The organism is Pseudooctadecabacter sp. (assembly GCF_965657175.1).
GTDB lineage: Bacteria > Pseudomonadota > Alphaproteobacteria > Rhodobacterales > Rhodobacteraceae > Octadecabacter.
Genome location: NZ_CBFHNH010000007.1, coordinates 57389 through 113984, shown reverse-complemented (window position 1 = coordinate 113984; position 56596 = coordinate 57389). Strand labels below are relative to the sequence as shown.

Sequence of the window (56596 nt, the reverse complement as noted above, 5' to 3'; positions counted from 1 at the left end):
CGGATGTAGCGCCATGCGATCATCCATTCGAACCGTGCGAAGGGGGCGGTTTTACCGGCCATTTGTGCTGCCTCTTTTACTGTGGGCTGAGTTAACGGGGCCGGTGCGTCAAGGTCAATGGCCCAAGATTTATGCAGGCTGGGCAACCCACCACAGATTGCCGCAGGGGTCCGTGAAACCGGCCATAATTTCGCCGTGAGGCCGCGTGTTGATCGCCATGGTGATCTGCGCGCCCAACGCCGTAGCCGCTTCAACGGCTGCAGCCACATCGGCCACCTTCAGATGCATTTGTGAGGTCTGGGGGCGATAATCGTCAGAGCTGCTGTTGACCATGATCATCGAAGGCCCGATCAGCGCACGCGCATGCTGGATACGCCCGTCGTCGTAGCGGTCCTGTTTGATGACCCTCGCGCCGAAAACCTCACCGATGAAGCGCAAAAACAGGTCTGCGTCTTCAACGGTAAAGTACGGCGTCACGGGGCCGCGACCGGCAGCGTTCGCGCCGGTCGCCCTGGTCTCAGCCATTGCCCAAACCGTGCGCCTTATAAATGTCGACGATCTTGGCCACCGCCGCCTCTGGCGTCAGTTCCTCACTCTCGCCCGTGCGGCGCGATGTCAGTTCAACGACGCCATTTTTCAACCCACGTGGCCCCACGGTGATCCGCCATGGCAGGCCAATCAGGTCCATCGTCGCAAATTTGGCGCCGGCCCGTTCGTCGCGGTCATCATAAAGCGGTTCAAGCCCTGCCGCGGTCAGCGCGTCATACAGCGACTGACAGGCTGCATCCGCCATATCATCACCCTGCTTGAGGTTGACGATGCCCGCGTGGAACGGCGTGACACCTTCGGGCCATATGATGCCCTTGTCGTCATGGCTGGCCTCAATAATCGCGCCCAACAGACGGGACACGCCGATCCCGTGGGACCCCATGTGCACAGGCGTGGGTTTGCCGTCGGGGCCCTGCACTGTCGCCCCCATCGCGTCGGAGTATTTCGTGCCGAAGTAGAAAATCTGCCCCACTTCGATCCCGCGCGCCACGCGGCGGCGGTCTTCTGGGACGTCATTAAACAGCGCCTCATCGTGAGTCTCATCCGTGCGGGCGTACAGTTCGGTGAATTCCTGCATGACGCCTGCGCATTGTTCAACGTTGTCGTAGTCAATCTCACGGTCGCCAAAGGTCAGATCGGTGACAGCGCTGTCGTAGAAGACCTCAGATTCACCGGTGTCGGCCAGCACCAGAAATTCGTGTGTGTCGTCCCCGCCAATGGGGCCTGAATCAGCGCGCATGGGGATCGCTTGCAGGCCCATGCGTTCATAGGTGCGCAGGTAGCTGACCAGATGGCGGTTGTAGGCATGCAGCGCGTCTTCCTTGGTCAGATCAAAGTTATAGCCGTCCTTCATATAGAATTCACGGCCCCGCATGACCCCGAACCGAGGACGCCGTTCATCGCGGAACTTCCACTGAATTTGATAAAGCGTCAGCGGCAGCGATTTGTAGCTGGCCACATGGGACCGGAAGATATCGGTGACCAGTTCTTCGGCTGTGGGTGTGAACAGCATCTGATGGTCATGGCGGTCGGTGATGCGCAGCAACTCGTCCCCGTAGGCGTCATAACGCCCGCTTTCACGCCACAGGTCCGCCGATTGAATCGTGGGCATCTGGATGGCGATGTGGCCTGCCTTGGCCTGTTCCTCATGCACGATCTGTTCGATCCGGCGCAGCACTTTGAAGCCCAGCGGCAGCCACGAATAGATACCGGCGCTGGCCTGTTTGATCATCCCCGCCTGCAACATATAGCGGTGGCTGACGATCTGGGCGTCACGGGGGCTTTCTTTGAGGACGGGCAGGAAATAACGGCTGAGGCGCATGTCAGGTCTCTTTCAGATCAGGTTGGCAGTGGTGTAGCAGACCGCAACAAATGGGCAAGCAGACAGCGCATCTGCACGCATAAACATGCCGTTTGGATCAAAGAATTCACTTGATAACATGGAGGTTATCGAAGTGACCCAAGGTGACCTGCGTCGCGTAATCCCCATCACAACATGAAACAAACTTGGGATATCCAAAATGAAAACGCTTTCCACATTCGCTGCCGCTGCCACCCTCGCCGTTGCCGGGTCCGCAGCCTCCGCGGCCTCCATCACCGAAATCGCCGCTGGTGATGAACGGTTCACCACGCTGGTTGCTGCCGTCACCGCCGCAGGTCTGGCCGACACGTTGGCAGGCCCCGGCAATTTCACCGTCTATGCGCCCGTGAATGATGCCTTCGCAGCCCTGCCTGAGGGCACCGTGGACACGCTTCTAATGGAAGAGAACCGCGACCAGTTGACGGATGTGCTGCTTTATCACGTAGACGACCGTGTGCTGATGGCAGGCGATTTCCCTGCTGGGTCCAACTACTTCAAACCGATCAACGAAGCTGAGCGTCTGTGCATCACGGCCTCTGCGGGTGGCGTATCCATTGCGGATGGCACGGGTCAGATGGCCAATGTCATCGTCGCCAACATCGAAGCCGACAACGGTGTGATCCACGTGATCGACAAGGTGCTGCTGCCCGGCACACGTCCGGCCTGCCACTAAATCCTGCGACACTTGGCCGGTGGTCGCATCCGCCCGACCACTGGCCAAACCGGCCCTGCGCACCCCCAAACGCGCAGGGCCTTTTCATGCGGGCTTGCTTGCAAAGACGCGGCACCTGCGCCAATTAGGTCTTATCCCGAACCACAGGAAGACCGCGCGCCATGGCCATTTCCCCCCAAAAGCAGCTTCAGTATTGGGGCATCGCGGCCCTTGTCCTGATTTTCTTGCTCTATGCGCTTGGCAACGTCCTGCTGCCCTACATCTTGGGCGGCGCGCTGGCCTATTGCCTTGATCCCATCGCCGACCGGCTTGAGGCCTGGGGCCTGAGCCGGATCATGTCCACCGTGGTCATTACGCTGTCGGGCATTTTCCTGTTTATCTTGATCTTTCTTTTGGTCGTGCCGACCCTGATCGGACAGCTGGGGGAATTGATCGCCCAGATCGGTCGTATCGTCGAAGACCTGCCCGGCACTTGGGAAGGGATCAAACTGTGGCTGAGCGAACGTATCCCCGGCCTCAATGTGCAGGGCGATTTCATGCAGGAACAAATCCAGACGCTGGGCGCTGCCATCCAGTCCCGTTCGGGCGAGGTTGTGAATGCCCTGCTGTCGTCCGCCCAAGGCATCATCAACGCCATTGTGCTGGTGGTGATCGTGCCCGTCGTGACCTTCTATCTGCTGATGGATTGGGACCGTATGGTCGCCCAGATCGACGATCTGCTGCCCCGTGACCACCAATCCACGATCCGCGATCTGGCCCGCCAGATTGATCGGACACTGGCGTCGTTTATTCGCGGACAAGGCACGGTCTGTTTGATCCTTGGGACATATTACGGCCTCGCCCTGATGCTCGCGGGCCTGAACTTTGGCCTTGTGGTCGGGCTGATCGCGGGCCTGATTTCCTTCATTCCCTATGTGGGCGCCTTGGTTGGCGGTGCGCTGGCCATCGGGCTGGCGCTGTTTCAATGGTGGGGCGGCACTGAGGTGGTGGATGGCGAAACCATCCAGACCGGCATCAACTGGCTGCGCATCGGCATCGTGGCCGCCATCTTCGCCTTTGGCCAATTCGTCGAAGGCAATTTCCTGACGCCCAATCTTGTCGGCTCCTCCGTGGGGCTGCACCCTGTGTGGCTGATCCTCGCGCTGTCGGTCTTTGGGTCGATCTTTGGCTTCGTCGGCATGCTGATCGCCGTGCCCGTGGCGGCTGTCATCGGTGTTCTGGCGCGCTTTGCGATACAGGAATACAAGAACGGGCGCCTTTATAAAGGCACCGTTAAGGACGACTGAGATGGCCCAACAGCTGGCCTTCGACCTGCCTGCGAATGTGCGGTTGGGACCTGAGGATTTCTTTGTCTCTCAGGCGAATGAACAGGCCTTTGCCCTGATCCGCGCGCCGCAGGCTTGGCCTGATGGGAAACTGGCACTGGTCGGCCCCGCAGGCTGCGGCAAGACACATCTGGCGCGGCTATTTGTGGCGCAAACCGGTGCGGTGGTGGTCGATGCCGCACTGATCGACCCGAACGCCCCCCTGCCCGACGCGCCTTGCGTGATTGAAGACGGTGAGGCGCTTCCACCGGCTGCGCAAGAATGGCTGTTTCACACTCACAACCATTTGCGCGCGGCAGGCCTGCCGCTGCTGTTGACCGGCCGGACAGCCCCGGCCCGTTGGGACATCGCCCTCCCTGATTTGCGCAGCCGCCTGTCGGCGGCCACCACGGCGACCATCGGGTCCCCCGACGATCCGCTGTTGATGGCTGTGTTGCTGAAACACTTTCAGGACCGCCAACTGGCCCCCGCGCCAGAGGCGCTGAATTACCTGCAACGTCGCCTGCCCCGATCATTCGAGGCTGTGCGCCAGATCGTCGAAACCCTCGACCGTGAGGCGCTGGCCCAAGGCAAGGCTCTCACACGGCCCTTCGTGCGCGATGTGCTGGACTCTTTGCCCCCCCTTGGGTGATAGTGACACCTCCCCGTCACAATTTCATGCAACAAGGTGCTGATGACACAGGCAGATTTCCTCAAGGCTGATTTCCCCGACCCCGTGGACGCAGACGGCGACCTGACAGGGCCCGCGCGCTATTTCAACCGTGAACTCAGCTGGCTGGGGTTTAACTGGCGTGTGCTGGAAGAGGCGGAAAACCCCCGCGTGCCGCTGCTGGAACGGCTGCGGTTCTTGTCCATTTCGGCCACTAATCTTGACGAATTCTACACCGTCCGCGTGGCGGGCTTGCGCGAATTGGCCCGTGAGGGGAACACGACACCGTCGATTGACGGCCTCACCCCGCAAGAGCAACTCAAACTGATCGGCCAAGACGCGCGGAACCTGCTGGGGCGCCAGCAAAAGGTCATCAGCGATCTGCGAGAGGAGATGGAGAGCGAAAACATCCAGATTCTCACCCGCGATGACCTGACCGAGGAAGACCGCGAATTCCTGCGCGATGTGTTCTTCAAACAGGTGTTTCCCGTCCTGTCGCCTTTGGCAATCGACCCCGCGCACCCCTTCCCGTTTCTGCCCAACGAGGGCTTTGCGCTGGCGCTGGAACTGGAACGCAAACAGGACAAACGCCCCCTGCGTGCCCTGCTGCCCGTTCCCCAACAGATCGACCGCTACATCGCTGTGCCCACGATAGGTGGCCACCGGTTCCTGCCCCTCGAAGACCTGTTGATGGATCAGCTGGACGGGCTATTTCCCGGCTACAGCATCAAAGGGTCCTGCGCTTTTCGCGTGTTGCGCGACAGTGACCTTGAGGTCGAGGACGAGGCCGAAGACCTTGTGCGCGAATTCGAAGTCGCCCTGAAACGCCGCAGGCGGGGGGAGGTCGTGTCCATGCGCGTGTCCGCCGGTGCGCCCGCCGGACTGCGCAAACTGATTATGGAAGAACTCCACGTCACGGAAGACGAAGTGGTCGACATCAACGGCGTCATCGGCATGGCCGATCTGAAGGAATTGGTGCTGGACGACCGGCCCGATCTTCTGTGGCCCGCCTTCGCCCCGCGGGTGCCCGAACGGGTGTCCGACCACGACGGCGACATGTTCGCAGCCATCCGCAAAAAGGACATGCTGCTGCACCACCCCTATGAGACGTTTGATATGGTCGTGCGCTTCCTGCGACAGGCCGCCAACGACCCCAAGGTCGTGGCGATCAAACAGACCCTGTACCGGACGTCCAAACGGTCCCCCATTGTCGAGGCCCTGTGCGAGGCCGCCGAGGATGGCAAATCCGTCACAGCACTTGTCGAACTCAAAGCGCGCTTTGATGAGGCCGCGAATATCCGTCAATCGCGCCGTCTGGAACGGGCGGGTGCCCATGTGGTCTACGGGTTTCTTGACCTCAAGACGCACGCGAAGATCAGCACCGTGGTGCGCCGCGAAGGCAAGGAATTGGTCACCTACACCCACTACGGCACCGGCAATTACCACCCCATCACGGCCAAGATTTACACCGATCTGTCGTTCTTTACCTGCGACGCGGCCCTTGGGCGCGATGCGACCAAGGTGTTCAACTACCTCAGCGGCTACGTGCAGCCCGAAAACCTTGAGAACCTGTCGATCTCCCCCCTCACCCTGAAATCCGAACTCATCAAAATGATCGAGGCCGAGGCCACGCATGCCCAAAACGGCAAGCCTGCCGAAATCTGGGCGAAGATGAACAGCCTCGTGGAAGAAGACGTGATCGACGCGCTTTATGCGGCCAGCCAAGCGGGGGTAAAAATCAGCCTGATCGTGCGGGGTATCTGCGGGCTGCGGCCGGGCATCAAGGGTCTGTCTGAAAACATCCGCGTGAAATCCATCGTGGGACGTTTCCTCGAACATTCGCGCATCGTGTGTTTTGGCAACGGCAAGGGCCTGCCCAGCAAAAAGGCGCGGGTGTTCTTTTCCTCCGCCGACTGGATGGGCCGGAACCTCAACCGCCGTGTGGAAACCATGGTTGAGGCCACGAACAACACCGTCAAAGCGCAGATCGTCAGCCAAATCATGGCCGCGAACCTCGCTGATGTGGCGCAAAGCTGGACCATGGGGCCCGATGGCGCCTTCACCCGCGCGAAAGTCGAAGACGGCACTTTTGCTTTCAACTGTCACCGGTTCTTCATGGAAAACCCGTCGCTGTCAGGGCGTGGTTCGGCAGGCGCGTCGGATGTGCCGCAACTGACCCACACTGAGGACTGAACCGACACCAGCCGCCGCGCGTTGACAGCGCATAGGCGGCTGGGCATGGTCGCACAGAGACGCCGGGGGGACCAAACATGGACGGCACCAGCACCGAAGACACACCCGACTGGGGCCCCTTTGGCCGCCCGTTGTTTGACGACCCCAAGGCCCGCGCGCTTAGCCGCGTCGGTGTCATCGACGTGGGATCAAACTCCGTCCGTTTGGTGATTTTCGACGGGGCCGCACGGTCCCCTGCCTATTTTTACAACGAAAAGATCATGGCGGGGCTGGGTGCAGGCATGGCCGAAACGGGCCGTTTGAACCCCGAAGGCCGCATGCGCGCCCTGTCCGCGATCCGCCGTTTTGTGGCCATTGCCGAAGGTCTGGGCATCGGCCCGCTGACCGCCGTGGCCACCGCCGCCGTGCGTGAAGCCGAGGACGGGCCCGATTTTCGCGCCGATGTGTTGCGCGAAACGGGCCTGAAAATCTGGGTGATTGACGGCCAAGAGGAGGCGCGTCTGTCCGCCCAAGGTGTGTTGTTGGGCTGGCCCGGCAGCTACGGGTTGGTCTGCGACATTGGCGGATCCTCACTGGAACTGGCCGATCTGGCCGAAGGCCGCGTGGGCCGCCGCGTGACCTCTGCCTTGGGTCCTCTCAAACTGCGGGAGATCAAATCAAAGAAAGACCGCCACGCCTATATCAAGGAAACGGTCAAAGACCTGTTTGCCCAGATGAACGAAGTCACCGGCCAGCGCCTGTTTCTGGTGGGAGGATCATGGCGCGCCATTGCGCGGATCGATATGGAACGGCGCGGCTATCCGATGACCGTGCTGCACGAATACCGCATGACGCCCGCGCGCATTATCAAGACGATGAAATACATCGAAGCATCCGACCTTCAGGATCTGCGCGCCCGGTGTGGCATTTCCGACAGTCGCATGTCGCTGGTCCCCTACGCAGTGCGTGTCTTGCGTGAGGTCATTGGCCGGTTCAAACCCAAAGACATCACCATTTCAAGCTACGGGATCCGCGAGGGGATGCTCTACGAACAAATGCCGCAAGAACTGCGCGAACGGGACCCTCTGATCGAAGCCTGCCGGTTTGCCGAGGCCAAGGACGCCCGCCTCCCGGGCTTTGGCCGCACGCTCTACCATTTCGTTATGCCCTTGTTTGGACGCGCAAATTTTCAACGCAAACGTCTGATCCGCGCGGCGTGCCTCCTCCATGACGTCAGCTGGCGCGCCCATCCCGACTACCGCCACGAAGTCGTTTTTGACAACGCCACACGTGCGAACCTTGGCGGATTGAAACACTCCGAACGGGTGTTCCTCGGAATTGCATTGCTACACCGCTATTCCAACAAACGCGAAGGATCGCGGTTTGAAGAACTCTTTAGCCTCATTGATGAGGCCGACCAAAAACGCGCCGAAATATTGGGGCGTGCTATGCGGTTGGGTGCGATGTTGTGGATGAAGGCCGACGAACAGGCCGCCACGCTGAAATATTCCGCCAAAGCGGGCACGCTTGAATTGGTCCTGCAAGAGGCCGCAGCCCCCCTGTTTGGTGAAGTCGCCCAATCGCGGTTCGACGCGCTGGCCAGCGCCATCGGCGCGACAGGGTCCGTGCGCGTCAAAGGCAAACGCCGCCCCAAGATCGAAGACTAAAGATCGATCGGCGCGTTGTCCGGCGGCGTGAATTCGGGCGCATCAGGGCTGCGGCGGATGATGATGTCCCCGTTGGGCAGGATTTCCGGCACTTCATAATAGCGCACGCTGTCCAACTGGCGCATCAGGTCCATCAAGGCCGGTCCCATTTCGGTGGCCAACAGCTCCAACGCCGGTTCCAATTCCTGCGCCATCCCGGCGAAGTCATCAATCGCGGGCTCCACCTCGGACATGAGCCCCCGAAACAACAGCTTCGCGCCCTCCTCCATCAGGGAAAACCCCTCATCAATATCGCCCTCCTCCTGCGCTGTGACAGGCAATGGCAGGGCAAGGCAAAGGCTTAGAACGATATGTTTCATGGGTCTAATATAGGGGCCCAAGGCCAAAATCCCAAATCACGCATCAATTGTCATGACGACAGGAAAATGATCAGAGGCTGTTAGCAGCGCATCCATCAGGGGTTTGTCGGCAAAACACGCGGGATGATCAAAGGGATGCAGGATCGTCCAATCCGCCCCCATGTCGGCCACGTCTTGCGACACCATGATATAATCCAACAGCGCCGACAAATATCGACCGTGGGGCGGCAGTTTGAACCTTGCGGTCGTGGGGGCGACCCCCAGCCTGCGCGACAGGGCCATCTGCGCATGGGGATCAAACAGCTGCGCGCCGGCACCCTCCCCCAAAACAATCTCAACCCCTGACCGACCAAAAAGCTTTTCAAATTCGTCCAAGCCCGGCCCATCGTTGAAATCACCCATCACGATCATCCGGTCCCCGACGTCCAGATGCGCCTCAATGCGGCGGCGCAGCCAGATGCATTGGGCCAGTTGTTTGCGACGGTTGGCGATGGAAATGCGCAGGGCATCGGCGTCGCTTTTGGCGCCATGTGGCGCTTTGGATTTGGCGTGAACCCCGATGAGCCGGAATGCCGCCCCGTCTTTGTGTGTGACGGCCAATTCAAGCGGCGGCTTGGACCAACGGATCACTTCCGCCTCCGCATCGGTGTCCAGATCCATCTCAAGCGTGGTATCAAATTGCGGCGCACCAAGGGTCTGCGGATCGTGGGTCGCGGTTAGAACGTCCGGATCATAGAGAAACAAAATCTCCTGCTGGGTCTGGTTCACAAAGCCGATCACCGCCTTGCGCGCGCGCAGGCCAAACCGCGCGGCGAACCCTTCCAATGCAGCGGCCCCGTCACGGCGGGCGTGTGCGTCAGGGCCTTCGATCACCATGATCCCATCAGCATCCATCGCGCCAAACACATGGCCAAGCGCGGCTGTCTGCTGGGCGCGGGTCACATCGCGGCGGCCTGACCACCGGTCATCGTCGTACAACCGCCCGTCGTCATCAAAGAGGTTGGAAAACCATTCGACATTGTAGGTCGCCAGCTTCATGCGGCGCGCTCACTGATGTCTTCCCACGCGCGGTTGATCGCGATCATGCGCTTTTGTGCCAGCTTCACCGCTTCTTCCGGCACGCCACGGGCAATCATCTGGTCAGGGTGGGTTTCACGCACCAACTGCCGCCACGCTTTGCGAATTTCGTCACGGGACGCATCGGGAGAGACCCCCAAAACGTCATAAGGATCACGCGTCGCGTCGGGGACAAATTGCGCGCGCAGCCGTTTGAAACGCGCCTCCCCCAGCCCCAGAATGTCGGCCACCCGTTCCAGAAAGGCATCCTCATTGGGGTGATAGACCCCGTCAGCCAAGGCGATGTGAAACAGCCCCTCCATCAGATCGCACAGCGGGGCCGTATCATCATCGCCGTACATCGCCTTGATTTTGCGGGCGTAATCTTCAAACCCCGCCACGTCCTGACGGGCAAGGTTGAACAACCGTCCGGTGTTTTTCTCCTCACCTTCGGGGATCACGAACACTTCACGGAAAGCCGCGACTTCGTCCTTGGTGACCTGCCCGTCGGCTTTGGCCATCTTGGCGCCCAAGGCGATGACTGCAATGGCAAAGGCCACCGACCTCTCGGGCGGCGTGCGCAGCTTGGCAAAGACATCCGACAGGCTGTCGCCAGCGGCAAGGGACGACAAAGCGTCGGTGATGCGGGTCCAGATCGACATAGGCTAACCTTAGCCAATCCCGCGCCAGATGTCAGAGCCGTTTTTGCAGCAAAACAAGATCAAGCCATCGCCCGTCCCTGCGCCCGACTTCTGGCATCCGCGCGACGGGGTCGAATCCCAGCCGTTCGTGAAAGGCAATCGCGTGCGGGTTGTCGCCGCTGACGCCCGCCACAAGCACATGGATTTCCGCCGCGCGGGCATGATCCATCGCAGCGTTCATCAACGCCTGACCCGCGCCTTGGCCCTGCGCCGCAGGGCCCACAAGGACGGTATGTTCCGCCGTATGCACATATACCGGCCCGCCACGGAACGCCCCATAGGTCACAAAACCCACGACATGACCGTCCTGTTCGGCCACAAAAAAACAGCCGCGCGTGGCAATCATGTCTGCGATCTCGTCCACAGTTTTCGGGACGGGGTTAAACGTCATCGGGGTGTTCAGGACAGCCGGCGTCCAAAGCCCCTCAATCACCGATGCGTCGGCAAGAGCGGCGGGCCGGATCATCACAGCGTCACCACCCCCAAGGGCGTTTGCATCATCGCGGACAGGGACACGGTTGCGGCGGGTTCAAACACCACGCGCGGGTCAGACAATGCTGGCGCCAGTTCAGACGCGAGGCCCTCTGCCTGCGGATGGCGGATCGTCAGACGTTGCAAGGCACAGCCCGACGCGGGTAGGCTTTGGCCCGGCGGCGTGTCTGTGTGCCAACGCAAAACGGTGGGGAACCCTCCGCCCATGGGCAGACTGCCATCCTCCGGCGCGCCCATATCCCAGCGCAAATCGCCCCGTGCCATAGGCACCGCGCGCATCCCGTGGCGCAGCCATGCATCGAAATCCGCAGGCTCGCAAATCCAGTTTGCCAGCCGTGGGGGCCCGCTGAACCTGTCCAGCCCAAACCAACGCGGGCCGTGAGATGTGGCATCCGGATCAACGGCAATCACTTCAAGATACAACCCGTCTTTGAGACCCAAGAGCCGATTGTGGGTGCCAAACCGCGCATGTTTGCCACCCGGCAAGAAGGTCACGCCCAGCTTGCCCTCAGCCCAGGCCACGCCCTCCTCAAGGGTTTCAGCCGCAATGGCGAGATGATCCAACCGCATGGATTACGTCCGCGTCTCGCGGATCAAACGCAGGATATCACGCGCAGCTTCGGGGATGTTGGTGCCCGGACCAAAGATGGCCTTCACACCGGATTTTTTCAGGAAATTATAGTCTTGCTGAGGGATAACCCCGCCGCAAATCACCAGAATGTCCTCCGCATCGGCAGCCTTCAACGCCTCGATCAGCTTGGGCGCCAAGGTCTTGTGCCCCGCCGCTTGGGACGAAATGCCGATGACGTGGACATCGTTGTCCACCGCATCCTGTGCTGCCTCCTCGGGCGTTTGGAACAGCGGGCCCACGTCCACGTCAAAGCCGATATCGGCAAAGGCCGTGGCGATGACTTTGGCGCCGCGGTCATGACCGTCCTGCCCCATTTTGACGACCAACATACGCGGACGGCGGCCTTCTTCTTCGGCGAACGCCTCCACATCTTTTTGGATCGCGGCGAAGCCTTCGTCGCCCTCATAGGCGGCACCATAAACGCCTGCCAATGTCTTCACTTCGGCGCGGTGACGTCCGAAAACCTTTTCCATGGCCATGCTGATTTCTCCCACGGTTGCACGGGTACGGGCGGCCTCGACGGCGGCCTCTAACAGGTTGCCGCCCTCATTTGCGCGGCGTTCCACCTCGGCCAGGGCGGCGTCGCAGGCGGCTTGGTCGCGGCCGGTGCGGATGGTGTCAAGGCGCGCCACTTGGGCGTCGCGGACAGCCACGTTGTCCACATCCAGAATGTCGATGGGGTCTTCTTTGTCCAAGCGGTACTTGTTGACGCCCACGATCACCTCATCGCCGCGGTCGATCATCGCCTGCCGTTTGGCCGCCGATTCCTCGATCCGCAGTTTGGGCATGCCGGAGGCCACGGCCTTTGTCATGCCGCCCATCTCCTCAACCTCTTCGATGATTTTCCACGCCGCATCCGCCAGATCAGCGGTGAGTTTTTCGACATAGTATGATCCTGCCAGCGGATCGACCACATTGGTCACGCCGGTTTCTTCCTGCAAAATCAACTGCGTATTGCGTGCGATGCGGGCGGCGAACTCTGTGGGTAGGGCAATCGCCTCGTCCAGTGCGTTGGTGTGCAACGACTGCGTGCCGCCCAAGACGGCGGCCAGCGCTTCGTAGGCTGTGCGCACGACGTTGTTGTAGGGGTCCTGTTCCTGCAAGGACACGCCGGAGGTCTGGCAGTGGGTGCGCAACATGCTGGATTTTTCGGACTTAGGATCAAATTCCGACATGATCCGCGACCATAGCAGACGGGCCGCGCGCAGTTTGGCGGCCTCCATGAAGAAATTCATCCCGATGGCGAAGAAAAACGACAAACGCGGCGCGAATTTGTCGACGTCCATGCCCCGCGCAATGGCCGTGCGGACATATTCGCGCCCGTCGGCCAAGGTAAAGGCCAGCTCCTGCACAAGGTTCGCGCCCGCCTCTTGCATGTGGTAGCCCGAGATGGAGATCGAGTTGAATTTTGGCATCTCATTGGCCGTATATTCAATGATGTCAGCCACCAGCCGCATCGACGGCTCAGGTGGGTAGACATAGGTGTTGCGCACCATGAATTCCTTGAGGATGTCGTTCTGGATGGTGCCGGACAACACGCTGCGGTCATGGCCCTGTTCCTCACCTGCGACGATGAAACTGGCAAGGATCGGGATGACCGCGCCGTTCATGGTCATCGACACGCTGACCTTATCTAGCGGGATGCCATCAAAAAGGATTTTCATATCCTCAACGCTGTCGATGGCCACACCGGCCTTGCCCACGTCGCCCACCACGCGTGGGTGGTCACTGTCGTAGCCGCGGTGCGTGGCCAGATCAAAGGCGACAGACACGCCCTGTTGGCCTGCGGCCAGTGCCTTGCGGTAAAAGGCGTTTGAGGCTTCCGCAGTGGAGAACCCCGCATACTGCCGGATCGTCCAAGGCCGTCCAGCGTACATGGTGGATTTGACACCACGGGTGAACGGCGCCTCACCGGGCAATGTCCCCAGATGATCCAGATCCGCGACGTCTTCGGCGCTATAAACAGGCTGTACATCAATGCCTTCGATGGTCTTCCATGTCAGATCATCCAAGGAGCGGCCGCGCAATTCAGCCTGTGCGCGGTCTTTCCAGTCGTTCTTCGATCCCATCGGTTTGTCCTTTCAAAAGCGTGACCACCTCAGGTGCCGCGCGTGTTTCATCCGTTGCCCTGTCAGGCATCGTCGCAGGCGTTATTCGCCCGTCGACATAGCGGGCAAGACCTTCGCCCCCCGCTTTGAGCCACGAAAGATCGCGGCGATACTCTGCCCGCAAAACCGCGCGCTGATGTTCATCAAACGGCATCCAACGCCGGTGATCTGCTCCTGCCCCGCCATCCAGACGGCGTTCACCGCGCAGGGTCAAAAGCGTATTCAATTCGCCTATATTCGGACTTTGACCGAGGATTTTGAACGCGTTCGGCAAGGACGTCGATGACCCGTCGCAAAAGGCATCCAGAACGGACGCCGGATGATCGGCAAACCGTTCAAACGGGTACACAAACAGATCTGCCTGGGGAAACACGGACGCAATGTCACGGATCACCTGGCGCCAACGGCGCGGCTGTGTGGTCAATAAATCCAGATCATCGACAGTGGGTTTTGCGCCACCACGTTGCAAACAGTAGGCCAGAACGGACGCCCAGAAATCTTCATAGCTGCGGATGCCGATCCCGATGCGCAGGCTGTGCCCATCAAAGACAGGTTTAAACCGCAACAGCCGTTCGTACACCATGGGATAGACAGATTTGACTTTGATATTGTGGCGGCTTGACCCGATCAGATTTTCATCACTGATCAGCAGCTGGGACTGGCCCGCGCGCGCCAGTCTGGCAAATTCAAGCCGGATCCGCCCGACAGATCGCACCGCCCGCATTTCGTCTTGCAAGGTGATGTCTTCAGGATGACGGATCAATCCCCGCATCAATCCGTCGCGGGTGCGTTTAGGGGTCCAACAGGCCACACCCGCCTGCGCAAGTGCCGCCCGATTTGACCACAGGTACCCCTGAAACGTCGTAGAGGCGCATCTGTGCGCGCCGAGGTGCAAATTGATCATCATGAGCCGAGGCCTCCACCGTTGCGGGGGGATGTCACAACGGGCGTGTTGCGATTCCCTGCGCGGTAAATGCCCAGACAAGCTGACCATAAAGTTAAACGTAAAATTGTTCCTGTCTGCGGCCCAATTGCTCTTAGCCTTAGCCCCATTCGTCCCTATATCATATTCAAAGGGGAGCAGAATGATCCGAACACTTATCGCGGCCGCATCCATTGTCTTGGCAGGAACTGCCAGCGCACAACAGGCCGACACACCGGCGGGTTTGGCTGACATCTGGAATGCAGACCGATCAATGCCTGTGGATGCACAAGGCGTCACATTAACCGATCTGGAATGGCTGGCACGTCCGGTCATTGTCTTTGCCGACAGTCCCAACGACCCGCGCTTTCGCCAACAGCTTGAGCTTCTGGCTGAACGGCCCGACGATCTGGCCGAACGCGATGTCATCATCCTCACCGACACGGACCCTGATGCGCGCAGCGATTTGCGCACGCAGCTGCGGCCCCGTGGATTTATGTTGGTGATCATGGGCAAAGACGGGCAGGTCGAATTGCGCAAACCCGCGCCATGGGACGTGCGTGAAATTACCCGCACCATCGACAAAATGCCGCTGCGGCGGCAAGAAATCGAAGACAATCGCAACGCGGGTTGACCCATCATTCCGCCGCCTCATGGTTGGGTGTGGCGATGGACCCGTGGAGTGCCGACAGGTGGTCGCGGTAGCGTTGGGTCAGCAGGGCGCGTTCTTTCGCATCGAACAAAGGCCTGCGGCCTTGCGATGCTTCCAGACGGTTCACCCGCGCGTCCGGTAATGTGATTTTGTCCTCAGGCACCTCAAGCAGGCCTGCGCAGATGAAGGCCGCGTGGTCTTCAAGATCCTCTTGTTGCCAGACGTAAATTTCCACATCGGGCCAGACGGAGTAGACCTCTGCGATGATGTCGGTCCAGCCACGGTCACTGCCCAGCAAGGCCGCGCGGGCCCCATCGCGCGAGGGCGGCTCTTTACCCGCTTGCGGAATATAATGAAACGCCGAGGACCAGACGGAGCCATAGTCGCGCACGCCAAGCGCAACCCGTGTGGGGGTCTTGGGCAGCACCATATCATAGGCGCGTAGGCGGCGGGCGACATCGGGATAGAATACCCCATGGCCCATATTTGTGCGCATGGTGCCCATCAGGTTCTCTTCCGAGATCACAAGGTGGCGCACCCCGCGGGCGGCCTCGGCCTGCGCATCACCGTCCAGTTGTGCCTTAAGGCCGTCCAGAATGCGCGCGGCGGTTTTTGATGTCGGCGCCCCGCCAGGCTTCAGCGACCGTGGCACCGCCTGCCATCCCCCCATGGCGCGCAAATGACGCGGGTGCCAGACGGCCACCCCGCAGTCGGGATAATCCGCCACGCTTTGCGTGATCGCCTGCGCCACAAGGGTGGACCCCGTGCGATGCGCGCCGATATGAACGGTCAGATCCATCAGTGCCTATTCGAATTCCATGATGACATCATCGACCGACAGGCTGTCGCCTGCGCCTGCATTGATCTTGGTGACAGTGGCCTTCTTTTCGGCCCGCAGGATGTTTTCCATCTTCATGGCCTCAACCGTGCACAGCGCTTGGCCTTCTTGCACCTCATCGCCCACCTCAACATCGACCTTCACGATCAGGCCGGGCATAGGACACAGCAACAGCTTGGATGTGTCGGGTGGCAGTTTTTCCGGCATCAGCTGGGCCAGTTCCGCCTGCCGTGGCGTGCGCACATGGACCTTCACGTCCGCTCCGCGATAGCGGATGCGGAAGCCGCCTGACACTTTGCCGACCTTCATGACCATCGGCGCGCCGTCCACAGTGATCCGCGCCAAAGGCTGGCCCGGTGTCCAACCGCTTTCCACGCGCAAAACGCGATCGCCAATGGCCACGTTGGCCCCTTCGCGGTCGGCCTCGATCACCACCGGATGGCTGTCGCCCTGAAGGCTGACGACCCAATCCTTGCCCACATGCCGTTCGTGGTTGCCCATCCGCCCCGTGACCCGCGTGCGGCGGATTTCAGCGACACGGTGCATGGCCGCACAGGCCGCAGCAATGCGCGGTATGTCCGCGTCGGCCAAAGACACACCTTCGAACCCGTCGGGAAACTCTTCTTCGATAAAGGCGGTGGTCATATTGCCCGAGGTGAATTTTTCGTGGTCATACACAGCAGACAGGAAGGGAATGTTGTGGCCGATCCCCTCAACCTCAAAACTGTCGAGGGCCACGCGCATTTCCTCAATCGCGTCGGCACGGGTCGGTGCCCACGTACACAGCTTGGCGATCATCGGGTCATAATACATGGAGATTTCGCCCCCATCATAAACGCCCGTATCATTACGCACCGCATGGGTGCCCGCAGGTGCATCGCCTTGCCATTTGCCGTTCGTCAACAATGGCCCCGCGGCCACCTCCGCCGGCGGACGGTAGGTCGTCAAACGACCAATAGACGGCAGGAACCCGCGATAGGGGTCTTCGGCATAAAGACGGCTTTCCATGGCCCAGCCGGTCAAGGTGACGTCGTCTTGGGTCATGGCCAGTTTTTCGCCGTAGGCCACGCGGATCATCTGTTCAACCAGATCAACGCCGGTGATCAATTCGGTCACAGGGTGTTCCACCTGCAAGCGGGTATTCATCTCTAGGAAATAGAAGTTCCGGTCGCCATCGACGATGAATTCCACCGTACCGGCGCTGGAATATCCCACGGCCTTGGCCAAAGCGACCGATTGGTCGCCCATGGCCTTGCGCGTGGCCTCATCCAGAAACGGGCTGGGCGCTTCTTCGATGACCTTTTGGTTGCGGCGCTGGATCGAACATTCCCGTTCGCCCAGATAAATGCCGTTGCCGTGGCTGTCACACAGCACCTGAATTTCGATGTGGCGCGGCTGGGTCACGAATTTCTCGATGAACATGCGGTCGTCGCCAAAGCTGTTGGCCGCTTCGTTCTTGGACGCCTGAAATCCTTCGGCCACCTCGCCCTCATTCCACGCGATGCGCATGCCCTTACCGCCGCCTCCGGCGGAGGCTTTGAGCATCACCGGATAGCCGATTTCACCCGAAATCTTGATCGCCTCGGCTGCGTCCTCAATCAGACCCATGTGGCCGGGCACGGTGCTGACACCTGCATCCTGCGCGATCTTCTTCGACGTGATCTTGTCGCCCATCGCCTCAATCGCGCCCTTGGGCGGGCCAATAAACGCGACACCTGCGGCCTCTAGGGCCTCCGCGAACTTGGGGTTTTCGGACAGGAAGCCGTAACCGGGGTGTACTGCCTCAGCGCCCGTGGCCTTGATCGCCTCCATGATCTTGTCGATCACAATATAGGATTGGTTGGCCGGCGGCGGGCCGATGTGCACCGCCTCATCGGCCATTTGAACATGCAGCGCTTGGGCATCCGCATCGGAATAGACCGCGACCGTCTTGATCCCCATTTTGCGGGCCGTCTTGATGACGCGGCAGGCGATTTCGCCACGGTTGGCGATCAGGATTTTCTTGAACATTCTCTTCCCCTAGAAAGCAAAACCGCCGCGCTGGGTGTCCCCAGCACGGCGGTTCAAATAAGTATCGGTCGCGCCGAGGCGCGTGGTGTTAGTTACAAACGCCTGCGTCGTCGCAGAAGGCACCTGCAAGCGCGCCAACAGCGGCAGATGTGCCCACGTCGTTGCCTGTGGCTTCGCCGATGACAGCGCCCGCTGCAGCGCCACCCAAGGCGCGTTCAACGTCGTTGTCGCATGCCGCCACAAAGGCAACCGCCGCAAGTGCTGTGGTGAGTTTGAGGAATTTAGCCATGGTATTGGTCCTTTTCGAGAATGCAAAAAGGAAACGCCGGACCCATCCAAAGGTTCCGGCGTTCGCATTTTCTTAACGATAAAGGGCCCACGGCCCGCTGCAGCCTTACCGGCAGGCAGAGAAAACTTCGTCGCACAGCGCACCCGCAGCGCCGCCTGCGATGGCACCCGTAAGCGGGTCAACGCCCGTGACTTCCGCGACGACGGCGCCCGCCGCTGCGCCGGCCAAGCCGCGCTCAAGGTCATTCTCGAGGCACGCCGAAAGCGACGCAACCGCGGCGACGGCGAAAAGAATACGGAAAGATTGCATGAGGTACTGCCCTTATTTTGTTTTGTCTTATGGGCCGCAGAATCGGCTGTTTGCAGCCGTTTTTCAAGACATTTCTCAGCGTGATCGAAGGGGTGGCGGATTTGCCCGCACTCTGCCCGCAATAAGGATGTCGGTCCAGACCCAAAGGATCCGAACCGACGAGGGGAAGGGTAACGGTACTGACATTGTGGGCTGAAAGATTTGCTGAATACTTCGACCACACCTGGACTGTTGCACAGCGCATCTGACCTGTCATCGGCGCGGTTGCGCAGGGCGACAGGATCGGCCAATTCCCGCCAAACGTGTGTTTCTGTCGGCCAGAAATCGCCCACGTTACTGCCCCCCCGGCGCCCAGTCGGGGCGGAAAATATCGGGGAAATTGCGCTGGATCAGGTCGATATCCAACCGCAACAGGGCGTCGTAACTTTCCGGGTCAAATGGATCTTCGGCGGCGATGACCTCGCGGCCGAACACCCAGTTCAGACGGCCTGCGTCCAGATTGCCCCGCACGAACGGCTCCTCACCGAAGTGGGTCATCAAAGCCCAAAGAAACCCTTCGTCAGCCCGCCGATCCGCCGGACGGCGATCTGCATAGCGTTCGCGCGCATGCAGTTTCGGCGGCAGACCCTTTTTGACAGGGCGGCGGATGGTGAATTGAAAATCGGTGCTGGGAAGGCGGCTTGGAAATCCGCGGTGTTTTTCCATCACGCGGCCTCCTTTTCTGACAGGCGGCGCGATGGGGTTGGGACAGGCGCGGACGCCTGTCCCGATCGTGTGACAACCGGTTTAGTTGTACTTGCCAGTGAATACTGGCTCAACGGTAACCGGAACCGGGTCAACGACCACGAATTCTTCGACGTCACCTGCGTCGCTGCTGCCGCATGCGGCCGTGATGGCCAGCAATGAGACGGCCACAAAGCTCTTGATGCTCTTGGACATGTAAGTCTCCTGTCTCTGTTTTCCACACGAAGGTCGTCGGGCAACCGCCCGATTTCCCACGCCTTTTGAGGGTCGGTCACTTGGGTGTAACCTTGTGGAAAACTACGCGAAGGCTGAATCGAAAGATACGATGGCGTTTGTATCAGCGCAGTCTGTGACTCCCCTGCATCAAACGCCCTCTGAGATGAGCTTCGCGCCGCAAGATATTGTAGAGGCATCAAAATTCCTCCCAGATACAGGTGCCGTTTTCGGGGCGGAAAATCTCGAAAAACTGCAAAACATCCGAGTTGTCTTCGCCAAAAGGAATGTCTTGCGCCGACATCGACAGCACAATCTGCGCAGGCGTCAGTCCGTTTTGGTCCAAAACGGGCACCACCTGTTCATCACACAGCGCCTGAAAATCGGGAAAGACCGTCAGATAATCAAATCCATCTCCGATCTGTGGCGTGAGGAACCGAAACCGCACCAATAATCCGTCTTGTTCAGAAATGAATTCAAGAAACGACAAGGGCTGACCCGAAGGCACAGCAATGGCCTGCGCACTGACGGCGTAGGTTCCAAAAAGACAAGTTGCTACCGCTGAAGCCGCGGTCCGACGCAGGTTAAAGTGGGATATTGTCATGTTTCTTCCACGGCATCTGCTGCTGTTTGCCACGCAGGCCCGCAAAGGCGCGACACAGCCGCTTGCGCGTGTTGCGCGGCATGATGACCTCATCGACGAAACCGCGTTCGGCGGCCACAAAGGGATTGGCGAAGCGGTCTTCGTAGTCCTTTGTGTGCGCTGCGGTCTTTTCCGGATCGTCCAGATCCTTACGGTGCAAAATCTCTGTCGCGCCCTTGGCACCCATCACCGCGATCTCGGACGTGGGCCAAGCGTAGTTGATATCCCCGCGCATGTGTTTGGACGACATGACAACATAGGCCCCGCCAAAGGCTTTGCGTGTGATCACCGTGACCTTCGGCACCGTCGCTTCACCATAGGCAAAAAGAAGTTTCGCCCCGTGTTTGATCACACCGTTATATTCCTGCGTTGTCCCGGGCAGAAAACCGGGCACGTCCACAAGGCTGAGGATCGGGATTTCGAACGCATCGCAGAACCGCACAAAGCGCGCGGCCTTACGGGCGCTGTCGATGTCAAGAACGCCAGCCAAAACCATGGGCTGGTTGGCCACAACGCCCACCGTTTGCCCCTCAAGCCGGATGAAACCAGTCAGGATATTGCCCGCGAAATCCTCCTGAATTTCGTAGAAATCGCCCTCGTCCGCGATCTTGTGGATCAATTCCTTCATATCATAGGGCTGGTTGGGATTGTCCGGGATCAGCGTATCTAAGCTGCCTTCGACCCGGTCAACATCATCAAAGAACGGCCGCACGGGTGGTTTTTGGCGGTTGTTGAGGGGCAGAAAATCGACCAGCCGGCGACATTCGGCCAGCGCCTCGACGTCATTTTCAAAGGCACCATCGGCCACGGAGGACTTACGCGTGTGGGTCGTGGCCCCGCCCAATTCCTCTGCTGTGACCTGTTCGTTCGTGACGGTCTTAACCACGTCCGGACCGGTCACAAACATGTATGAGCTGTCCTTCACCATACAGATAAAGTCCGTCATCGCAGGGGACTAAACTGCACCCCCCGCACAGGGGCCCATGATCAGGCTGATCTGCGGGACAACACCGGACGCCATGATGTTGCGCTGAAACACCTCACCATATCCGGCCAGTGAATCGACGCCTTCCTGAATGCGCGCGCCGCCGCTGTCGTTGATCCCGATCACTGGCGCGCCGTTTTGCATCGCCATATCCATGATCTTACAAATCTTGGCCGCATGGGTGGCAGAAACGGACCCGCCAAGAACCGTAAAGTCTTGGGAATACACATAAACCTGACGACCGTTGATCGTACCCCAACCGGTGATCACACCATCCCCCGCAGGTTTTGACGCCTCCATCCCGAAGTCCGTGCAGCGGTGCGTCACGAAGGTATCGAACTCCTCAAAGCTGCCCTCATCGACCAGCAATTCAACCCGTTCCCGCGCCGTAAGCTTGCCCTTGGCGTGCTGAGCATCAATGCGTTTTTGCCCACCACCCAGACGGGCCGCAGCACGTCGCTCTTCGAGTTCCTGAAGGATATCGGTCATCATTTCACCCCTGTTGGTTTGCCCCAAACTAACGACATTGCCCGACCGATCCGAGTCCCAATTGCCTCTTTCGATCGCAAATTTGCAAATATTCCGATTAAACAGAACTCAAAACTGCATAATTGCAAATAGTACGGAACGGGCCAGCAGCCCCATTTAGCGTTGGACGCCTCATGGTTGTGGACCTACCTTGGGACAATGACTGACACCAGCACGACACGGGTCCCGTCCCGGTTTCTCGACAAAACAACGCCACCGCATATCGCCACCCTCATCATGATGGCCGGCGTCGGTGCCTTGTCATTGAACGTCTTTTTGCCGTCGTTGCCCTCAATGGCGGCGCATTTCGGTGTGGACTACAGTCTGATGCAGCTGTCGGTGTCGCTTTATCTTGCGATGACGGCCGTGGTGCAGATCATCATCGGCCCGATTTCAGACCGATACGGGCGGCGGCCCATCGTCATCGTTTGCGTGTCCCTGTTCATTTTGATGAGCCTTGGGGCCATTTTCGCGCCCACTTTCGCCGTCTTTCTGATCTGTCGCCTATTGCAAACCTCCATCGCCACAGGCTTCGCCATGAGCCGCGCGATCGTGCGCGATATGGTGCCCCAGGATCAGGCGGCATCGATGATTGGCTACGTCACAATGGGCATGTCGATCGTGCCGATGTTGGGGCCGGTTGCGGGCGGCGCGCTGGATCAATGGTTTGGCTGGCAGGCGTCGTTCTGGATGCTGGCGGGTGGCGGCATGGTGTTGTTAATTATGGTCATTTTCGACCAAGGGGAGACTTTTGTCCGCCGCGAGGGCGGTTTTCGCGCGCAGGTTCGTGAATACCCTGCCCTGCTGACATCCCAACGGTTCTGGGGCTATTGCCTCGCCGCTGCCTTCGCCTCGGGTGCGTTTTTCGCATACTTGGGCGGCGCGCCCTTTGTGGGCACAGATGTGTTCAACATGGACCCGGCGGAGCTTGGCCTTTACTTCGGCGCGCCCGCCATCGGCTATCTGATCGGCAACGGGCTGTCGGGGCGGTATTCCGTTCGTGTCGGCGTCAATTCGATGGTCTTGGGCGGGGCGATGATCACCGTGGCAGGCATGGTGATATTGCTCATCTGTGATCTGATCGGATGGCAACATCCGGCTGTTTTCTTCGGCTTTATGATCTTTATTGGGCTGGGCAACGGGATCCTGCTGCCCAACGCAAACGCGGGCATGCTGTCCGTGCGCCCCCACCTTGCGGGGTCGGCTGCCGGACTGGGCGGTGCGTTCATGATCGGGGGCGGCGCGGCCCTGTCTGCCATCGCCAGCTTTATCCTTGCGCCGGGCACGGGCGCCTTGCCATTGATCATCCTGATGCTGCTGACGACCATTGCATCGGTGGCCTGCGCCCTGTGGGTCATCATCCGCGCACGCGCCGTCGCGGGCTAGACGGACGGGTTTGCAAAGTCTATTCCCAACTTAGCAAGGGGGCAGACCATGGCACCACAAAAACTCTATGCAGGAGCAAAACTGCGCGAACTGCGCGGTCGTATCGGCGTGACACAAAAAGAGTTCGCCGAAAAGTTGGGGGTGTCCCTGCCCTACCTCAACCAGATGGAAAACAACAACCGGCCCGTGTCCACCACGGTCGTGTTGTCCTTGGCGCAGGAATTCGGCTTTGACGTAACCGAACTTCAATCGGGCGACGAAGCGCGCCTTGTGGGCGACATGAGGGAGGCCTTGGCCGACCCCATATTCAGCGGCACCCCGCCCCCGTTAACAGACTTGCGCCTTGCTGCGTCAAACGCGCCTGCCCTTGCACGGGCCTTTCTGGAACTGCACACGGCCTACCGCCAAACCCATGAACGGCTGTCATCCTTGGACGAAGCTTTGGGCCGCGAAGACAGCCGCCTGCAACCCAGCCCGTGGGAGGAAGTCCGCGATTTCTTTCACTATTGTGACAACTACATCGACGCGGTTGATCGCTCCGCCGAACGGTTCGCGGCACAGGCCGCAGGCGACATTGAGGCCGCTGCCCGCGCGGCCTTGACCGAGGTCGGCGTGCGCACAACGCTGAGCGATGACAGCACGATCCGCCACTATGATCCGGACACCAAAACCCTGCGTCTGTCGCGCACGGCGGCCCCCGCAACGCAGCGGTTTCAACTGCTGCTGCAAGTGGCCCTGATCAAACACGACCCGTTGCTTGAGGCGACGCTAGACCTCGCACGGTTCCAATCCCCTCAAGCGCGCAGCATCGCAAAAGTGGGATTGGCGAACTATTTTGCAGGGGCGGCCCTCATGCCGTATGTTGAATTTCTGCAAGCCGCCCAGACCGACCGACATGATCTGGAACGGCTGTCAGACCGGTTCGGCGCATCGCTGGAACAGGTCGCACACCGTCTCTCGACGATGCAACGCCCCGGCGCAAAGGGCATTCCATTCTTTTTCGTGCGCGTCGATCCGGCGGGCACGATCACCAAACGACATTCCGCCACCACGTTGCAATTTGCCCGATTTGGCGGCGCCTGCCCGTTGTGGAACGTGCATGGTGCCTTTGAAACACCCGGTCGATGGCTGCGGCAATTGGCCGAAACGCCCGACGGCATCCGGTACTTTTGTTTGGCCCGCGACGTCAGCAAACCGGGCGGCGCATGGGGTATTCCCACACGGCGCTATGCCATTGGGCTGGGCTGCGAAGTCAAACACGCCCGTGCCTTGGTCTATGCAGATCACCTGTCCTTTGATGATGCCGCCGCATTTGAACCCATCGGCATTTCGTGCCGCATTTGTGAACGTCAAAACTGCCCTCACCGGTCGGTTCCACCGCTGGAACGCCAACTTCGCGTAGACCCAAACGAACGCGGCATGCTACCGTATCAAGTAGATTAAACGGGGGGCTATCTATGGAACTTGAAGGCACACGGATCATCGGGGCAGATCGTGCAACTATCTGGGATCATTTAAACAATCCCGAAACCCTCAAAGCTTGCATCCCCGGGTGTGAGGAATTGACCGGATCGCCAGACGACGGGTTTGAAGCCGTCGTCAAACAAAAGGTCGGTCCCGTGAAAGCAACGTTCAAAGGGGCCGTCACCCTTGAAGACGTGAACGCGCCAAACAGTTACCGTCTGGTCGGCGAAGGGAAAGGCGGCGTTGCGGGTTTTGCCAAAGGGGCGGCGGATGTGACCTTGACAGACACAGACGGCGGCACCGAATTGACCTATCATGTCGATGCGAAAGTCGGCGGAAAGCTCGCGCAGCTTGGCAACAGAATTGTCGGCGGCTTTGCCAAGAAAATGGCCGATCAGTTCTTTGAAAACTTTCAGTCCGTTGTTGAAACGGGTGAGGTTTAGTTTCGCGCCGCGCGCCATCCGGCAGCTTGGGCTTCGGCCTCTGAACAAAACCAACGTTCACCGCGCCCTTCGTTGATCCGCGTCGCCGCATAGTCGCGGTTGTGCGGCATATGATAGATCTGCCCAGACCCCGAGATGTTGCCTTTGATAATGCAGTCGCCAGATGGTGTTTGCCCGCGCTGTTCAGCCCTGAAGGCAGACGGGGATTGCATCTGTCCTGCCCAAATTCCCACGCCACGCACCTGCGCGCCCTTTTCGGTCAAATCATAGTCCATTGAATAGCGGCGGTAGGCCTCGGCCCAGCCTTCGGCCACGATATCGTCGCCAATATCACGTCCGTCCACATAGCATTTTGCAACATTGCGACCGTATTGATCCACGTCGATAACGTCGCAAATTGCACTTTTCCCATCATACCGCGCATGGACACGTTCACTCACGAAAGCGCCGCATGGCCAAGCGCGCCCCTGTCGGTCTTCGCAGGTTTGGTCATGTTCGGGGGCATCAATCCCGTGCAGCCGTACTGTCTGATCGCCCACACGGATGGTATCCCCATCCACAACACGCACCGTGCCATCAAGATCAGCCAAGGCGGGAGACGCCAGCACAAGCAAAAGAGAACAAAACCGGATCATTCCCTTAACTAAGGCTTAACACTCCGCCGACACAAGGGAGAAATAAACAAATGCTTAACGCTGCTCTGTCTGCCAGTTGGGGTGTATCCACGGTTCATCATTGCTCGGCGGCAAAGGTGTCTTGCCCAACACATGATCGGCAATCTTTTCCCCGACCATGATCGATGGCGCATTCAGATTACCATTTGTAATCCTTGGGAAAATCGAACTGTCAGCGACCCTCAATCCCTCCACACCGATGACACGACCCAGCGGGTCGACCACCGCCAATGGATCGTCCGCGCGCCCCATTTTGCACGTGCCACAGGGGTGATAGGCGCTTTCAACATGTTCACGGATCACGTCGTCCAACGCGCCATCGGACTGCGCCTGCTCACCGGGGATCAGTTCGCCGTCGCGGTAGGGTTCGAATGCGTCTTGGCCAAAAATCTCACGCGTGAGGCGGATGCATTTGCGAAAATCGACCCAATCGCTTTCTTGCGACATGTAATTGAAGAAAATGCGCGGATCGGCCTTTGGATCGGCGGATTTGAGGGTGATTTCACCACGGGATTCCGACCGCATCGGGCCGACGTGGGCCTGAAATCCTTCCGCCGCCCCGACACCGTCATAGCGGACAGCCAGCGGCAGGAAATGATACTGAATGTCGGGATATTCAACACCCGCACGGGACCGGATGAACCCGCAGGCCTCAAATTGATTGGACGCGCCGACGCCGGTTTTGGCAAACAGCCACTGCGCCCCGACCCATGCTTTTCCCAGCAAAGACCAATACTTATACAGTGAATGACGTCCCTTCCCCGCCATCTGAACATAAAGTTCCAGATGGTCCTGCAGGTTCTGACCAACACCCGGACGATCCGCCCCGACGTCAATCCCATGCTCTGCCAATTGCGCCGCCGGTCCGATGCCTGACAACATCAGCAGCTTTGGCGAATTGATCGCGGAGGCCGCAAGGATCACCTCGGCCCGCGCTTCGATCACCCGACCGTCCGTCAATTCAACGCCCGTGGCGCGCCCATCGGTCATGACGACCCGCGCGGCGAAGCCTTCGACGATGTCGCACCGCCCCGTCGCTTGCGCTGGCCGCAAATAGGCAGAGGCCGCAGACCAGCGTTTGCCCTTCCAGATGGTTGCGTCAAACGGGCCAAAGCCTTCTTGCTGTTGGCCGTTGTAATCATTGGTTAATTCGTAACCGGCCTGACCGCCCGCTTTGATCCACGCCTGCGTCAACGGGTTGTCACCGGGCCCGCGCGTCACGTGCAACGGGCCGCCTTTGCCACGCCAATCCGGATCGCCCCCGCGCCCGCCGTCGTGCCAATCTTCGAGCCGTTTGTAGTAGGGCAACACATCCGCATAGGCCCAACCGTCCGCTCCGCTGTCAGCCCAATGATCGAAATCGCGCGCATGGCCGCGCACATAGATCATCCCGTTGATCGACGATGATCCACCAATGACCTTACCGCGCGGGCACACCAATTTGCGCCCGCCCAAATGCGGCTCTGGTTCCGTCTGATAGCCCCAGTCGTACCGTTTCATGTTCATTGGGTAAGACAAAGCGCCCGGCATGTTGATGAGAGGCCCCACATCGGTGCCGCCTGTTTCAATCACCAAGACAGATTTGCCCGCCTCGGCCAGACGGTAGGCCATGGCACAACCGGCACTGCCCGCACCAACGACGACGTAGTCGGCCTGCATCAGAACGGGGCCTCCACCGGGGTCATCGCCACATAGACCGACTTCATTTCGCTGTAGTGATCAACGGCGTTTTTCGAATTTTCACGGCCCACACCGGACAGTTTAGACCCGCCGAAGGGCGCCTCGACCGGCGCCAGATTATAAGTGTTGATGTAGCAGGTTCCGGCCTCGAATCCCGCGACCATCCGGTGGGCGCGGGACAGGTCATTGGTAAACACACCGGCGGCAAGGCCAAAGTCCGTCTCATTGGCGCGTGCCAGAACCTCGTCCTCATCCTCAAAATCCAGGACCGATAGGACGGGGCCGAAAATCTCTTCGCGTGCGATGGTCATAGTGTCTGTAACGTCTGCAAAAACAGTGGGTTGAAGGAAGTAACCACGCGTTCCTTCGCGTTCGCCACCGCAGACCAGACGGGCACCTTCATCAACGCCCTTGGCGATAAAGCCCTGCACGATCTCAAGCTGCTTGGCATTCACGAGCGGGCCGAAATTAACACTTTCGTCCAAAGGGTCGCCCATTTTGACGTGGGCCAAACGTTCGCTCAACCGCTTGAGAAACGCCTCTTTGATGCCCTTTTGAACGAAGACCCGCGTGCCGTTGGAACACACCTGACCGGAGCTGTAGAAATTGCCCAGAATGGCCCCCCCGACCGCGTCCTCAAGGTTGGCGTCGTCAAAGATCACCAAGGGCGATTTGCCGCCCAATTCCATGGTCACGTGGCGAATGCCCTCAGCCGCGGCGGCGTAGACTTTGCGGCCTGTGGGCACGGATCCGGTGAGCGACACTTTGGCCACGCGCGGATCAGTGATGAGGGCATGGCCCACCTCTCCCATGCCTTGCACGACGTTGTAGATACCCGCGGGCGCACCCGCTTCATGCAGGATTTCGGCCACTTTCAACGCGCAGAGTGGGGTTGTTTCCGAGGGCTTGAACACCATCGCATTGCCGCAGGCCAGCGCCGGTGCGCCCTTCCATGCAGCGATCTGCGTGGGGTAATTCCACGCACCAATGCCCACGCACACGCCCAAGGCTTCGCGGCGGGTGTAGACGAAATCCTCACCCAGCTGGACATGCTCCCCCGTCAGGCTGCCTGCGATTCCACCAAAGTATTCAAGGGCATCGGCGGCAGATGTCGCATCCGCGACGAGTGTTTCTTGCAAAGGTTTGCCCGTGTCATTGGTTTCCAACACACTCAGGTCATGGTTGCGTTCGCGGATCATATCTGCGGCTTTACGCAACACGCGGCCCCGCTCTGTGCCGGTCATCTTGGCCCACGCCACCTGCGCCCGTTTGGCAGCGGCCAAGGCTTTTTCGATGATGGCCGGTGTCGCGGCATAGACCCGCGCGATTTCTTCCTCGGAGACAGGACAGATCACAGGGATGGGCGTGCCTGTGGTGTCTTCGACATAGGCGCCATCAATGAAGTGGCTGGCGGTCGGTTGAATATCGTAAGCCATTTTATTCCCCTCTCGGAAAGCGTTGGTTTTCCTCAAGAACATTGAGGTTCATATGATTGCGCATGTAGCGTTCGGAGGCCTTTTGAAGCGGCTGATAATCCCACGGGAAGTAATCCCCGTTGCGCAGCGCCTCATAAACGACCCAGCGGCGCGCCTGACTTTCGCGGACCTGCGCGTCGAAGGCGGACAAATCCCAACGAGCCTCGGATTTGGCGCGCAATTGCTGCAACGTACCTTGATGTTTTTCAACATTTGCAAGGTTGTTTAGCTCGTTCGGGTCGGCCTCAATATCAAATAACTGATCTGGGTCGAGCAGGCAGCGTGTGTATTTCCACTTGCCATAGCGCAGGCAGACCAGCGGCGCGTATGACCCTTCGGCGGCGTATTCCATGGCGACCGGCGCATCCCGTTCCACCCCATTGGCCAAAGGCACCAGCGACATGCCCTCGGTCCACGGCATGACCTCCTCCATGGACACCCCTGCAAGGTCACACAACGTTGGGGTCACGTCGATGTTGCTGACCGGTGTTTCGATCACCCCCGTGGGCATTGTGGGCGCGCTGATCATCATCGGCACGCGGGCCGATCCCTCAAAGAATGACATTTTGAACCACAGCCCACGATCGCCCAGCATGTCGCCATGATCAGAGACGAACAGAATGATCGCCTCCTGCCGCGTATCTTCGAGGGTTTGCAAAATTTCCCCAACCTTATCATCTAGATAGGAGACATTGGCGAAATAGGCCTGCCGTGCGCGTTTGACTTGGGTCTCAGTGATCTCAAAATTCTCATGATCGTTGGCGTCCAAGATCCGCTTCGAATGGGCGTCCTGATCGGCGTAAGGAATCGGCCCGACCTCAGGCAAAAGATGGTCGCAATCGGCATAAAGATCCCAATATTTTTTGCGCGCAACGTAAGGATCATGGGGATGGGTGAAAGACACTGTCAGACACCAAGGCCGCGCGTCGTGCCCACGGCTGAGGTCATACAATTTGCGCGTCGCGTTGTAGGCAACCTCGTCGTCGTATTCCATCTGATTGGTGATTTCGGCCACGCCCGCGCCGGTGACGGACCCCATGTTGTGATACCACCAATCGATCCGTTCACCTGGTTTGCGGTAATCCGGCGTCCAGCCAAAATCGGGCGGATAGATGTCCGTTGTCAGCCGCTCTTCGAACCCATGCAGCTGGTCCGGACCCACGAAATGCATCTTGCCGGACAAACAAGTCTGATAGCCCGCCCGGCGCAAATGGTGCGCATAGGTCGGGATGGAGGACGCAAATTCCGCTGCATTATCATAAACCTGCGTGCGACTTGGCAATTGGCCCGACATGAACGACGCCCGCCCCGGCGCGCACAAGGGCGATGCCGTGTAGCTGTTTTTGAACCGCGTGGACCGCGCGGCCAGCTTCTTGAGGTTTGGCGCATGCAGCCAGTCCGCAGGCCCGTCGGGAAAGAGCGTGCCATTCAATTGATCGACCATCAGGATCAGGATGTTGGGTTTGGTCATGTGTTGGCTCCGGTCAGACGGTCAAGCGCGCGCAGGGCGATGGAATGGGCGGTGGGCGCATCGGTTTCCCCCGCCAAAGCGGCCCGCAGATACAGCCCGTCGATCAAGGCGCTTAGCGTTTCGGCATCGGCCACAGGATCAGGCGACAAGGGGCGTAACGCATAGGTCAAATTCGACCGCAACCGCGCCTGATAGAGCCGCAAAAGACGGTGCATATCGGGCTGCGTCGTCGCCTGCGCATACAGCGTCATCCACGCGCTGACCGTGGCCGGATCAAAACATGACGGCGCAAAACACGCGCCAATCAATGCCTCGGCCCGGGCGCGGGGGGTGCGGGCGCGCGATAGCTCTGCCACGACCTCAGCCCCGAAATCCCGCAGGATCTGGCGCATTGCTGCGAGGAAAATCTGATCTTTACCGCCGAAATAGTGGTGCGCCAGCGCGGATGACATGCCCGCCTGCTTGGCAATCTGACTGACGGTGACATCAAGTGATCCTTGTGCCCCGATCACGTCGATCGTCGCTTTAACTAAGGCCGCGCGGCGGATAGGTTCCATTCCAAGCTTGGGCATGTTTTCCTCAAAACTGTTGCCAAGCGTTGATAAATTGTTCTTTATTGACTCGTCAATCAACAAAAACACCAACTGGGAGTACCCTTCATGAAAAATACCCTGTCGATCCTTGCGATCTGTGCAGCCGGCGCCGCTGCCGCCGACGGCCATGCCGAATGTGGCACTGTGACCTTCTCCGATGTGGGCTGGACGGACATCACCGCAACCACCGCCGCAACCACCGTTGTGCTTGAGGCATTGGGTTATGAAACAGACGTCAAAGTTCTTTCCGTTCCAGTGACTTACACGTCGCTTGCCGAAGGCGACGTTGATGTGTTCTTGGGCAACTGGATGCCCACCATGGAAGGCGACATCGCGTCCTACCGCGACGCTGGCACCGTTGACACAGTGCGCGCCAACCTTGAGGGCGCGAAATACACGCTGGCCACAAACGCCGCTGGCGCGGCCCTTGGCATCACCACATTTGACGATATCGCTGCCAACGCCGACGCGCTGGACGGCAAAATCTACGGCATCGAGGCCGGCAATGACGGCAACCGCCTGATCATGGACATGATCGCGGACGGCGCGTTCGGCCTGTCTGACGACGCCATCGAAGTGGTCGAATCCTCCGAAGCAGGCATGTTGGCACAAGTGGGCCGCGCATCCGACCGCGACGAACCTGTTGTGTTCCTTGGCTGGGAACCCCACCCTATGAACGCCAACTACGACATGACCTACCTTGAAGGCGGCGACGATTGGTTCGGCCCCAACTTGGGCGGTGCCACCGTGTTCACCAACACCACCGCAGGCTACGTCGACAGCTGCCCTAACGTTGGCAAACTGCTACAAAACCTCGCGTTTTCCCTTGAGATGGAGAACGAAATCATGGGCGCGATCCTCAACGACGGGACCGACCCCGATGAGGCCGCGACCGCATGGATGGCCGAAAACACGGACTTCGTCATGGGCTGGCTTGACGGTGTCACAACCATCGACGGCGGCGATGCTGCGGCGGCTGTCAGTGCCGCATTGGCACAGTAAGACGCCAACACAACATGAAGGGTCGCCCCATCGGGCGGCCCTTTTTCTGGGGCAAAGGGAACACAAATGGACTGGCTGACGGACAACAAAATCCCCGTGGGGGATGTGGCCGAAACGATATTCGAGGGCCTTGAACGCAATGGCCGTGTCGTCTTTGATGCCATCGCCGAAGGGCTTGAGGCGATGATCGACGCGTTCCTTTGGTTGATGCAAACGCCCCATCCGTTCATTGTGATTGCCTTTTTCGTGGGGCTGACGTGGCTGTTGCAACGCAACTGGAAAACCTGCGCGATGATCGCGCTGGGGTTCTTGTTCATCCTCAACCAAGACTACTGGGAAGAAACCACCGAAAGCCTGACCCTCGTTTTGTCGGCCTGCGTTGTTTGTATGGGTGTGGGCGTGCCCATCGGCATCGCCGCTGCGCATCGTCCGCGACTCTACGCATGGATGCGCCCTGTTCTGGACCTGATGCAGACCTTGCCGACCTTCGTTTACCTGATCCCCGCGATTGTCTTTTTCGGCATCGGCATGGTGCCCGGCCTGATCGCGACGGTGATTTTCGTGCTGCCCGCGCCGATCCGTCTGACGCATCTTGGCGTGTCCTCGACCCCCAAAGCGCTTTTGGAAGCTGCTGATGCTTTCGGTGCCACCGGTCGGCAAAAACTGTGGAAGGTGGAATTGCCCTCCGCCCTGCCCCAAATCATGGCCGGATTGAACCAGACCATCATGTTGTCGCTGTCCATGGTCGTTATTGCGGCCCTTGTGGGGGCGGACGGGTTGGGTGTGCCCGTGGTGCGCGCCCTAAACACGGTGGACACGGCCAAAGGTTTTGAATCCGGGCTGATCATCGTGGTGGTCGCCATCATGCTCGACCGGATGCTGCGCGTGGGAGACGGCAAATGAAGGCTGTAGAATTCGACAATGTGTCCATCGTCTTTGGCGGAAAACCGGAAACGGCGCTGCCTATGATGGACGAAGGCCGCGACCGTGCTGAAATCCAGACTGCGACCAATCAGGTCTTGGGCGTGCACAATTGTTCATTGGACGTGGAACAGGGCGAAATCCTTGTGCTGATGGGCCTATCCGGCTCTGGCAAATCCACGTTGTTGCGTGCGGTCAACGGTCTGAACCCCGTGGTGCGCGGCGAAGTGCGCGTGCATGACGGGAACTGGACCTGCGCCGTAGGCTCCGCGCCCGAACCCGAATTGCGCAAGCTGCGCCGCGAATGCGTGTCGATGGTGTTTCAGCAATTCGGCCTGCTGCCATGGCGGACTGTGCGCGACAATGTGGGGTTGGGGCTTGAACTTGGCGGCATGGACAAAGCCGCGCGTCAAAAGAAGGTCGATGAACAGCTGGAACTGGTGGGCCTGTCAGACCGCGCCACTGCACTGGTGGGGGAACTGTCGGGCGGCATGCAACAGCGCGTGGGCCTCGCCCGTGCCTTTGTCACCGACGCGCCGATCCTGCTGATGGATGAACCGTTCTCAGCCCTTGATCCGTTGATCCGGACGCGGCTTCAGGACGAATTGCTGGACCTGCAACAGCGCCTGAACCGCACGATTATCTTCGTCAGCCACGATCTGGACGAGGCGTTTAAGATCGGCAATCGAATTGCCATCATGGAAGGCGGTCGCATTGTGCAATGCGGCACCCCGCGTGAGATTTTCAGCAAGCCGGCCAACGGCTATGTGGCTGATTTCGTGGCCAATATGAACCCACTGGGCGTGTTGCGCGCCCGTGACGTCATGGGGGCCGCACCCGATGACGCACCACGGGGCTGGATGTCACGACTGACCGGGGCCGAGGACACGCCCCTGCCACAGGTCGATGCGGAACTGCCCGTGGCTGAGGTCATTGATGCCCTCGCCGCCACGTCTGCCCTTGTGGTGATGGAAGACGGCGACGCCATCGGCCAAATCACCCAAAGTTCGGTCTTGGCAAAGGTCAGCCCACCGCAGCCTTAGGCCAATGCGGCACGGGCGGCCATGTTTTTGGCCGCCTGTTCCAGATCGTGCACCAAAGTGCCCGCCATCGACCGCATGGCCATCACCTCATAGGTCTGCGGGCCAACGCGGGTCACGCTGACGGTCATATGGGCGACCAAGGTCCGCGCCGTATGGCCGCGTTTGAACTGGCTGTCCCGCAGATCAATCGGCGTCAGCCGCGCCAGAACCGCCGCCGCATCCGCGCCGTCGATCCGCACAATGGCCCATGCGTCAGAATGATCCATGACAGCCGCTTGCGGCAAATCGGGGCAATCCGCCCCCACCAACAACGCCTGCCCCATGCCGCACCAGACCATGCGCGGCTTCTTGTCTTGCGTCTGGCCCAACGTCCGGTTCGGCGCGGGAAAGCCCACGCCCACCGCCGCCTTCAACGCATCAGATGTGGCCTTTTGCGCCCCGTCAAAGGGGGCGATCAGGGTCACCGGCCCCGTGTCCACTTCGGTCAAGGTGACCGTTCCAACGGTCAACGGCAAAAGGCCGGCAGAAGGTGTCGTTGCGATCAATTTAGCCACGGGTGCGTCCCCCTTCTGGATCGAATTGAACAGGGTGGCAGACCTCAACAACGGTGCGCACCCCGCGCACGTGATCTACCGCCACGATGTGTTCGCCCGTGCGGTTCGGCCCGTCTGCGACAAATCCCAACCCGATATGGCTGCCCAAGGTGGGCGACCAGCACACAGACGACACATATCCCTGATCGTTGGCTGACACAGGGTCCGCCCCTTTCACAAACAAATGCGCGCCGGCAGTGATTTTGTCTTTTGGATCAACGGATTTCAGGCCGACCAGCTGTGGGCGTTCAGCCTCCAACAACCCCGGCCTGCGGGACGCGGCGTTGCCGACGCAATCCTTCTTCTGACTGACCATCCGATCAAACCCGATGTCGAATGCGGTCACCCGCCCGTGGATTTCCGCGTGGGTGATAAAGCCCTTTTCGATGCGCAAGACGTTCAGCGCCTCCATCCCGTAGGCCCCGCCGCCCAGCGCTTCGGCCTGTGCGGTCAACTGCCGGAACAACGACGCGCCGTAGCGCGACGGCACCGCCAGTTCATAGGCATGTTCGCCGGAGAATGAGATGCGGAACAGCCGCCCCTTGACCCCGCCAATGGACACAGGACCGCACGACATGAAGGGCCAAGCGTCGCCATCAACCGCATCGTCCAGCACGGAATTGAGCATTTCACGCGCCAGTGGCCCCGCCACCGCAAATTGCGCCCACTGTTCTGTCACGGAGGCAAAGCGCACGTCCAGATCGGGCCGAAGCGCTTGGCTCACCCAATCCAGATGGGTCATGACCTGCCCCGCTGCCGCCGTCGTTGTGGTCATCACGTAGTGATCCGCCCCCAGCCGTGCGGTCGTGCCGTCATCCATGACGTGCCCGTCTTCGCGCAACATCAGGCCATAACGCACGCGGTTTTCCTTCAACGTCGAAAACGTATTGCAATAAACGAAATCCAGAAACGCCGCCGCATCCGGCCCCTGAATGTCGATCTTGCCCAGCGTGCTGACATCACAGACGCCCACGGCGTTGCGGACATAGCCGACTTCGCGGTTACAACTCTCAAGCCACGTGGCCTCCCCGGGTTGCGGGAAATAACTGGGCCTGTACCACAAACCCGCCTCAATCATCGGCGCGCCGCGTGCGACGCTGGCGTGGTGGGATGTGGTCAACCGTTTGGGCGCAAACCCGTGACCTTGTGATCCCGCCCCCATGGCCGCGATGGACACGGGCACATAAGGCGGGCGGAACGTTGTCGTCCCCGTTTCAGGAATACCCCGCCCCGTGGCATCGGCCAGCACCGCCAGCGCCACCACATTCGACGATTTGCCCTGATCCGTCGCCATGCCTTGGGTCGTGTAACGTTTCATATGTTCGACCGAACGGAAGTTTTCCTGCGCGGACAGTTTGATGTCCTTCACATGCACATCGTTTTGAAAATCGATCCATTTGCGGCCCTTTCCGTCCACCTGCCAAAGGGGTTCGATCCGGTAGGGGTCATCCTCCGCAGTTGGCACATCGGCCACGGGCGACAGGCCAAGATCGGACCCAACACCGCAGGCCGCCTGCGCGCCCGATTGCAAACAGGCCGCCGTGGACATCTGGCCATTGGCCGCCCCCGCCACGACCATACCGGGGATCGCGCCCTCAACGGGGACAAACGACTGAATCGCATCGTCCCACTGGGGCCGCCCGTTCATATGGCACGTCAGATGCACCGTCGGGTTCCAGCCGCCGGACATGGCCAGACAATCGGTGCGCAGCTCGCGCGTGCCGCCCGAATGGGTGATCGTGATGCTGTCCAGCGCGTGGCGTCCTTTGGTGCCGGTCACCGCCCCGCTGGTATACAACGGGTAGTCGCCCAGCGCCGTCACATCGGCGCGGCTGTCAATGACACCGGACACCTTGACGCCCGCGTCCATCAGATCGACCGCCGTGCGGTGGGCGTCGTCATTGTTGGCAAAGATCGTGACCGCCTTGCCCGGTGCCACGCCCCACCGGTTCAGATAGGCGCGCACGGCGCTGGCCATCATGATGCCGGGGCGGTCGTTGTTGGGAAAGGCAATGGGCCGTTCTAAAGCCCCGGCGCACAGGATGCTGCGTTTGGCGGTGATGCGCCAGAAACATTCGCGCGGGGCGTCTGATCGCGGCACGTGGCGGCTGACCTCTTCCAGCGCGCCAAAGGTGCCTTGGTCGTAGGCCCCCGTGACAGTCGTGCGCGGCATCAAGCGGACATTCGGCATCGCTGCCAGTTCGGCCACGGCATCTGCGGCCCAATCGACCCCGGCCTGTCCGTCCACATCAAAAGTCTCGGCCAGCAGGCGGCCGCCCATCGTGGCGTCCTCATCGGCCAGGATCACATCTGCACCGGCACGTCCAGCGGTCAGTGCCGCCATCAAACCGGCAGGCCCCGCGCCGATGACCAGCACGTCACAATGGGCAAAGGCCTTTTCGTAGGTGTCGCTGTTGGCCTCACCCGACAGCGCGCCCAGACCTGCCGCGCGGCGAATAACCGGCTCATACAGTTTTTCCCAGAACGCCTTGGGCCACATGAAGGTCTTGTAATAAAAACCGGCACTTAGGAACGGTGCGGCCAGATCGTTGACCGCCATCGCATCACGTTTCAGCGACGGCCAAGCGTTTTGCGACCGCGCCTCCAGCCCGTTGAACAGCTGCACCGTTGTGGCGCGGACATTGGGCTCCTGTGTCGGGCCTGAACCGATGGTCACCAGCGCATTAGGCTCCTCCGATCCGGCGGTCACGATGCCACGGGGACGGTGATATTTGAACGACCGACCGACGAGTTTCACCCCATTGGCCAACAAGGCAGACGCCAGCGTATCGCCTTCAACGCCCCGATACTGCACCCCGTCAAAGGTAAAGGTCAGCGGCGTGCCGGTTGGTTTGATCACCCTCATCGCTTCGCCCCAACAAGTTTCGCGCCGCTCACCGCATGGGTCACCGTATCGCGCGTCACCACAATCCACGCGCCGCAGCCCGCCGCATGGTGCCACAGATCGCGGGTTTCGCCGGCGGGGTTGTCGCGGTTGTGCAGGTAGTCGTCCCACGCCGCCCCGTCCGCGTCCCGCGCGGGTCGGTCCAGCGCCACGGCGTCGCCTTGGTAGTAAAATTCGCGGCGGTCCCGTTCACCGCAGATGGGGCATGGCAGGCGCATGATCTATCCTAATGCAAATTGTGCTGAGAGCCTGTGCCCTCTTCGTCCATCAACCCCGCACCGGTGCGGAACCGGTCAAGGCGATAGCGTGCAGCAGGTTTGTGGTGCTGGCCGGTGGCAATCAGGTGCGCATAGCTGAACCCGGATCCTGGCACGGCCTTGAACCCGCCGTAGCACCAACCACAGTTGAGGAACAAACCATCGGTATCCGTCTTGTCGATGATGGGGGATCCATCGGGCGACATGTCCATGATCCCGCCCCAAGACCGCAGCACCTTGGCCTTGCCGATGGACGGCATCAACGTCATCGCGGCGTCCATCACATGTTCCTTCATGGGCAGGTTCCCCCGCGCTGCGTATGAGCTGTAGAAATCCAGATCGCCACCAAAGACCAAACCACCCTTGTCAGACTGGCTGATATAAAAGTGCCCCATCCCGAAGGAAATGACGCCAGGCATGATCGGCTTCAGCCCTTCAGAGACAAAGGCCTGCAACACGTGGCTTTCGATGGGCAGGCGCATCCCCGCCATGGCCGCCACTTGGGAGGACCGACCGGCGACGACAATCGCCACTTTCTTGGCGCGGATCGCCCCGCGCGTGGTCTGCACCCCGCGCACGACACCGCCCTCAATATCAATGCCGGTGACTTCGCAGTTCTGGATCAGATCAACGCCGCGTGTGTCCGCCCCGCGCGCGTAACCCCATGCGACCGCATCATGACGTGCCGTGCCGCCACGCCGGTGCATCAAGCCGCCGTAGATCGGGAAACGCACGTTGTCGAAATCAATCATCGGGGCCTCAGCGCGGACCTGTTCGGGGGTGAGCAATTCGGCATCATCGCCTTGATTGACCATGGAATTGCCGCGCCGTGCGAAGTAATCCCGTTGTCCGTCGGAATGGCACAACATCATCACGCCGCGCTGGGACATCATAGTGTTGTAGTTCAGATCCTGCTCCATCCCTTCCCACAGTTTCAGCGAATGGGAATAGAATTCCGAATTTCCGGGCAACATGTAATTGGCGCGCACGATGGTGGTGTTCCGCCCCACGTTGCCGCCGCCGATGTAGCCCTTTTCCAGCACGGCCACATTGGTGATCCCGTGTTCTTTGGCCAGATAATAGGCCGTCGACAGACCGTGCCCGCCGCCGCCGATGATCACCACATCATAGTCAGCCTTGGGTGCAGGATCACGCCAAACGGGTTTCCAGCCCTTTTGAGCAAAGAGCCCCTCTTTGATGACTTTGACCCCTGAATAGCCGCTGAAAAGTCCCATGATATCCCCGTTTGCTTGGCCTCAGCGTAGCTGGGCGCTGGCGGGGTGCAATGCTTCATTTCGACAAAAGAACGACAGTCCGCGACGCGGCCCACCCTTTGAGGCTCCCCCGACAGGGTACGGCCCCCTAAACACCACCCCAATCGCGATTGATATACGTAAAGGTTTGTCCTTGTCCCTTCGTTTTGCCCTGTGCGCCGCTGGCCTTTTTGCCCTTCAGGCCTGCGTGTCCGCTCCCACTACCGCCGTTGATCCCCAGATCGTGGCCCCTACGGACGCGGCCGTGGTGCAAACGCCGTCGCGGACTTTTCTGTTCAGGGGGGCATGTATGCCGATCCGGTCTTTGACCGCGATGTGGAAACCTTCGACCGTGCCTTCAGCCGCTCCTATGGCGCACCTGCGCATGCGGATTTGTTTGGTTTCACCTCCGCGCGATTGGCGGCCCCGGATGGGGCGACAATGGAACGTGAAATCGCGCAGATGGCGGCAGAGGCCGTGGATGGGCAGGACATCGTCGTGGTCATGCTGACGTCCCACGGATCACCGGGCCGCATGGCGATCAAGACGACGCCCAACGGCCCCATTGCCGGTGTGTCCGCAGATGGGCTGGCGGAGTTTTTGGCGCTCTTGTCCAACGACCGCCAAATCCTGATCCTGCAGGCCTGTTTTTCGGGATCGCTGATCAACGAATTGCGCAGCCCGAACCGGATCATCATGACCGCCGCTGCGGCGGATCGGTCCTCCTTTGGCTGCAAAAGGGACAGTGACAACACATGGTTCATCAAATCCCCGAACCGCGCCATGGCAGAAGTCGGCGCGCGCGGCGGATCGTGGCAACAGGTCTTTGCGCGCACCCGTGCGCTTGTCACCGCAGATGAGGCCGCCGTGGGCGTGCCCGCATCCAACCCGCAACGGTTTGTGGACGCGAATATGCGGGATGTGTGGACAGGGACCCGCCCGTAACGGGCCCCTGTTCAACTACAGACCTTTGGCCTTGTAGGACTGCGCAACGCGGTCGATCGACACCAGATAGGCCGCCGTCCGCAAGTCCTGCACATCGCTGCGATTGTGCCAGACTTCGCGCATGGACTGGAACGCCGTGCGCATCGTGTCATCAAGGCCCGAGCGCACCAGTTCCAATTCATCCGCACCGCGCAGATACTTCTGTTTGAAGTTGGGCGTCATGGACCATTGATCGCCCAGATGTTTGCTGAGGCGTTCCAGCTCCCCCACGATCAACTGGTGACGGGCCTCTTCCTGACGCCGCTGCATCCGCCCGAACCGGATATGGCTCAGGTTTTTGACCCATTCAAAGTACGACACCGTCACACCGCCTGCGTTGGCATACATGTCGGGAATAATGACCGTGCCCTTCTCGCGCAGGATATCATCGGCACCCGCCGTGATCGGGCCGTTGGCAGCCTCGATAATCAAGGGCGCTTGGACGTTTTTGGCGTTGGATATGTTGATGACACCTTCAAGGGCCGCAGGGATCAGGATGTCGCAGTCTTCTTCCAACACCTTTGATCCGTCTTCCACATAGGTCCCATCCGGATATCCTTTGACGCCGCCATGTTCGGCAATCCACGCCCGCAGGTCGTCAACGTTGATGCCACCCGCATCCACGATCGCGCCATCCCGTTCGATGACACCGGTGATCTTCGATCCGTCTTCTTCGGACAGGAATTTCGCGGCGTGGTAGCCCACATTGCCAAGGCCCTGCACGATGACCCGTTTGCCATCCAGTGACCCGTCCAGACCGGCGGCTTTGACGTCGGCTGGTTCGCGGAAAAATTCACGAAGCGCAAATTGTACGCCGCGCCCAGTGGCCTCAACCCGGCCAGCGATGCCCCCTGCATGAAGCGGTTTGCCGGTCACACAGGCGGCCGCATTGATGTCGGTGGTGTTCATCCGCCGGTACTGATCTGCAATCCACGCCATTTCACGTTCACCGGTGCCCATGTCAGGCGCGGGGACGTTTTGCGACGGATGGATCAGATCGCGTTTGGCCAACTCGTAGGCAAAGCGTCGCGTGATGCGTTCCAACTCATCTTCTTCCCACATGCGCGGATCAATACACAAACCGCCCTTCGATCCCCCGAACGGGGTTTCGACCAATGCGCATTTGTAGGTCATCAAAGCGGCCAGCGCTTCGACCTCATCTTGATTAACCCCCATGGAAAAGCGGATTCCGCCTTTGACCGGTTCCATGTGTTCGGAATGGACGGACCGGTAACCGGTAAACGTCTCAATCTTGCCGCGCAGACGGACGCCAAAACGCACCGTATAGGTCGCGTTGCAGACGCGGATTTTCTCTTCAAGACCGGGCGGCAAATCCATCAAGGCCACAGCACGGTTGAACATTATGTCCACGCTTTCACGGAAAGACGGCTCTTTAGGATTGGTAGCGGACGCACTCATGACGGACCCTTTCTTGGCGACTGGCGGCACCGGTTTCGGGCCGCGCCTCATGCTAAACATGATTCGGGGGACAGGTGACAATCTGATTAATTTTTAGGCGGAAAAATAACTCAAAATAGAACGACCCCTCCGGCGTCGTGGCGCGTCCAGCCTGCCCCACAGCCAAAGCATTTCGAAACAATTTCAGAAAAAAGCTCCCTATCGTTAACCTTTTCGAAACCAATTAACGAATTAAGGCCACAGTCTGCCCTAATTTTGCCATGCGCCAGTGGTCTAAAACACCAACTTAAAGGGACCAGTGCGTCTGCCCATCCGGCCGAACCTGCCCCTCAGAAAAGGTGAAAAACGATGAAAGCGCATGCTTTTGATCCATTACGGTACAAGACTGCCCATTTCCTGAACCGGTTTCGCAAAGCCGAAGACGGGGCGATGATTATTTTCTCCCTCTTCATGTTCGTCATGATCTTGTGGCTGGGTGGGATGTCCGTCGATTTGATGCGGTTTGAAACGACCCGCGCCAAACTTCAGGGCACCTTGGACCGCGCGACACTTGCAGCGGCAGATCTGGATCAAACACTTGAGCCGGCGGAAGTGGTTGTCGATTATTTCACCAAGGCAGGCATGATCGATTTCTTGGACGGCGTGCCGTATGTGGATCAAGGGATCAACTACCGGATCGTCAGTGCCAGCGCCAAGGCCAACATGCCTTTGATGTTCTATGATATCCCGCGCGTCTTTACCCAACCGTTCAATCCCGGCCTCACCGCCTTGACCGTCAGCGGCACCTCCACCGCCGAAGAACGTGTGACGGATGTTGAAGTGTCTTTGGTTCTGGACGTCTCGTCCTCCATGAACCGTGACAACCGGATCCAGAACCTGCGGCCTGCAGCACAGCAGTTCGTGTCGACTGTTCTGGCCAACAATGTAAACGCGCCTCAGGGTCTGATCACGGTCTCAATGATCCCTTACAGTGCCGTTGTGAACCCGGGCACCTTGATTGCGGACCAGATGAACATCTCAAGGTCTCATACCTATTCTACGTGTCCTTTGTTCGACAGCGGGATCTTCAACACGACCGCTCTGGATATGGGCACCTCTTATGAGCACGTCGCACATTTCGACATCGACAGCAGTCGCGATTCCGACAGCACGTTTGATTCCGGCTGGTGCTTTGAGGACAATCTGAACGCCATTATTCCGCACACCACGAACGAAAGCACCCTGCACACCGCGATTGATAACTTGGCGCCCTTTGGGAACACAGCCATCGACATGGGCGTGAAATGGGGTGTCGGCCTTCTCGACCCCAGCACCCGCGGCGTGATTACACAGCTTGCCGGAGCGTCCGGCAGCCCCATCCCCGGCATTGCCGCAGGCCGACCCTATGATCACGATCAGGAAGACGTGCTGAAGGTTCTTGTCTTGATGACGGATGGTGAAAACACCCGACAGTGGGACCTGTATGACCGGTTTAAATACGATACGTCTTTCGTGTGGTTCGATATGGACGACAAGAATGATCCCCTGAACACAGTCGACTTTGACGACACATCTGTCCAATACCGTGGCCTTGAGACCCCGACTGACTATTGGGACGACCGGTTCTATTGGAATGGCCGCAGTTCTGCATACGACGATCAAAACCGTTTGTGGACGGGCCGGTTCCGCAACTACCCACAGGGGTTTGATGACCAAAATGATTATGTCACGACCCGCGCAGTGGTCGACGTCGCCGGTGGCACCACAGCCCCCGGAGTTGGCCCGACCTACAAGAATAACGTGCGCCTTGCGACATGGCAGGACCTCTATGCCAATTGGGAAGTCTACCGCGTCAACAACGAACTGTTGCTCGAAGCCTACTACAGCGGCGCCATCCCATGGAGTGCGGGAAGCAGCGGCTGGCCCGTCAGCATCCCGCTGGATGACTATATTGACAGTGAATACGCCGTGAACTCCAACCTCGTAGACGGGAATGCCGCGAACGACCGCTTGGCTGCGATCTGTGGCGCGGCCCGTGACGAAGGGATCATCATCTACACGGTAGCATTCGAGGCACCTGAAAATGGTCAGACCGCGCTGCGAAACTGCGCAAGCTCCGAAAGCCACTACTTCGACGTGGCCGGTACGGATATCGCCGATGCCTTTGCTGCAATTGCCTCCGACATCCGCGCACTGAAACTGGTCCAATAGGAGGGTCGTATGTTGCACTTTGTCCTAAGACAGATCGGCTCCGTCCTTCGCCGCTTCCGCCGCAATGAAAGTGGCGGTCCGACTGTGGAATTCGTCTTGTTGTTCACGCCTTTCATTGTTTTGCCGATGACCGGCTTTGAAATGGGTCTCTTGATGACCCGCCACGCCATGCTGGAACGCGGGCTGGATATGGCGGTCCGTGAAATTCGTCTCAATACCGGCACCAACGTGGATGAATATGAAATGAAACGTATGATTTGTAATGCGGCCGGGATTTTGCCCGACTGCATGACGAACGTACGCCTTGAAATGCGCAGCCTCGACATGCGCCACACGGGCGCGAATGTGGAAAACGAAATTCCACGCACGGCCTCGTGTACGAACGTCAACCAGCCCTTTTTGCCTGCGCGGAACTTTTCAAACGGTGGGGCCAACCAAGTTATGATCGTCCGCGCCTGCGGTGTGTTCAAACCGATGTTGATCCCAGGCGTGGGCGTTGCGTTCCAGCTTAACCAGGGTGATCAGGGCCGTTACCGCCTTGTGTCCACCTCAGCATTCGTGATGGAGCCGGTCTGATGATGCGCGCCCTCAAAACCCGCCTGCGTCAGTTCCGGCGCGACGAAGACGGCACAATCATTGCCGAGGCCGTGACCATGTTCCCGTCTCTCTTTGCTTGCGTCATTGCCATGATCGTTTTCTTCGACGCGTTCCGGAACCAATCCATCAACGTCAAGGCAAACTACACCATCGCCGACGCGATCAGCCGCGAAGACGGGTACATCACCAATACCTACATCAACAACGTCTGGCGGATGCACCGGTTCTTGACCAATTCCCCAAACCTGACGCGTCTGCGTGTCAGTGTGGTGTCCTATGATCTGGACGAAGACAAACACACAGTGGTTTGGACACGGTCCAAGGGCGGCTGGTCGGGCAGCCATAACAAACCTCTGACCGAAATCGGGCTGACCGCTGCACAGGTGCCTGCAATGGTCGACAATGAATTCGTCATTGTCGTTCAGACAGCCGTAGACTACGCGCCCAACTTTTCCATCGGCCTTGGCGCGTTTACGTTTGAGAACATCAGCTTCACCCGCCCACGTTGGTCGCCCAACCTGTGCTACAGCGATGATGGGTCGGACGGTGCCGCAATCTGTCCGCGCAATTCGACCTAATCCTTGATCCGCATCGCGATCTGTTCGGCCATGAATTTGGCCGGACCGGACGGCGTGACACCGCCCACGCCCACCCGTTTGCCAAACCGCCACCACAGCCCCGGTGCCCAAGTGCGCATCGCGGCGGAGTGTAGATGCAAAACAAATCCGTTTGATGGCTTGAACGCCAATGCCCCGCGATCAATCGCGCGAATGTCCGACAGTTCCACCAAAGTGCGCCCGCCCGTGTCGCGCAATGCGGCCTCGGTCAGGACCAAGCCCAACATCGTGGCCCGCCGCAACCGTTCGGCCACAAACAGCGCCCCCGCGCCCAGCGCGATCAAAAACACCTGCCAACCAAAGGCCGGCGGTTGGATAAACGCCAACAAGATCAGCATCGCCCCCAGAACGAACACCGCCGCATAGGCGAAAATTCGGCGCACGGGCGTGGCCTGCAAGGTGGCGATCACCTCTTCATCGGTCGGGGCATGTGACATGGGGCTTGGCGTCCTTTGTAACGTGCCCGACCTTTAGCCCTGCGGCCTGAGAAAGAAAAGTCCTGCCAGTCCGGCAATCAGCGCGGCGGCGTCACCTCATACCCCGGTTCTTCGGGTTCATCGTCGATCATCTCTGCCGGAAAGCCCGGTGCAGTGATGTCGAGGCCCGTGGGCTCCTCAAGGCGTTTGATGATGTCATCGGATTGGGCATCAAAGCCATATCGCGCGATCCCGTCCTTGAAGATATCGACCATCATCGGGCTGATTTCCAAAGGAACGCCGTGGTCTTCCGCGATCTGTTGAAACAACCCGATGTCCTTTTGCACCAGCCCCATGGAAAACCCGATATCGCGGCTGCCGTTCAGGATCACCTGACTTTCGGTTTCATGCACAAAGGACGTCCCGCTTGAGATTTTGATCGCCTCATAGGTTGTCGCCAGATCAAGACCTGCGGCCTTCATCGTCACCATCGCCTCACACACGGTCAACAGGTTCGCCGTCGCCAGATAATTCGTCATCACCTTCAATGTGCTGGCCGTGCCGATGTCGCCCGTGTGCAAAACCCGCCGTCCTAGTGTGGTCAAAATCGGCAGCACCTTTTCAAACGTGGCGCGGTCGCAGCCCGCAAAGATCGAAATGTTGCCCGTCGCCGCACGGTGGCAGCCCCCCGACACCGGACAATCCACCGCGAAGCCGCCACGCTCTGTTACGGCGGCACCCAGACGCTGAACCTCACCCGCGTCGGTGGTGGACATCTCAAGCCAGATCTTGCCCGCTGTGACCTCGGGCAGCATTGCCTCAACCACCGCCGCACAGGCTGCAGGCGACGGCAGGCAGGTGATCACCACATCGCAATCGCGCATCAGCGCGGCAGGCGATCCGCCATTGCGCGCGCCGCGTGCGACAAACCCCGCGACTGCATCAGCGTCCAGATCATGCACCGACAGATCAAATCCGTTGCGCAACACCGATCCGGCCAGCTTCCCCCCGACAGAGCCAAGCCCCACAAATCCAACTTTCATAGACGTCATCCCTTTTGGTCTTTGCGTCAGCGTCCCTGCCTGTGCCCGACAGGTCTGTCCCCACGGCGACATCATGCGCGCATTTTGCACCCCGCCTGCCGCCCGCTTGCTCATGGCGGGCGGCGTGCCTATGGTCGCGCCAATCTGATGTGGACGGAATCTTGATGCGCCTCGCCTTTGCTCTTCCTGTGGTCCTCGTTGCCTGCACGGAATTTCCGGAACTCGACCAAAGGATTACGCCGGAACTGGCCGCAGCCCCGGTGCCTGATCTGGTGCCCATCGCCCCCCTTATTGCCCAAGCAAACGCCGCTGCGCGCGTGACGGAGGCCTCGGCCTCAACTCTTTCGGGGCGCATCGCCGCACTGAATGCGCGCGCCGCGCGGTTGCGTGGCCCCGTGATCCCCGCGCCGGTCCGCACGCGGATGTTGCGCGGGGTGCGTTGAAACCCTGCCCCTGACAGGCTAACAGGCGTCAAACGACGCGCTAAAAGGATGCTTGCCCATGTCTGAACCTCTCCGTCTTGGTATCGCCGGTCTTGGCACCGTGGGCGTGGGCGTCGTGCGCATCATCCGCCAGCAAGCCGCCCTGCTTGAGGCGCGCACGGGCCGCAAAATCACCATCTCGGCGGTCTCGGCTCGGTCCAAAGACAAAGACCGCGGCGTGCCGCTGTCGGATTATGGCTGGGAAGACGATCCCGTCGCCTTGGCCAAGCGCGACGATGTGGACGTGTTTGTCGAACTGATGGGCGGCGACGAGGGCCCCGCCAAGGACGCCACGGAAGCCGCGATTGCCGCAGGCAAAGACGTGGTGACGGCCAACAAAGCCATGCTCGCCATCCACGGGCAGGCCTTGGCCGAAGCCGCAGAGGCCGCAGGCCGCGTTATCCGGTATGAAGCAGCCGTCGCCGGTGGCATCCCCGTGATGAAGGCCCTGACCGAAGGTCTGGCGGGCAATGACATCAGCCGCGTCATGGGTGTGATGAACGGCACCTGCAACTATATCCTGACCCAAATGCAGGCCACGCGGCAGGGCTATAACGCGCTGTTCGCGGAAGCCGACAAGCTGGGCTATCTTGAGGCCGATCCGAATTTGGACGTGGGCGGCATTGATGCAGGTCACAAACTGGCGCTGCTGGCCTCTGTGGCCTTTGGCACGCAGGTGAATTTCGACGGCGTTGAATTGGAAGGCATCCAGAACGTCACGCTGGAAGACATCGATGCGGCCCATGACATGGGCTACCGGATCAAACTGTTGGGTGTCGCGCAGATGACAGGCCGTGGGCTGGAACAGCGCATGTCGCCTTGTCTTGTGCCGTCAACCTCGCCCTTGGGTCAGCTTGAAGGCGGGACCAACATGGTGGTCATCGAAGGCGACGCCGTGGGCCAGATCGTGTTGCGCGGTGCCGGTGCCGGTGAAGGGCCCACGGCCTCAGCCGTGATGTCCGATGTGATTGATATTGCACGTGGATTGCGCCTGCCGACCTTTGGGCAGCCGGCGACCACGCTGACGACCGCACGGCCTGCCTTGGCGGCGGTCGCTGCCCCCTATTATTTGCGCATGCAGCTGGTGGACAAACCCGGTGCCTTGGCAAAAGTGGCCGCTGTGTTGGGCGATGCCGGTGTGTCCATCGACCGGATGCGCCAATACGGGCATCAGGACACCGCAGCCCCTGTGCTGATCGTGACCCACAAAACCACGCGCACCGCATTGGATGAGGCACTGGCTGGCATGGACAAATCCGTGGTCCAAGGCGATCCGGTGGCCATCCGCATCGAAGAGGTCGACTGACCGGCGCTCTAAAATTCCGGAATTTTAGAGCCTGCGCCCAAGAAGCCTGCTACGTCTGGGGCCATGACGCCCCTTATGACCCGCAACATCACGCTTTATCGCTGGTCGCGCTTTCTGCGCAGCCTGATCTTTTGGCAGGCGATCTGGTTTCTCTATTTCCAAGACGTGCTGTCTGCCGCGCAGGCCATTTTGCTCTATGCGGTCTACGACGTGGCTGTCACGCTGCTCGAGGTCCCGTCGGGCTATATGTCCGACCGTCTGGGCCGCCGCCCGACCCTGATCCTGTCGGCCCTCGCAGCCTTTCTGGGGGCCGCCTGTTTGTGGCTGGGCGACAGTTTCGCGATGTTTGCCGCGGGGCAGATTCTTGTGGGCGCCGGTGGGGCCTTTGCCTCCGGCACGGATGAAGCACTGCTATACGAAAGCCTTGCCGCCACCGACCGCGCCGATGAAATCGAAACGCAAGAGGTGATCGCTTGGCGCTATTCGTTCAGCGCCCTCGCCCTGTCTGCAGTCACCGGCGGGGCCATGGCCCTTGTCGATCCGCGCCTGCCCTTTCTGGCCGGTGCCATCGCCATGATCGCCCTTTTTGCCGTCACATGGCGCATGACCGAACCACCCCGTCACACGGCCCTGTCTGAGGGCGGCGAAATTTTGCGACTGCGTCACTTGGCCGGACACTTCCGCAATCCGGTCTTGCTGTGGATCTTTGCCTTGTCAGTGCTGATGTACGGCTTCAGCCACCTGCCCTTCGTCTTTGGGCAGCCCTTTATCCTTGAAGCGTTGTCAGCCATGGGCTTTGCACCACAGGCCCCCTTGGTCAGTGGCGTCATCACGGCGATGATGATGGGCTTGTCGGTCACAGTGTCCCTCTTTGCGGTGGGCCTGCGCGACCGCATCGGGTTGTCGGGCATTCTGTTGGGGGCCTTTGCCCTGCAAATCGCCATATCGGGCGTCATGGCCTTGACGGACAGTGCCCTTGTGCTGGCGGTTTTGATGTTGCGGATGATCCCCGATGCCCTGTCGCGTCCGTTCATTCTGGGGCGGATCCAGCCACTTTTGAGCGATGACAGCCGTGCGACGTGGCTGTCCCTCAAAAGCTTTGTGGGGCGGCTGGGTTTTGCGTCCGCGCTGGCGATCGGGGCTGTGTCGACCACCGATGTGGGGCAAATGCCCTATGCCGACATCCAGTCCATTCTGACAGTTGCGACCCTGATCGGGCTGGCCGCTTTGGCCTGTTTGGCCCTGACCGCGCGTCCTGCTGGGGTGTCGAAAAATTCTTCCGCATCCCGTTAGCGCCACCAACCTTGCGGGTCCGCATCAGCTGGGGGTAAGGCACAAGGAGTGCAAAAGGATCCCTGATAATGACCAAAATTGATTTCAACGACCGTATGCTTTCGCTGGGCCTTGCCCGCGTGTCCGAAGCCGCTGCCCTTGCCTCTGCCACCCTCATCGGGCGTGGCGATGAAAAGGCCGCCGATCAGGCCGCCGTCAACGCCATGCGTGACCAGCTGGGCAAGCTTGATATCGCAGGCGTCGTCGTCATCGGGGAAGGCGAACGGGACGAAGCGCCGATGCTTTATATCGGCGAAGAGGTCGGGTCGGGCAACGGGCCCGGCGTGGACATCGCCCTTGACCCGCTGGAGGGCACGACCCTGACGGCCAAGGACATGCCCAACGCGCTGACCGTGATTGCAATGGGGCCACGCGGGTCCATGTTGCACGCGCCGGACGTCTATATGGACAAATTGGCCATTGGACCGGGGTTCAAGGAAGGCATCGTGACGCTGTCCATGTCGCCCGCCGAACGGGTCAGCGCGCTGGCGGCAGCAAAGGGCTGTTCCACCGAAGACATCACCGTTTGCGTGCTGGAACGCCCCCGCCACGAGGCCATGATCGCCGAAATCCGCAGCACTGGTGCTGCGATCCGCCTGATCACCGACGGCGACGTCGCCGGTGTCATGCACTGCGCCGAAGCCGAGGTCACAGGCATCGACATGTACATGGGCGAAGGCGGCGCGCCTGAGGGCGTGCTGGCCGCCGCTGCGCTCAAATGCATGGGCGGGCAGTTTTATGGCAAGCTGTTGTTCCGCAACGACGACGAACGGGGCCGCGCCAGCAAGGCGGGGATCACCAATTTCGACCGCGTGTACACGCGCGATGATCTGGTCACGGCGGATGTGATTTTCGCGGCCACCGGTGTAACGGATGGATCGCTTTTGGCAGGCATCAAACGCGAGCCGGGCTTTTTGACGGCTGAGACGATCCTCATGCGATCCAAAACGGGCTCCGTGCGCCGCATGACCTATCGCAACCCGATTTGACGGGCGGCGGACGCCGGATTTTAGGTATTTGAGAACCAGAGAAACAGGGCGTGGCGAATCCCGCGCCCTGTCCATATAGTCGCCCCTGATGGATGACGCACCACATATTGCGCGCGCCTTTCTGGACGTCGCGGTTTCCGCCACCGGCCGCCGCTGGGTGGGCCCCACGGGCGAAGACGACCGTTTGAGCGAGGCGATGGCCCAGACCACCGGCCTGCCCAGCCCCGTGTGCCGCATTTTGGTGCGGCGCGGGGTGACGGCGGAGGGGGCGCAAGGGTTTCTGGCACCGACTTTGCGCGACCTGATGCCGGATCCGCGGTCGATGCTGGATATGGAACCCGCAGCTGCACGGATTGTGGCTGCTGCCCTTGGCCGACAGAAGATCGCGATTTTCGCGGATTATGATGTGGATGGCGGCACGTCGGCTGCTTTGCTGATCACATGGCTGCGCGACTTCGGGATCGCGCCCACGCTCTACGTGCCCGACCGCATAGATGAGGGTTATGGCCCCAATGATGAGGCCATGGCGATGCTGGCCAAAAGCCATGATCTGATCATCTGTGTGGATTGCGGGACGCTGTCCCATGGCCCCTTGGCCGCTGCCCAAGGCGCGGATGTTGTGGTGTTGGATCACCACTTGGGAGGCGAAACGCTGCCACCCGCCCATGCGGTTGTGAACCCCAACCGGCAGGATGAAAGTGGCGATCTGGCGCATCTATGTGCCGCCGGTGTCGTGTTTTTGTGTTTGGTTGAGGCGAACCGCCAATTGCGCGGGGCGCAGGCGAAAACGCCCGATCTGATGTCCCTTCTTGATTTGGTGGCCTTGGGCACCGTCGCGGATGTGGCCCCCTTGGTAGGCGTCAACCGCGCCTTTGTGCGACAAGGTCTGACCATGATGGCGCGCCGTCAACGGCCTGGCATCGTCGCCCTGTCCGACGTGGCACGGATGGACACCGCGCCCTCGTCCTATCACCTTGGGTTTTTGCTAGGCCCACGGGTCAACGCCGGTGGGCGCATCGGCAAGGCCGACCTTGGCGCGCGGCTTTTGGCCACGACCGACCCACGTGAAGCGCATTCCATAGCCGAGAGGTTGGATCAGCTGAACACCGAACGGCGTGACATTGAAAATCAGGTGCGCGATGCAGCGCTAGAACAGGCGGAAGCCCGTGGGTTTGACGCGCCGCTGGTCTGGGCTGCGGGCGAAGGATGGCATCCCGGGGTCGTGGGCATCGTGGCCTCCCGCCTGAAAGAAAAGACCAACCGGCCTGCGGTCGTGATCGGACTTGATGGCGACACCGGCAAAGGATCGGGGCGCAGCGTGTCGGGCATTGACCTTGGTGCTGCGATCCAGCGCTGTGCGGCAGAGGGCGTGTTGCTCAAAGGGGGTGGTCATAAAATGGCCGCTGGCCTGACAGTCGCGCGCGACCAGCTAGAGGACGCCATGGCGCGCCTGTCTGATCTGCTGGCCAAACAAGGCGCGGGCGATATCGGCCCTGCGGACCTGAAGGTGGACGGGCTCCTGATGCCAGGTGCCGCGACCGTTGAGCTGATCGAACAGATCGAACAGGCCGGCCCCTTTGGCGCGGGCGCCCCTGCCCCACGATTTGTCTTTCCTGATTGCACCATCACCTTTGCCAAACACGTGGGCGCCAACCACCTGAAAATCACCTTCGGGGACGGGATCAGCGCGCGAATTGATGCGATTTCCTTTGGCGCGATGGATGGCCCGCTGGGGCCGATGTTGATGAACCACGCCGGTGCACGCTTTCATCTGGCGGGCCGCCTAGAGGTCAATGAATGGCAAGGTCGCAGGTCGCCACAACTGCGTCTGGAGGACGCGGCACCGGCTTCGTAATTTTTGAGAAAAAATCGTAAAGAATCTGCTTGCGCCTGCGGGGCGGTTTCCCTAAATACGCCCTCACCAAGAGATGCTCCCTTCGTCTATCGGTTAGGACGCCAGGTTTTCAACCTGGAAAGAGGGGTTCGATTCCCCTAGGGAGTACCACTTGGGTCTAACGCAAAACGCCGCGGTTTTCCGCGGCGTTTGTCGTTTCAGAACCTTACGAATTTTGTGCTTAGATGGGTGGCGTGTAGTCCAGCCCTTCGATCGCGGCACAGCGGTCCAACACCATGTCGCCCTGCTGGGCCAGCCAGTGCAAAAGATCAATAAAGATCCAGTTTTCGGCCAGTTTGTCCCCCTCGCGGCGATAGATGTCGATCACGCGGAATTCGGCGTCTTGGTCGTTAGCGGGCAGTCCCATGAACCCGCCCCGTTGTTTGGCTGAGAAATTGGGCCAGCCGAAAAAGCCGCCGTAGTGTCCTTCGGCCACACGTGCCACATGGCCGGTGCCGGTCCGGTCATAAAACGCCGCACGGAACGGGCCTGAGTGCTGTTTGGCATAGCGTTCAATCGTGTAGGTTGCGCCGATGCCCGTGGGGCCCCACCACAGCATGTCATCATGCCATGTGCGCGCCAGTTCTTCCTCCAACGGCAGGCCAAGCTGCCATGTGCCCAGATCGCTGATCATGGCGTTGATGGCGGCCAGCGTCGCCTCCCCCTCGGCGGGGTCTTGGGCGTCGAACAGCTGACCGTCGTGGGTCAGCGGGCCGGGCTGCACCAGATTGGCGGCGGTTTGCGGGCCGAAGGGCATTTGTCCGGCCTGCACCATCAGATGGGGGATATCTATGTGCAGCATCGTTTCAACGATTTTGCCCCCCTCAACGCGGTTGAATTCGCAATAGCGCAGCATGGTCAGTTTGCGGCTGGGGCGGATGCACAGCCAAGGGGCATCAAAAAGCCCCATCAGGTGCCCCATAGACACGACCCAAACGCCCTCCCCGACGGAGTTTTGACCGGCAAAGAAAATATCCTCACGCCGTTGTAGGCGGGTCAGGGACGTGCGCAGCGGCCCCCAAAACACACGGGCCACATCCCCGGCCCCGCGCTGTTCATAAAACGGATGCACACCGCGCCAGTGCCAGTCGTCCGCCGTATGCACCGCCAAAGCCGCCGCCACATCGCGTGCACCATCCAATTCCGCATAATGCGCGCGGACGATGGACTTTTCATTTTGGAACATGGGTCAGCCTTTCACGGCACCGGCGGTCAACCCGCTGACAATCTGGCGCTGGAAGAAAAGGATCAGCACAAAAAGCGGTGCTGTCGCTGAAATCACAGCAGCCACAGCAAACATCACGTTGCCTTTGGTCTGGGTCGTTCCAAGGAAAGACGCGATCTTGGGGATCATCGTCTGATTATCCTTTTCCAACAACAACGCAGTCACAGCGAAATCGTTGTAGGCCAGCAGGAATGAAAACAGCCCCGTGGTGATCACGCCCGGCCACATCACCGGCAGGATCACATGGCGGAACGCCTGAATGCGGTTGCAGCCGTCGACCATGGCGCTTTCATCCAAATCCTTGGGGATGTTGCGGAAGAAGGACGTCATCATCCACAGGCTGAACGGCTGATTGATGGCCACCAACACAATGATCGTCGTCGACAGATGCCCCCAAAGGTTCCATTCAAAGAAGGGCAAAAGGTAGCCCGACACCAATGTGATGGGCGGCATGGCCCGAAAGATCAGGGCCGCGATCAGGAACCAGAAGGCGTAGTTATAAGTGGACCGCGACAGCGCATAGCCCGCCAAGGTCGAACAGGTCAGAGAGATCGTGACCACAAAGAAACACACGATGGCGGAATTCATGACAGCGCGCCAGAACTCCTCCTGTACCCATGCGCCGTAATAGCCTTGGCCGGTGAAGGCACCGCCGGTCTCGGAAATCGTCAACTCCCCTGTCAGGGCATTGGTCCAATCCGCCTTCGAGAAGAAATCGCCCTCGACCTTGAACGACCCCCAAAGGGTCCACAGGAACGGCACCGCCGCCATGATCAGCCAGACCACAAGGAAGGTGGTCAACAGCGCCGACAGATAGCCCGGCAATTTGCGTTGGGTGGGGGAATGGGACATCGCTTACGCTCTCTTGAAGTCGCGCCACGTGCGCACGAGGACGGGGGACAACAGGATGCCGACACAGATCACGGTCAGCACCGATGTGGCGGCGGCGGAATTGAACAGCACTGTTTCCCCTGTCAGATCGGACAGGATGTAGGTGGACAGGGATTGGGCGTGGGCCTCAGCGCTGAAGGAAATCAGCGGCTCAAACACGCGGAAATTGTCCATCAACTGGATCAGCGCCACAAAGGTCACCAGCGGCATGATGTGCGGGATCGTCACATAGCGCACCCGCTGCCATCGGTTCGCCCCGTCAATCATCGCGGCCTCGTTGGTGTCTTGGTTCACGGTCTGCAAACCGGCGTAGAACACCACAAAGGCAAAGGGCGCAGAGTGCCAGATGCCGTAGACCATCAACATGATCCACATCATCGGCGTTGACGCCTTCACGGACAAATCGGGATCATCGGCCAGCCATTGAATCGCTTGTCCCAGAATACCGCGCGCATCGACCATCCAGAACAGCACCAGCGACCCCACGATGGGGTTGATGATAAACGGCAGCAGTGAGACGAAAATCAGCGGGCCACGGATGGCCTTGGCCGCCGAATTCACCGCCACCGCAATGGCAAAGCCCAGCGCGATCGTCAGCGGTGTGACGATAAAGGTGAACGTCAGGGTGAACACAATGGCCGAATAGAACGGCAGGTTCATGACCTTCGTCCACCATTCACCCCATGTGTCGGACGACGACCAGGCATCGGCCAGTTCGGCAAAGGCCAGATGCCCTCGGTTGATGTAGTTGTCCATACCGACCCACCGGCCCAAAGGTTCGGCCTCACGCAGGGCTTGCGTGGCCTCTTGGTTGACGGCGGTGGTTTGGGTGCAGCCGAACGGGCCGCAGTTTTCCACGACTTCGATCACCTGTTCATGCTGGGCATGAAACGACTGGATCACCACCGAAATGACCGGAAAGACGATCAGCGCGATCATGGCGATCAGCGACGGGGCCACAAATAAAAGGAAGGTCTTGTGTCTCACGCGGAACCCTCAGGTCTGGATCGTGGGGAAGGTCGAAGAAAAAGAGGGGGGAAGGACCGGCACGCAAACCGCGCCGGTCCAGATCGTGCTTACTGGATGAAGCCTGCTTCGGTGGCAGCAGCCGTGTAGGCGGCTTCCACATCGGCCAAAGCCTGCTCAGCGGATTCGTTGCCCTGCATAAAGTCGGACAGTTCATTGCCGAGTGCTGTGTGCAGCAGACCCTGATAAGGCACCATTGGGTAAGGCTTGGACCCGGCTGCTACGGACGCCAGAACGCCTTCGTTCACCGTTTGGGGTTCAAACCCTTCGATCAGCCACACAGCCTGCGACATGGTCTCGTCGTTCAACAAAGCAGGCGATACGGCATGGGCCAGCGCCTGGAAGGTCGCGGCTGCGTCCTCGTCAGAGATGTTCTTGGCCACAGTCCAGCCGTCCCACCACAGTGTCGTCGCAGGCACACCGCTGTCACCCACCATCAGCGGACCGCTGACCATGGTGTTGGAATAGACTTCTTCGGCGGAACCTTCGTCGTCCATCAGAACGCCCGTACGGGAGCCCCACATGTTCATCAACGCCACATTGCCAGCTTCCCATTCAGCGGAGGTCGCGTTGCTGTCATGGGTCAGGAAGTCGGGGTTCATATACTCGGACAGCGCTTTCATCATCTCACGCGTGGCCACACCGGCCTCGTTGTTGATGGACACGTTCGCAGTTCCGGCTTCAAAGAATTCGCCGCCGTGGCCGATGTACATGTTGTTGAATTCCTGCGCGAGGTTCCAACCGGAGGCATAAGCGCCGCCCAGCGGGTTCTCCAGCAGGCCCTGCTCACGGATGGTTTCAGCCGCGGCCAGAACCTCTTCGTAGGACGTGGGCACTTCAAGACCTGCGGCCTCAAGGATGTCGGCGCGGTACACAAGGTGCTGCGCGTTGGCCATGAAGGCAATCGCCATGATCTGACCATCGACAGAAATCTTCATGTGGTCCGGAATGTCGGCACCGTATTCGGCAACCAGATCATCCAGCGGCTGGATCACGTCTTCGTTCAGCAGTGCCACGATGGATGAGTTCGCAACGATCGCGGATGTGTATTCCGCCGGATCGCCCGTCATGCCAGGCACGTTGAGCGACTGGTGATCGGCTGTCAGGTTTGCTTCGGCTTCCAGCCCATCGCAGGATTGGGCCAAGGCCG

The 56596-nt window shown here is 59.9% G+C and carries 54 protein-coding genes, 1 tRNA gene and 1 pseudogene (2 of these 56 cut by a window edge); 22 read left to right on the top strand and 34 right to left on the bottom strand.

What is annotated here, in order from left to right; genetic code table 11:
• The 3 genes from ACTG36_RS08275 to proS all read right to left on the bottom strand — a co-directional run.
• A protein-coding gene (locus tag ACTG36_RS08275) for an ABC transporter permease (RefSeq protein ID WP_375281362.1) crosses the window boundary here: on the bottom strand, positions 1-62 show its 5' end (the start). It extends 1270 nt beyond the left edge of the window; 62 of the gene's 1332 nt are visible here — the first part of the coding sequence; its start codon is at positions 60-62; its stop codon lies off the left edge, out of view.
• Between the two features lie 67 nt (positions 63-129).
• A complete protein-coding gene (locus ACTG36_RS08270) occupies positions 130-525 on the bottom strand; it encodes a VOC family protein (protein ID WP_375281361.1) in 396 nt (131 codons plus the stop codon).
• A complete protein-coding gene (gene proS / locus ACTG36_RS08265) occupies positions 518-1870 on the bottom strand; it encodes a proline--tRNA ligase (protein WP_375281360.1) in 1353 nt (450 codons plus the stop codon). Before proS ends, ACTG36_RS08270 begins: the two co-directional genes overlap by 8 nt.
• A 199-nt stretch (positions 1871-2069) precedes the next feature.
• Between proS and ACTG36_RS08260 the strand changes: the two genes are divergently transcribed.
• From ACTG36_RS08260 to ACTG36_RS08240, 5 genes are all read left to right on the top strand, one after another.
• Positions 2070-2582, top strand: a complete 513-nt coding sequence (locus tag ACTG36_RS08260; RefSeq protein WP_375281359.1) for a fasciclin domain-containing protein — start codon at positions 2070-2072, stop codon at positions 2580-2582.
• A 161-nt stretch (positions 2583-2743) separates the two neighbouring features.
• Positions 2744-3868, top strand: coding sequence for an AI-2E family transporter (locus tag ACTG36_RS08255; protein WP_375281358.1), 1125 nt, complete (start codon positions 2744-2746; stop codon positions 3866-3868).
• Position 3869: 1 nt separating this feature from the next.
• Complete coding sequence (locus ACTG36_RS08250; protein ID WP_375281357.1) at positions 3870-4538, top strand: HdaA/DnaA family protein; 669 nt, start codon at positions 3870-3872, stop codon at positions 4536-4538.
• A gap of 42 nt (positions 4539-4580) precedes the next feature.
• A complete protein-coding gene (locus ACTG36_RS08245) occupies positions 4581-6749 on the top strand; it encodes an RNA degradosome polyphosphate kinase (protein WP_439141983.1) in 2169 nt (722 codons plus the stop codon).
• A 77-nt stretch (positions 6750-6826) separates the two neighbouring features.
• Positions 6827-8395, top strand: a complete 1569-nt coding sequence (locus ACTG36_RS08240) for a Ppx/GppA family phosphatase (protein WP_439141981.1) — start codon at positions 6827-6829, stop codon at positions 8393-8395.
• Here ACTG36_RS08240 and ACTG36_RS08235 read toward each other — a convergent pair.
• The 7 genes from ACTG36_RS08235 to ACTG36_RS08205 are packed head-to-tail and all read right to left on the bottom strand — an operon-like array spanning position 8392 to position 14514.
• Positions 8392-8754, bottom strand: coding sequence for a hypothetical protein (locus ACTG36_RS08235; RefSeq protein WP_375282184.1), 363 nt, complete (start codon positions 8752-8754; stop codon positions 8392-8394). The genes ACTG36_RS08240 and ACTG36_RS08235 overlap by 4 nt on opposite strands.
• A 36-nt stretch (positions 8755-8790) precedes the next feature.
• The gene (locus ACTG36_RS08230; protein ID WP_375282183.1) at positions 8791-9792 is read right to left on the bottom strand and encodes an endonuclease/exonuclease/phosphatase family protein; all 1002 of its coding nucleotides are present in this window, start codon (positions 9790-9792) and stop codon (positions 8791-8793) included.
• Entirely contained in the window at positions 9789-10472 is a 684-nt protein-coding gene (locus ACTG36_RS08225; protein WP_375282182.1) for a TerB family tellurite resistance protein, read from the bottom strand. Before ACTG36_RS08225 ends, ACTG36_RS08230 begins: the two co-directional genes overlap by 4 nt.
• Before the next feature lie 31 nt (positions 10473-10503).
• Positions 10504-10977 (bottom strand): GNAT family N-acetyltransferase, encoded by a 474-nt coding sequence (locus ACTG36_RS08220; RefSeq protein WP_439141978.1) that lies wholly within the window; start codon positions 10975-10977, stop codon positions 10504-10506.
• Positions 10977-11573 (bottom strand): VOC family protein, encoded by a 597-nt coding sequence (locus tag ACTG36_RS08215; RefSeq protein ID WP_375282180.1) that lies wholly within the window; start codon positions 11571-11573, stop codon positions 10977-10979. Before ACTG36_RS08215 ends, ACTG36_RS08220 begins: the two co-directional genes overlap by 1 nt.
• Before the next feature lie 3 nt (positions 11574-11576).
• Positions 11577-13703: a methylmalonyl-CoA mutase gene (scpA, locus tag ACTG36_RS08210; protein ID WP_439141975.1), complete on the bottom strand. Its 2127-nt coding sequence runs from the start codon at positions 13701-13703 to the stop codon at positions 11577-11579.
• Positions 13663-14514 carry a hypothetical protein gene (locus tag ACTG36_RS08205; RefSeq protein WP_375282178.1) on the bottom strand — a complete coding sequence of 284 codons (852 nt, stop codon included), beginning with the start codon at positions 14512-14514 and terminating at the stop codon, positions 13663-13665. Before ACTG36_RS08205 ends, scpA begins: the two co-directional genes overlap by 41 nt.
• Before the next feature lie 313 nt (positions 14515-14827).
• Between ACTG36_RS08205 and ACTG36_RS08200 the strand changes: the two genes are divergently transcribed.
• Positions 14828-15298 (top strand): DUF4174 domain-containing protein, encoded by a 471-nt coding sequence (locus ACTG36_RS08200; protein WP_375282177.1) that lies wholly within the window; start codon positions 14828-14830, stop codon positions 15296-15298.
• A gap of 4 nt (positions 15299-15302) precedes the next feature.
• Here the strand turns inward: ACTG36_RS08200 and ACTG36_RS08195 are convergent, their stop codons facing one another.
• From ACTG36_RS08195 to ACTG36_RS08160, 8 genes and pseudogenes are all read right to left on the bottom strand, one after another.
• A complete protein-coding gene (locus tag ACTG36_RS08195) occupies positions 15303-16115 on the bottom strand; it encodes a hypothetical protein (protein ID WP_375282176.1) in 813 nt (270 codons plus the stop codon).
• Positions 16116-16121: 6 nt separating this feature from the next.
• Complete coding sequence (locus tag ACTG36_RS08190) at positions 16122-18164, bottom strand: biotin carboxylase N-terminal domain-containing protein (protein ID WP_439141973.1); 2043 nt, start codon at positions 18162-18164, stop codon at positions 16122-16124.
• Between the two features lie 88 nt (positions 18165-18252).
• Positions 18253-18453, bottom strand: coding sequence for a YMGG-like glycine zipper-containing protein (locus ACTG36_RS08185; RefSeq protein WP_375282314.1), 201 nt, complete (start codon positions 18451-18453; stop codon positions 18253-18255).
• Positions 18454-18558: 105 nt separating this feature from the next.
• Positions 18559-18762 (bottom strand): hypothetical protein, encoded by a 204-nt coding sequence (locus ACTG36_RS08180; RefSeq protein WP_375282315.1) that lies wholly within the window; start codon positions 18760-18762, stop codon positions 18559-18561.
• Positions 18763-19095: 333 nt separating this feature from the next.
• Entirely contained in the window at positions 19096-19467 is a 372-nt protein-coding gene (locus tag ACTG36_RS08175; protein WP_375282316.1) for a hypothetical protein, read from the bottom strand.
• Positions 19468-19548: 81 nt separating this feature from the next.
• Entirely contained in the window at positions 19549-19701 is a 153-nt protein-coding gene (locus tag ACTG36_RS08170; RefSeq protein WP_375282317.1) for a hypothetical protein, read from the bottom strand.
• 217 nt (positions 19702-19918) lie between these two features.
• Positions 19919-20323: a DUF6497 family protein gene (locus ACTG36_RS08165; RefSeq protein ID WP_439141970.1), complete on the bottom strand. Its 405-nt coding sequence runs from the start codon at positions 20321-20323 to the stop codon at positions 19919-19921.
• A pseudogene (locus tag ACTG36_RS08160) lies at positions 20304-21836 on the bottom strand (acyl-CoA carboxylase subunit beta). The gene ACTG36_RS08165 and the pseudogene ACTG36_RS08160 overlap by 20 nt, the downstream one beginning before the upstream one ends.
• A 198-nt stretch (positions 21837-22034) precedes the next feature.
• On the opposite strand from ACTG36_RS08160, the gene ACTG36_RS08155 reads away from it, so the two are divergent.
• The 3 genes from ACTG36_RS08155 to ACTG36_RS08145 are packed head-to-tail and all read left to right on the top strand — an operon-like array spanning position 22035 to position 25168.
• Complete coding sequence (locus ACTG36_RS08155) at positions 22035-23261, top strand: multidrug effflux MFS transporter (RefSeq protein ID WP_375282248.1); 1227 nt, start codon at positions 22035-22037, stop codon at positions 23259-23261.
• A gap of 48 nt (positions 23262-23309) precedes the next feature.
• A complete protein-coding gene (locus ACTG36_RS08150) occupies positions 23310-24704 on the top strand; it encodes a helix-turn-helix domain-containing protein (protein ID WP_375282249.1) in 1395 nt (464 codons plus the stop codon).
• Positions 24705-24718: 14 nt separating this feature from the next.
• The gene (locus ACTG36_RS08145; RefSeq protein WP_375282250.1) at positions 24719-25168 is read left to right on the top strand and encodes a CoxG family protein; all 450 of its coding nucleotides are present in this window, start codon (positions 24719-24721) and stop codon (positions 25166-25168) included.
• Here ACTG36_RS08145 and ACTG36_RS08140 read toward each other — a convergent pair.
• The 5 genes from ACTG36_RS08140 to betI are packed head-to-tail and all read right to left on the bottom strand — an operon-like array spanning position 25165 to position 31040.
• Positions 25165-25803 carry a thermonuclease family protein gene (locus tag ACTG36_RS08140; RefSeq protein WP_375282251.1) on the bottom strand — a complete coding sequence of 213 codons (639 nt, stop codon included), beginning with the start codon at positions 25801-25803 and terminating at the stop codon, positions 25165-25167. The genes ACTG36_RS08145 and ACTG36_RS08140 overlap by 4 nt on opposite strands.
• 54 nt (positions 25804-25857) lie before the next feature.
• Positions 25858-27501 (bottom strand): choline dehydrogenase, encoded by a 1644-nt coding sequence (betA, locus tag ACTG36_RS08135; RefSeq protein ID WP_375282252.1) that lies wholly within the window; start codon positions 27499-27501, stop codon positions 25858-25860.
• Positions 27501-28958, bottom strand: a complete 1458-nt coding sequence (gene betB / locus ACTG36_RS08130) for a betaine-aldehyde dehydrogenase (RefSeq protein ID WP_439141966.1) — start codon at positions 28956-28958, stop codon at positions 27501-27503. The genes betA and betB overlap by 1 nt, the downstream gene beginning before the upstream one ends.
• Position 28959: 1 nt before the next feature.
• Positions 28960-30468, bottom strand: coding sequence for a choline-sulfatase (gene betC / locus ACTG36_RS08125; RefSeq protein ID WP_375281999.1), 1509 nt, complete (start codon positions 30466-30468; stop codon positions 28960-28962).
• Positions 30465-31040 (bottom strand): choline-binding transcriptional repressor BetI, encoded by a 576-nt coding sequence (gene betI / locus ACTG36_RS08120; protein WP_375281998.1) that lies wholly within the window; start codon positions 31038-31040, stop codon positions 30465-30467. The genes betC and betI overlap by 4 nt, the downstream gene beginning before the upstream one ends.
• Before the next feature lie 87 nt (positions 31041-31127).
• Here betI and choX point away from each other — a divergent pair, with 87 nt between their 5' ends.
• The 3 genes from choX (at position 31128) to choV (ending at position 34027) form a co-directional block, all read left to right on the top strand.
• The gene (gene choX / locus ACTG36_RS08115; RefSeq protein WP_375281997.1) at positions 31128-32063 is read left to right on the top strand and encodes a choline ABC transporter substrate-binding protein; all 936 of its coding nucleotides are present in this window, start codon (positions 31128-31130) and stop codon (positions 32061-32063) included.
• A 66-nt stretch (positions 32064-32129) separates the two neighbouring features.
• Positions 32130-32966 (top strand): choline ABC transporter permease subunit, encoded by an 837-nt coding sequence (choW, locus tag ACTG36_RS08110; RefSeq protein ID WP_375281996.1) that lies wholly within the window; start codon positions 32130-32132, stop codon positions 32964-32966.
• Positions 32963-34027, top strand: coding sequence for a choline ABC transporter ATP-binding protein (gene choV, locus ACTG36_RS08105; RefSeq protein ID WP_375281995.1), 1065 nt, complete (start codon positions 32963-32965; stop codon positions 34025-34027). The genes choW and choV overlap by 4 nt, the downstream gene beginning before the upstream one ends.
• Here choV and ACTG36_RS08100 read toward each other — a convergent pair.
• From ACTG36_RS08100 to ACTG36_RS08085, 4 genes are read right to left on the bottom strand one after another with little or no spacing between them, the layout of a single operon-like run.
• Positions 34024-34581 (bottom strand): sarcosine oxidase subunit gamma, encoded by a 558-nt coding sequence (locus ACTG36_RS08100; RefSeq protein WP_375281994.1) that lies wholly within the window; start codon positions 34579-34581, stop codon positions 34024-34026. The two genes, choV and ACTG36_RS08100, sit on opposite strands and share 4 nt — an antisense overlap.
• Positions 34574-37486: a sarcosine oxidase subunit alpha family protein gene (locus ACTG36_RS08095; protein ID WP_375281993.1), complete on the bottom strand. Its 2913-nt coding sequence runs from the start codon at positions 37484-37486 to the stop codon at positions 34574-34576. Before ACTG36_RS08095 ends, ACTG36_RS08100 begins: the two co-directional genes overlap by 8 nt.
• On the bottom strand, positions 37483-37743 hold the full coding sequence (locus ACTG36_RS08090) for a sarcosine oxidase subunit delta (protein ID WP_375281992.1): 261 nt from the start codon (positions 37741-37743) through the stop codon (positions 37483-37485). The genes ACTG36_RS08095 and ACTG36_RS08090 overlap by 4 nt, the downstream gene beginning before the upstream one ends.
• An 8-nt stretch (positions 37744-37751) precedes the next feature.
• On the bottom strand, positions 37752-39017 hold the full coding sequence (locus ACTG36_RS08085) for a sarcosine oxidase subunit beta family protein (RefSeq protein WP_439141962.1): 1266 nt from the start codon (positions 39015-39017) through the stop codon (positions 37752-37754).
• Between the two features lie 324 nt (positions 39018-39341).
• Between ACTG36_RS08085 and ACTG36_RS08080 the strand changes: the two genes are divergently transcribed.
• Positions 39342-39980, top strand: coding sequence for a C13 family peptidase (locus ACTG36_RS08080; protein WP_375281990.1), 639 nt, complete (start codon positions 39342-39344; stop codon positions 39978-39980).
• Positions 39981-39995: 15 nt separating this feature from the next.
• Here the strand turns inward: ACTG36_RS08080 and ACTG36_RS08075 are convergent, their stop codons facing one another.
• Positions 39996-41438 (bottom strand): Glu/Leu/Phe/Val family dehydrogenase, encoded by a 1443-nt coding sequence (locus ACTG36_RS08075; RefSeq protein ID WP_375281989.1) that lies wholly within the window; start codon positions 41436-41438, stop codon positions 39996-39998.
• A 348-nt stretch (positions 41439-41786) separates the two neighbouring features.
• Between ACTG36_RS08075 and ACTG36_RS08070 the strand changes: the two genes are divergently transcribed.
• From ACTG36_RS08070 to ACTG36_RS08060, 3 genes are read left to right on the top strand one after another with little or no spacing between them, the layout of a single operon-like run.
• Positions 41787-43628, top strand: coding sequence for a pilus assembly protein TadG-related protein (locus tag ACTG36_RS08070; RefSeq protein WP_439141960.1), 1842 nt, complete (start codon positions 41787-41789; stop codon positions 43626-43628).
• 9 nt (positions 43629-43637) lie between these two features.
• Complete coding sequence (locus tag ACTG36_RS08065; protein WP_375281987.1) at positions 43638-44204, top strand: TadE/TadG family type IV pilus assembly protein; 567 nt, start codon at positions 43638-43640, stop codon at positions 44202-44204.
• Positions 44204-44803: a TadE/TadG family type IV pilus assembly protein gene (locus ACTG36_RS08060; RefSeq protein ID WP_375281986.1), complete on the top strand. Its 600-nt coding sequence runs from the start codon at positions 44204-44206 to the stop codon at positions 44801-44803. Before ACTG36_RS08065 ends, ACTG36_RS08060 begins: the two co-directional genes overlap by 1 nt.
• Here the strand turns inward: ACTG36_RS08060 and ACTG36_RS08055 are convergent.
• Together ACTG36_RS08055 and ACTG36_RS08050 are read right to left on the bottom strand one after the other, a co-directional pair.
• Positions 44800-45279, bottom strand: a complete 480-nt coding sequence (locus ACTG36_RS08055; protein WP_375281985.1) for a hypothetical protein — start codon at positions 45277-45279, stop codon at positions 44800-44802. The genes ACTG36_RS08060 and ACTG36_RS08055 overlap by 4 nt on opposite strands.
• A gap of 77 nt (positions 45280-45356) precedes the next feature.
• Positions 45357-46301: an NAD(P)-dependent oxidoreductase gene (locus ACTG36_RS08050; RefSeq protein WP_375281984.1), complete on the bottom strand. Its 945-nt coding sequence runs from the start codon at positions 46299-46301 to the stop codon at positions 45357-45359.
• A gap of 164 nt (positions 46302-46465) precedes the next feature.
• On the opposite strand from ACTG36_RS08050, the gene ACTG36_RS08045 reads away from it, so the two are divergent.
• From ACTG36_RS08045 to ACTG36_RS08020, 6 genes are all read left to right on the top strand, one after another.
• The gene (locus ACTG36_RS08045) at positions 46466-46744 is read left to right on the top strand and encodes a hypothetical protein (protein ID WP_375280779.1); all 279 of its coding nucleotides are present in this window, start codon (positions 46466-46468) and stop codon (positions 46742-46744) included.
• A gap of 58 nt (positions 46745-46802) precedes the next feature.
• Positions 46803-48089, top strand: coding sequence for a homoserine dehydrogenase (locus ACTG36_RS08040; protein WP_375280780.1), 1287 nt, complete (start codon positions 46803-46805; stop codon positions 48087-48089).
• 63 nt (positions 48090-48152) lie between these two features.
• On the top strand, positions 48153-49382 hold the full coding sequence (locus ACTG36_RS08035; RefSeq protein WP_375280781.1) for an MFS transporter: 1230 nt from the start codon (positions 48153-48155) through the stop codon (positions 49380-49382).
• Between the two features lie 68 nt (positions 49383-49450).
• Positions 49451-50410 carry a class II fructose-bisphosphatase gene (glpX, locus tag ACTG36_RS08030; RefSeq protein WP_375280782.1) on the top strand — a complete coding sequence of 320 codons (960 nt, stop codon included), beginning with the start codon at positions 49451-49453 and terminating at the stop codon, positions 50408-50410.
• An 88-nt stretch (positions 50411-50498) separates the two neighbouring features.
• Positions 50499-52265 (top strand): single-stranded-DNA-specific exonuclease RecJ, encoded by a 1767-nt coding sequence (gene recJ, locus ACTG36_RS08025; protein WP_375280783.1) that lies wholly within the window; start codon positions 50499-50501, stop codon positions 52263-52265.
• Positions 52266-52340: 75 nt separating this feature from the next.
• Positions 52341-52415 (top strand) — tRNA-Glu (locus ACTG36_RS08020).
• Positions 52416-52485: 70 nt separating this feature from the next.
• Here the strand turns inward: ACTG36_RS08020 and ACTG36_RS08015 are convergent.
• The 4 genes from ACTG36_RS08015 to ACTG36_RS08000 form a co-directional block, all read right to left on the bottom strand.
• Complete coding sequence (locus ACTG36_RS08015) at positions 52486-53490, bottom strand: ester cyclase (protein WP_375280784.1); 1005 nt, start codon at positions 53488-53490, stop codon at positions 52486-52488.
• Positions 53491-53493: 3 nt separating this feature from the next.
• Positions 53494-54381 (bottom strand): carbohydrate ABC transporter permease, encoded by an 888-nt coding sequence (locus tag ACTG36_RS08010; RefSeq protein ID WP_375280785.1) that lies wholly within the window; start codon positions 54379-54381, stop codon positions 53494-53496.
• Positions 54382-54384: 3 nt separating this feature from the next.
• Positions 54385-55407, bottom strand: a complete 1023-nt coding sequence (locus ACTG36_RS08005) for a carbohydrate ABC transporter permease (RefSeq protein WP_296420757.1) — start codon at positions 55405-55407, stop codon at positions 54385-54387.
• An 89-nt stretch (positions 55408-55496) separates the two neighbouring features.
• A protein-coding gene (locus ACTG36_RS08000) for an ABC transporter substrate-binding protein (protein WP_439141954.1) crosses the window boundary here: on the bottom strand, positions 55497-56596 show its 3' portion. It continues 142 nt past the right edge of the window; 1100 of the gene's 1242 nt are visible here — the last part of the coding sequence; its start codon lies beyond the right edge, outside the window; it ends in the stop codon at positions 55497-55499.

Excerpts from the sequence above, each read along its gene's own strand:
- ACTG36_RS08270 (WP_375281361.1), bottom strand. The coding sequence starts at position 525 with ATGGCTGAGACCAGGGCGACCGGCGCGAACGCTGCCGGTCGCGGCCCC.
- proS (WP_375281360.1), bottom strand. The coding sequence starts at position 1,870 with ATGCGCCTCAGCCGTTATTTCCTGCCCGTCCTCAAAGAAAGCCCCCGT.
- ACTG36_RS08260 (WP_375281359.1), top strand. The coding sequence starts at position 2,070 with ATGAAAACGCTTTCCACATTCGCTGCCGCTGCCACCCTCGCCGTTGCC.
- ACTG36_RS08255 (WP_375281358.1), top strand. The coding sequence starts at position 2,744 with ATGGCCATTTCCCCCCAAAAGCAGCTTCAGTATTGGGGCATCGCGGCC.
- ACTG36_RS08250 (WP_375281357.1), top strand. The coding sequence starts at position 3,870 with ATGGCCCAACAGCTGGCCTTCGACCTGCCTGCGAATGTGCGGTTGGGA.
- ACTG36_RS08245 (WP_439141983.1), top strand. The coding sequence starts at position 4,581 with ATGACACAGGCAGATTTCCTCAAGGCTGATTTCCCCGACCCCGTGGAC.
- ACTG36_RS08240 (WP_439141981.1), top strand. The coding sequence starts at position 6,827 with ATGGACGGCACCAGCACCGAAGACACACCCGACTGGGGCCCCTTTGGC.
- ACTG36_RS08235 (WP_375282184.1), bottom strand. The coding sequence starts at position 8,754 with ATGAAACATATCGTTCTAAGCCTTTGCCTTGCCCTGCCATTGCCTGTC.
- ACTG36_RS08230 (WP_375282183.1), bottom strand. The coding sequence starts at position 9,792 with ATGAAGCTGGCGACCTACAATGTCGAATGGTTTTCCAACCTCTTTGAT.
- ACTG36_RS08225 (WP_375282182.1), bottom strand. The coding sequence starts at position 10,472 with ATGTCGATCTGGACCCGCATCACCGACGCTTTGTCGTCCCTTGCCGCT.
- ACTG36_RS08220 (WP_439141978.1), bottom strand. The coding sequence starts at position 10,977 with ATGATCCGGCCCGCCGCTCTTGCCGACGCATCGGTGATTGAGGGGCTT.
- ACTG36_RS08215 (WP_375282180.1), bottom strand. The coding sequence starts at position 11,573 with ATGCGGTTGGATCATCTCGCCATTGCGGCTGAAACCCTTGAGGAGGGC.
- scpA (WP_439141975.1), bottom strand. The coding sequence starts at position 13,703 with ATGGGATCGAAGAACGACTGGAAAGACCGCGCACAGGCTGAATTGCGC.
- ACTG36_RS08205 (WP_375282178.1), bottom strand. The coding sequence starts at position 14,514 with ATGCGGGGATTGATCCGTCATCCTGAAGACATCACCTTGCAAGACGAA.
- ACTG36_RS08200 (WP_375282177.1), top strand. The coding sequence starts at position 14,828 with ATGATCCGAACACTTATCGCGGCCGCATCCATTGTCTTGGCAGGAACT.
- ACTG36_RS08195 (WP_375282176.1), bottom strand. The coding sequence starts at position 16,115 with ATGGATCTGACCGTTCATATCGGCGCGCATCGCACGGGGTCCACCCTT.
- ACTG36_RS08190 (WP_439141973.1), bottom strand. The coding sequence starts at position 18,164 with ATGTTCAAGAAAATCCTGATCGCCAACCGTGGCGAAATCGCCTGCCGC.
- ACTG36_RS08185 (WP_375282314.1), bottom strand. The coding sequence starts at position 18,453 with ATGGCTAAATTCCTCAAACTCACCACAGCACTTGCGGCGGTTGCCTTT.
- ACTG36_RS08180 (WP_375282315.1), bottom strand. The coding sequence starts at position 18,762 with ATGCAATCTTTCCGTATTCTTTTCGCCGTCGCCGCGGTTGCGTCGCTT.
- ACTG36_RS08175 (WP_375282316.1), bottom strand. The coding sequence starts at position 19,467 with ATGGAAAAACACCGCGGATTTCCAAGCCGCCTTCCCAGCACCGATTTT.
- ACTG36_RS08170 (WP_375282317.1), bottom strand. The coding sequence starts at position 19,701 with ATGTCCAAGAGCATCAAGAGCTTTGTGGCCGTCTCATTGCTGGCCATC.
- ACTG36_RS08165 (WP_439141970.1), bottom strand. The coding sequence starts at position 20,323 with ATGACAATATCCCACTTTAACCTGCGTCGGACCGCGGCTTCAGCGGTA.
- ACTG36_RS08155 (WP_375282248.1), top strand. The coding sequence starts at position 22,035 with ATGACTGACACCAGCACGACACGGGTCCCGTCCCGGTTTCTCGACAAA.
- ACTG36_RS08150 (WP_375282249.1), top strand. The coding sequence starts at position 23,310 with ATGGCACCACAAAAACTCTATGCAGGAGCAAAACTGCGCGAACTGCGC.
- ACTG36_RS08145 (WP_375282250.1), top strand. The coding sequence starts at position 24,719 with ATGGAACTTGAAGGCACACGGATCATCGGGGCAGATCGTGCAACTATC.
- ACTG36_RS08140 (WP_375282251.1), bottom strand. The coding sequence starts at position 25,803 with ATGATCCGGTTTTGTTCTCTTTTGCTTGTGCTGGCGTCTCCCGCCTTG.
- betA (WP_375282252.1), bottom strand. The coding sequence starts at position 27,501 with ATGCAGGCCGACTACGTCGTCGTTGGTGCGGGCAGTGCCGGTTGTGCC.
- betB (WP_439141966.1), bottom strand. The coding sequence starts at position 28,958 with ATGGCTTACGATATTCAACCGACCGCCAGCCACTTCATTGATGGCGCC.
- betC (WP_375281999.1), bottom strand. The coding sequence starts at position 30,468 with ATGACCAAACCCAACATCCTGATCCTGATGGTCGATCAATTGAATGGC.
- betI (WP_375281998.1), bottom strand. The coding sequence starts at position 31,040 with ATGCCCAAGCTTGGAATGGAACCTATCCGCCGCGCGGCCTTAGTTAAA.
- choX (WP_375281997.1), top strand. The coding sequence starts at position 31,128 with ATGAAAAATACCCTGTCGATCCTTGCGATCTGTGCAGCCGGCGCCGCT.
- choW (WP_375281996.1), top strand. The coding sequence starts at position 32,130 with ATGGACTGGCTGACGGACAACAAAATCCCCGTGGGGGATGTGGCCGAA.
- choV (WP_375281995.1), top strand. The coding sequence starts at position 32,963 with ATGAAGGCTGTAGAATTCGACAATGTGTCCATCGTCTTTGGCGGAAAA.
- ACTG36_RS08095 (WP_375281993.1), bottom strand. The coding sequence starts at position 37,486 with ATGAGGGTGATCAAACCAACCGGCACGCCGCTGACCTTTACCTTTGAC.
- ACTG36_RS08090 (WP_375281992.1), bottom strand. The coding sequence starts at position 37,743 with ATGCGCCTGCCATGCCCCATCTGCGGTGAACGGGACCGCCGCGAATTT.
- ACTG36_RS08085 (WP_439141962.1), bottom strand. The coding sequence starts at position 39,017 with ATGGGACTTTTCAGCGGCTATTCAGGGGTCAAAGTCATCAAAGAGGGG.
- ACTG36_RS08080 (WP_375281990.1), top strand. The coding sequence starts at position 39,342 with ATGTATGCCGATCCGGTCTTTGACCGCGATGTGGAAACCTTCGACCGT.
- ACTG36_RS08075 (WP_375281989.1), bottom strand. The coding sequence starts at position 41,438 with ATGAGTGCGTCCGCTACCAATCCTAAAGAGCCGTCTTTCCGTGAAAGC.
- ACTG36_RS08070 (WP_439141960.1), top strand. The coding sequence starts at position 41,787 with ATGAAAGCGCATGCTTTTGATCCATTACGGTACAAGACTGCCCATTTC.
- ACTG36_RS08065 (WP_375281987.1), top strand. The coding sequence starts at position 43,638 with ATGTTGCACTTTGTCCTAAGACAGATCGGCTCCGTCCTTCGCCGCTTC.
- ACTG36_RS08060 (WP_375281986.1), top strand. The coding sequence starts at position 44,204 with ATGATGCGCGCCCTCAAAACCCGCCTGCGTCAGTTCCGGCGCGACGAA.
- ACTG36_RS08055 (WP_375281985.1), bottom strand. The coding sequence starts at position 45,279 with ATGTCACATGCCCCGACCGATGAAGAGGTGATCGCCACCTTGCAGGCC.
- ACTG36_RS08050 (WP_375281984.1), bottom strand. The coding sequence starts at position 46,301 with ATGAAAGTTGGATTTGTGGGGCTTGGCTCTGTCGGGGGGAAGCTGGCC.
- ACTG36_RS08045 (WP_375280779.1), top strand. The coding sequence starts at position 46,466 with ATGCGCCTCGCCTTTGCTCTTCCTGTGGTCCTCGTTGCCTGCACGGAA.
- ACTG36_RS08040 (WP_375280780.1), top strand. The coding sequence starts at position 46,803 with ATGTCTGAACCTCTCCGTCTTGGTATCGCCGGTCTTGGCACCGTGGGC.
- ACTG36_RS08035 (WP_375280781.1), top strand. The coding sequence starts at position 48,153 with ATGACGCCCCTTATGACCCGCAACATCACGCTTTATCGCTGGTCGCGC.
- glpX (WP_375280782.1), top strand. The coding sequence starts at position 49,451 with ATGACCAAAATTGATTTCAACGACCGTATGCTTTCGCTGGGCCTTGCC.
- recJ (WP_375280783.1), top strand. The coding sequence starts at position 50,499 with ATGGATGACGCACCACATATTGCGCGCGCCTTTCTGGACGTCGCGGTT.
- ACTG36_RS08015 (WP_375280784.1), bottom strand. The coding sequence starts at position 53,490 with ATGTTCCAAAATGAAAAGTCCATCGTCCGCGCGCATTATGCGGAATTG.
- ACTG36_RS08010 (WP_375280785.1), bottom strand. The coding sequence starts at position 54,381 with ATGTCCCATTCCCCCACCCAACGCAAATTGCCGGGCTATCTGTCGGCG.